The sequence below is a fragment of the Nocardia sp. JMUB6875 genome, assembly GCF_041154655.1.
In the GTDB taxonomy this organism is placed as follows: domain Bacteria; phylum Actinomycetota; class Actinomycetes; order Mycobacteriales; family Mycobacteriaceae; genus Nocardia.
The window spans coordinates 1-56,711 of sequence record NZ_BAAFGR010000010.1 but is presented as its reverse complement, the minus strand read 5'-3'; the positions used below and the strand labels follow the sequence as shown (position 1 = coordinate 56,711).

Annotated in this window: 55 protein-coding genes and 1 riboswitch (1 of these 56 running past the window's edge); of the genes, 13 read left to right on the top strand and 42 right to left on the bottom strand. The window is 68.6% G+C overall.

Annotated features, from left to right (window positions below):
• From ACAM49_RS04475 to ftsH, 19 genes are all read right to left on the bottom strand, one after another.
• A protein-coding gene (locus ACAM49_RS04475; RefSeq protein ID WP_369634162.1) for an ATP-dependent Clp protease ATP-binding subunit crosses the window boundary here: on the bottom strand, positions 1-2,476 show its 5' portion. Its footprint begins 80 nt before the window's first position; only the first 2,476 of its 2,556 coding nucleotides appear in the window; its start codon is at positions 2,474-2,476; the stop codon falls past the left edge of the window.
• 273 nt (positions 2,477-2,749) lie between these two features.
• The gene (locus ACAM49_RS04470) at positions 2,750-3,700 is read right to left on the bottom strand and encodes an esterase/lipase family protein (protein WP_369634161.1); all 951 of its coding nucleotides are present in this window, start codon (positions 3,698-3,700) and stop codon (positions 2,750-2,752) included.
• 191 nt (positions 3,701-3,891) lie between these two features.
• A complete protein-coding gene (locus tag ACAM49_RS04465) occupies positions 3,892-4,530 on the bottom strand; it encodes a DUF1772 domain-containing protein (RefSeq protein WP_369634160.1) in 639 nt (212 codons plus the stop codon).
• Between the two features lie 142 nt (positions 4,531-4,672).
• Positions 4,673-5,233 (bottom strand): FHA domain-containing protein, encoded by a 561-nt coding sequence (locus ACAM49_RS04460; protein ID WP_155238909.1) that lies wholly within the window; start codon positions 5,231-5,233, stop codon positions 4,673-4,675.
• A gap of 336 nt (positions 5,234-5,569) precedes the next feature.
• Positions 5,570-5,932 (bottom strand): Lsr2 family protein, encoded by a 363-nt coding sequence (locus ACAM49_RS04455; RefSeq protein ID WP_040802887.1) that lies wholly within the window; start codon positions 5,930-5,932, stop codon positions 5,570-5,572.
• Positions 5,933-6,048: 116 nt separating this feature from the next.
• Complete coding sequence (gene lysS / locus ACAM49_RS04450) at positions 6,049-7,515, bottom strand: lysine--tRNA ligase (protein ID WP_369634189.1); 1,467 nt, start codon at positions 7,513-7,515, stop codon at positions 6,049-6,051.
• Positions 7,516-7,697: 182 nt separating this feature from the next.
• Positions 7,698-8,129 carry a rhodanese-like domain-containing protein gene (locus ACAM49_RS04445; protein ID WP_369634159.1) on the bottom strand — a complete coding sequence of 144 codons (432 nt, stop codon included), beginning with the start codon at positions 8,127-8,129 and terminating at the stop codon, positions 7,698-7,700.
• Positions 8,126-8,749 carry a cysteine dioxygenase family protein gene (locus ACAM49_RS04440; protein WP_369634158.1) on the bottom strand — a complete coding sequence of 208 codons (624 nt, stop codon included), beginning with the start codon at positions 8,747-8,749 and terminating at the stop codon, positions 8,126-8,128. Before ACAM49_RS04440 ends, ACAM49_RS04445 begins: the two co-directional genes overlap by 4 nt.
• 192 nt (positions 8,750-8,941) lie before the next feature.
• A complete protein-coding gene (locus tag ACAM49_RS04435; RefSeq protein WP_369634157.1) occupies positions 8,942-9,736 on the bottom strand; it encodes a type III pantothenate kinase in 795 nt (264 codons plus the stop codon).
• A 13-nt stretch (positions 9,737-9,749) separates the two neighbouring features.
• Positions 9,750-10,169 (bottom strand): aspartate 1-decarboxylase, encoded by a 420-nt coding sequence (gene panD, locus ACAM49_RS04430; protein WP_036545720.1) that lies wholly within the window; start codon positions 10,167-10,169, stop codon positions 9,750-9,752.
• 13 nt (positions 10,170-10,182) lie between these two features.
• Positions 10,183-11,109 carry a pantoate--beta-alanine ligase gene (gene panC / locus ACAM49_RS04425; RefSeq protein ID WP_369634156.1) on the bottom strand — a complete coding sequence of 309 codons (927 nt, stop codon included), beginning with the start codon at positions 11,107-11,109 and terminating at the stop codon, positions 10,183-10,185.
• Positions 11,109-12,035, bottom strand: coding sequence for a Rossmann-like and DUF2520 domain-containing protein (locus ACAM49_RS04420; protein ID WP_369634155.1), 927 nt, complete (start codon positions 12,033-12,035; stop codon positions 11,109-11,111). Before ACAM49_RS04420 ends, panC begins: the two co-directional genes overlap by 1 nt.
• 122 nt (positions 12,036-12,157) lie before the next feature.
• Positions 12,158-13,180: a DUF6779 domain-containing protein gene (locus tag ACAM49_RS04415; RefSeq protein ID WP_369634154.1), complete on the bottom strand. Its 1,023-nt coding sequence runs from the start codon at positions 13,178-13,180 to the stop codon at positions 12,158-12,160.
• Positions 13,181-13,249: 69 nt separating this feature from the next.
• The gene (locus tag ACAM49_RS04410) at positions 13,250-13,720 is read right to left on the bottom strand and encodes a DUF3180 domain-containing protein (RefSeq protein ID WP_369634153.1); all 471 of its coding nucleotides are present in this window, start codon (positions 13,718-13,720) and stop codon (positions 13,250-13,252) included.
• Between the two features lie 16 nt (positions 13,721-13,736).
• Positions 13,737-14,270, bottom strand: a complete 534-nt coding sequence (folK, locus tag ACAM49_RS04405; RefSeq protein WP_369634152.1) for a 2-amino-4-hydroxy-6-hydroxymethyldihydropteridine diphosphokinase — start codon at positions 14,268-14,270, stop codon at positions 13,737-13,739.
• Positions 14,271-14,274: 4 nt separating this feature from the next.
• Positions 14,275-14,649, bottom strand: a complete 375-nt coding sequence (gene folB / locus ACAM49_RS04400) for a dihydroneopterin aldolase (RefSeq protein WP_369634188.1) — start codon at positions 14,647-14,649, stop codon at positions 14,275-14,277.
• 47 nt (positions 14,650-14,696) lie between these two features.
• Positions 14,697-15,620, bottom strand: coding sequence for a dihydropteroate synthase (folP, locus tag ACAM49_RS04395; RefSeq protein ID WP_369634187.1), 924 nt, complete (start codon positions 15,618-15,620; stop codon positions 14,697-14,699).
• An 11-nt stretch (positions 15,621-15,631) separates the two neighbouring features.
• Entirely contained in the window at positions 15,632-16,255 is a 624-nt protein-coding gene (gene folE, locus ACAM49_RS04390; protein ID WP_369634151.1) for a GTP cyclohydrolase I FolE, read from the bottom strand.
• Between the two features lie 152 nt (positions 16,256-16,407).
• Positions 16,408-18,765 (bottom strand): ATP-dependent zinc metalloprotease FtsH, encoded by a 2,358-nt coding sequence (gene ftsH / locus ACAM49_RS04385; RefSeq protein WP_369634150.1) that lies wholly within the window; start codon positions 18,763-18,765, stop codon positions 16,408-16,410.
• Between the two features lie 304 nt (positions 18,766-19,069).
• On the opposite strand from ftsH, the gene ACAM49_RS04380 reads away from it, so the two are divergent.
• A complete protein-coding gene (locus tag ACAM49_RS04380; RefSeq protein ID WP_369634149.1) occupies positions 19,070-19,999 on the top strand; it encodes a hypothetical protein in 930 nt (309 codons plus the stop codon).
• Positions 20,000-20,037: 38 nt separating this feature from the next.
• On the opposite strand, the gene ACAM49_RS04375 is transcribed toward ACAM49_RS04380, so the two are convergent.
• Complete coding sequence (locus ACAM49_RS04375) at positions 20,038-20,862, bottom strand: DUF1266 domain-containing protein (RefSeq protein WP_040802860.1); 825 nt, start codon at positions 20,860-20,862, stop codon at positions 20,038-20,040.
• A gap of 193 nt (positions 20,863-21,055) precedes the next feature.
• Here ACAM49_RS04375 and ACAM49_RS04370 point away from each other — a divergent pair, with 193 nt between their 5' ends.
• Positions 21,056-21,322 carry a DUF2277 family protein gene (locus ACAM49_RS04370; RefSeq protein ID WP_369634148.1) on the top strand — a complete coding sequence of 89 codons (267 nt, stop codon included), beginning with the start codon at positions 21,056-21,058 and terminating at the stop codon, positions 21,320-21,322.
• Positions 21,323-21,333: 11 nt separating this feature from the next.
• Here the strand turns inward: ACAM49_RS04370 and ACAM49_RS04365 are convergent, their stop codons facing one another.
• Positions 21,334-22,581: a PucR family transcriptional regulator gene (locus ACAM49_RS04365; RefSeq protein ID WP_369634147.1), complete on the bottom strand. Its 1,248-nt coding sequence runs from the start codon at positions 22,579-22,581 to the stop codon at positions 21,334-21,336.
• Between the two features lie 158 nt (positions 22,582-22,739).
• Between ACAM49_RS04365 and ACAM49_RS04360 the strand changes: the two genes are divergently transcribed.
• Genes ACAM49_RS04360 through ACAM49_RS04350 form a run of 3 tightly spaced genes read left to right on the top strand, consistent with a single transcriptional unit; the run spans position 22,740 to position 26,091 of the window.
• Positions 22,740-24,347: an aldehyde dehydrogenase family protein gene (locus tag ACAM49_RS04360; protein ID WP_369634146.1), complete on the top strand. Its 1,608-nt coding sequence runs from the start codon at positions 22,740-22,742 to the stop codon at positions 24,345-24,347.
• Positions 24,347-25,177 carry an SDR family oxidoreductase gene (locus ACAM49_RS04355; protein WP_369634145.1) on the top strand — a complete coding sequence of 277 codons (831 nt, stop codon included), beginning with the start codon at positions 24,347-24,349 and terminating at the stop codon, positions 25,175-25,177. Before ACAM49_RS04360 ends, ACAM49_RS04355 begins: the two co-directional genes overlap by 1 nt.
• A gap of 20 nt (positions 25,178-25,197) precedes the next feature.
• Entirely contained in the window at positions 25,198-26,091 is an 894-nt protein-coding gene (locus ACAM49_RS04350) for a PfkB family carbohydrate kinase (protein ID WP_369634144.1), read from the top strand.
• Here ACAM49_RS04350 and ACAM49_RS04345 read toward each other — a convergent pair.
• From ACAM49_RS04345 to ACAM49_RS04335, 3 genes are read right to left on the bottom strand one after another with little or no spacing between them, the layout of a single operon-like run.
• Positions 26,076-26,762, bottom strand: coding sequence for a nucleoside/nucleotide kinase family protein (locus ACAM49_RS04345; protein ID WP_369634143.1), 687 nt, complete (start codon positions 26,760-26,762; stop codon positions 26,076-26,078). The genes ACAM49_RS04350 and ACAM49_RS04345 overlap by 16 nt on opposite strands.
• Positions 26,763-26,781: 19 nt before the next feature.
• Positions 26,782-28,968: a protein kinase gene (locus tag ACAM49_RS04340; protein WP_369634142.1), complete on the bottom strand. Its 2,187-nt coding sequence runs from the start codon at positions 28,966-28,968 to the stop codon at positions 26,782-26,784.
• Entirely contained in the window at positions 28,965-31,475 is a 2,511-nt protein-coding gene (locus ACAM49_RS04335; protein WP_369634141.1) for a serine/threonine-protein kinase, read from the bottom strand. The genes ACAM49_RS04340 and ACAM49_RS04335 overlap by 4 nt, the downstream gene beginning before the upstream one ends.
• Positions 31,476-31,668: 193 nt before the next feature.
• Between ACAM49_RS04335 and ACAM49_RS04330 the strand changes: the two genes are divergently transcribed.
• Positions 31,669-33,123, top strand: a complete 1,455-nt coding sequence (locus tag ACAM49_RS04330; RefSeq protein WP_369634140.1) for an amidase — start codon at positions 31,669-31,671, stop codon at positions 33,121-33,123.
• Positions 33,124-33,213: 90 nt separating this feature from the next.
• On the opposite strand, the gene ACAM49_RS04325 is transcribed toward ACAM49_RS04330, so the two are convergent.
• The 5 genes from ACAM49_RS04325 to ACAM49_RS04305 all read right to left on the bottom strand — a co-directional run bounded on the left by ACAM49_RS04325 (position 33,214) and on the right by ACAM49_RS04305 (position 38,776).
• A complete protein-coding gene (locus ACAM49_RS04325) occupies positions 33,214-34,113 on the bottom strand; it encodes a LysR family transcriptional regulator (RefSeq protein WP_040802847.1) in 900 nt (299 codons plus the stop codon).
• A gap of 378 nt (positions 34,114-34,491) precedes the next feature.
• On the bottom strand, positions 34,492-35,049 hold the full coding sequence (gene hpt, locus ACAM49_RS04320) for a hypoxanthine phosphoribosyltransferase (RefSeq protein WP_369634139.1): 558 nt from the start codon (positions 35,047-35,049) through the stop codon (positions 34,492-34,494).
• 59 nt (positions 35,050-35,108) lie between these two features.
• The gene (gene tilS / locus ACAM49_RS04315; protein WP_369634186.1) at positions 35,109-36,038 is read right to left on the bottom strand and encodes a tRNA lysidine(34) synthetase TilS; all 930 of its coding nucleotides are present in this window, start codon (positions 36,036-36,038) and stop codon (positions 35,109-35,111) included.
• Positions 36,039-36,177: 139 nt separating this feature from the next.
• On the bottom strand, positions 36,178-37,281 hold the full coding sequence (locus tag ACAM49_RS04310; RefSeq protein WP_369634138.1) for a zinc-dependent metalloprotease: 1,104 nt from the start codon (positions 37,279-37,281) through the stop codon (positions 36,178-36,180).
• Positions 37,282-37,294: 13 nt separating this feature from the next.
• Positions 37,295-38,776 (bottom strand): D-alanyl-D-alanine carboxypeptidase/D-alanyl-D-alanine-endopeptidase, encoded by a 1,482-nt coding sequence (locus ACAM49_RS04305; RefSeq protein WP_369634137.1) that lies wholly within the window; start codon positions 38,774-38,776, stop codon positions 37,295-37,297.
• 168 nt (positions 38,777-38,944) lie between these two features.
• Here ACAM49_RS04305 and ppa point away from each other — a divergent pair, with 168 nt between their 5' ends.
• The gene (gene ppa, locus ACAM49_RS04300; protein ID WP_040802838.1) at positions 38,945-39,436 is read left to right on the top strand and encodes an inorganic diphosphatase; all 492 of its coding nucleotides are present in this window, start codon (positions 38,945-38,947) and stop codon (positions 39,434-39,436) included.
• Positions 39,437-39,485: 49 nt separating this feature from the next.
• Here ppa and ACAM49_RS04295 read toward each other — a convergent pair whose 3' ends face one another.
• Positions 39,486-41,138 (bottom strand): MDR family MFS transporter, encoded by a 1,653-nt coding sequence (locus ACAM49_RS04295; protein ID WP_369634136.1) that lies wholly within the window; start codon positions 41,136-41,138, stop codon positions 39,486-39,488.
• Positions 41,139-41,216: 78 nt separating this feature from the next.
• A complete protein-coding gene (locus ACAM49_RS04290) occupies positions 41,217-42,038 on the bottom strand; it encodes a crotonase/enoyl-CoA hydratase family protein (RefSeq protein WP_369634135.1) in 822 nt (273 codons plus the stop codon).
• 152 nt (positions 42,039-42,190) lie between these two features.
• Between ACAM49_RS04290 and ACAM49_RS04285 the strand changes: the two genes are divergently transcribed.
• From ACAM49_RS04285 to ACAM49_RS04275, 3 genes are all read left to right on the top strand, one after another.
• Positions 42,191-42,505 (top strand): 2-oxo-4-hydroxy-4-carboxy-5-ureidoimidazoline decarboxylase, encoded by a 315-nt coding sequence (locus ACAM49_RS04285; RefSeq protein WP_369634134.1) that lies wholly within the window; start codon positions 42,191-42,193, stop codon positions 42,503-42,505.
• A 40-nt stretch (positions 42,506-42,545) separates the two neighbouring features.
• Positions 42,546-43,019, top strand: coding sequence for a YbaK/EbsC family protein (locus ACAM49_RS04280; protein ID WP_369634133.1), 474 nt, complete (start codon positions 42,546-42,548; stop codon positions 43,017-43,019).
• Positions 43,020-43,086: 67 nt separating this feature from the next.
• Positions 43,087-43,635 (top strand): flavin reductase family protein, encoded by a 549-nt coding sequence (locus ACAM49_RS04275; RefSeq protein ID WP_369634132.1) that lies wholly within the window; start codon positions 43,087-43,089, stop codon positions 43,633-43,635.
• A 4-nt stretch (positions 43,636-43,639) separates the two neighbouring features.
• Here the strand turns inward: ACAM49_RS04275 and ACAM49_RS04270 are convergent, their stop codons facing one another.
• Positions 43,640-44,275: a LysE family translocator gene (locus tag ACAM49_RS04270; RefSeq protein ID WP_369634131.1), complete on the bottom strand. Its 636-nt coding sequence runs from the start codon at positions 44,273-44,275 to the stop codon at positions 43,640-43,642.
• Positions 44,276-44,427: 152 nt separating this feature from the next.
• Entirely contained in the window at positions 44,428-45,087 is a 660-nt protein-coding gene (locus tag ACAM49_RS04265; RefSeq protein ID WP_369634130.1) for a heme oxygenase (biliverdin-producing), read from the bottom strand.
• 212 nt (positions 45,088-45,299) lie between these two features.
• Positions 45,300-45,413: riboswitch (SAM riboswitch) on the top strand.
• A 54-nt stretch (positions 45,414-45,467) separates the two neighbouring features.
• Here ACAM49_RS04265 and ACAM49_RS04260 point away from each other — a divergent pair.
• Entirely contained in the window at positions 45,468-46,781 is a 1,314-nt protein-coding gene (locus ACAM49_RS04260; protein ID WP_369634129.1) for an aminotransferase class V-fold PLP-dependent enzyme, read from the top strand.
• A 1-nt stretch (position 46,782) separates the two neighbouring features.
• Here ACAM49_RS04260 and ACAM49_RS04255 read toward each other — a convergent pair whose 3' ends face one another.
• The 3 genes from ACAM49_RS04255 to ACAM49_RS04245 form a co-directional block, all read right to left on the bottom strand.
• The gene (locus tag ACAM49_RS04255) at positions 46,783-46,968 is read right to left on the bottom strand and encodes a hypothetical protein (RefSeq protein ID WP_369634128.1); all 186 of its coding nucleotides are present in this window, start codon (positions 46,966-46,968) and stop codon (positions 46,783-46,785) included.
• A gap of 18 nt (positions 46,969-46,986) precedes the next feature.
• Entirely contained in the window at positions 46,987-47,436 is a 450-nt protein-coding gene (locus ACAM49_RS04250; RefSeq protein ID WP_369634127.1) for a DUF2752 domain-containing protein, read from the bottom strand.
• Positions 47,437-47,511: 75 nt separating this feature from the next.
• Entirely contained in the window at positions 47,512-48,138 is a 627-nt protein-coding gene (locus ACAM49_RS04245) for a TetR family transcriptional regulator (protein WP_369634126.1), read from the bottom strand.
• Positions 48,139-48,248: 110 nt separating this feature from the next.
• Here ACAM49_RS04245 and ACAM49_RS04240 point away from each other — a divergent pair, with 110 nt between their 5' ends.
• Positions 48,249-49,037, top strand: coding sequence for an SDR family oxidoreductase (locus ACAM49_RS04240; RefSeq protein WP_040802816.1), 789 nt, complete (start codon positions 48,249-48,251; stop codon positions 49,035-49,037).
• A 25-nt stretch (positions 49,038-49,062) separates the two neighbouring features.
• Positions 49,063-50,127 carry a diacylglycerol kinase gene (locus ACAM49_RS04235; RefSeq protein WP_369634125.1) on the top strand — a complete coding sequence of 355 codons (1,065 nt, stop codon included), beginning with the start codon at positions 49,063-49,065 and terminating at the stop codon, positions 50,125-50,127.
• A 3-nt stretch (positions 50,128-50,130) separates the two neighbouring features.
• Here ACAM49_RS04235 and ACAM49_RS04230 read toward each other — a convergent pair whose 3' ends face one another.
• From ACAM49_RS04230 to ACAM49_RS04205, 6 genes are all read right to left on the bottom strand, one after another.
• Complete coding sequence (locus tag ACAM49_RS04230) at positions 50,131-51,843, bottom strand: copper resistance protein CopC (protein WP_369634124.1); 1,713 nt, start codon at positions 51,841-51,843, stop codon at positions 50,131-50,133.
• Positions 51,840-52,535 (bottom strand): YcnI family protein, encoded by a 696-nt coding sequence (locus ACAM49_RS04225; protein ID WP_369634123.1) that lies wholly within the window; start codon positions 52,533-52,535, stop codon positions 51,840-51,842. Before ACAM49_RS04225 ends, ACAM49_RS04230 begins: the two co-directional genes overlap by 4 nt.
• On the bottom strand, positions 52,532-53,947 hold the full coding sequence (locus tag ACAM49_RS04220; RefSeq protein WP_369634122.1) for a pyridoxal-phosphate dependent enzyme: 1,416 nt from the start codon (positions 53,945-53,947) through the stop codon (positions 52,532-52,534). Before ACAM49_RS04220 ends, ACAM49_RS04225 begins: the two co-directional genes overlap by 4 nt.
• Positions 53,944-54,780 (bottom strand): ABC transporter ATP-binding protein, encoded by an 837-nt coding sequence (locus ACAM49_RS04215; RefSeq protein ID WP_369634121.1) that lies wholly within the window; start codon positions 54,778-54,780, stop codon positions 53,944-53,946. Before ACAM49_RS04215 ends, ACAM49_RS04220 begins: the two co-directional genes overlap by 4 nt.
• The gene (locus ACAM49_RS04210) at positions 54,774-55,790 is read right to left on the bottom strand and encodes an ABC transporter permease (RefSeq protein ID WP_369634120.1); all 1,017 of its coding nucleotides are present in this window, start codon (positions 55,788-55,790) and stop codon (positions 54,774-54,776) included. The genes ACAM49_RS04215 and ACAM49_RS04210 overlap by 7 nt, the downstream gene beginning before the upstream one ends.
• On the bottom strand, positions 55,787-56,711 hold a 925-nt coding region (locus tag ACAM49_RS04205; protein WP_369634119.1), incomplete at its 5' end, for an ABC transporter substrate-binding protein. The genes ACAM49_RS04210 and ACAM49_RS04205, both read right to left, overlap by 4 nt.

The window sequence follows — 56,711 nt, the reverse complement described above, 5'->3', positions numbered from 1 at the left end:
TCAGCTTGGCCTTGGGCGTGAAGGTGAACTTGGCGTTCTCGCCCTGGCCTTCGCCATCCCAGCCCTCGACGTCCACCACCACGACCTGGCCGGGGCCCAGTTCGCCGAAGAGGATCTTCTCCGACAGCTGGTCCTCGATCTCGCGCTGAATGGTGCGACGCAGCGGGCGGGCGCCCAGGACCGGGTCGAAACCGCGCTTGGCCAGCAGGCTCTTGGCCTTCTCGCCGAGCTCGATCTCCATGTCCTTGTTCTTCAGCTGGTTGGCGACGCGGCCGATCATCAGGTCGACCATCTGGATGATCTGGTCCTGGGTCAGCTGGTGGAACACGATCACGTCGTCGATGCGGTTGAGGAACTCCGGGCGGAAGTGCTTCTTCAGCTCGTCGTTGACCTTCAGCTTCATCCGCTCGTAGTTCGAGCCCTCGGCGTTGGACTGGGCGAAGCCCAGACCCACGGCCTTCGAGATGTCCGAGGTGCCCAGGTTCGAGGTGAAGATCAGCACGGTGTTCTTGAAGTCGACCGTGCGACCCTGGCCGTCGGTGAGACGACCGTCCTCGAGGACCTGCAACAGGGTGTTGTAGATCTCCTGGTGCGCCTTCTCGATCTCGTCGAACAGCACCACCGAGAACGGCTTGCGGCGCACCTTCTCGGTGAGCTGGCCGCCCTCTTCGTAGCCGACGTAGCCCGGAGGGGCACCGAACAGCCGCGAAGCGGTGAAGCGGTCGTGGAACTCGCCCATGTCGATCTGGATGAGCGCGTCGTCCTCGCCGAACAGGAAGTTCGCCAGCGCCTTCGACAGCTCGGTCTTACCGACACCGGACGGACCGGCGAAGATGAACGAGCCCGACGGACGCTTCGGATCCTTCAGACCGGCGCGGGTGCGGCGGATGGCCTTGGACACGGCCTTGACCGCGTCCTCCTGGCCGATGATCCGCTTGTGCAGCTCGTCCTCCATGCGGAGCAGACGGGTGGTCTCCTCCTCGGTGAGCTTGAACACCGGGATACCGGTCCAGTTGGCCAGCACCTCCGCGATCTGCTCGTCGTCGACCTCGGCCACGACGTCCAGATCACCGGAGCGCCACTGCTTTTCGCGCTCGGCCCGCTTGGCGACGAGCTGCTTCTCCTTGTCGCGCAGGCGCGCGGCCTTCTCGAAGTCCTGCGCGTCGATCGCGGACTCCTTCTCCCGGCGCGCCTCGGCGATCTTGTCGTCGAATTCGCGCAGGTCCGGCGGTGCGGTCATCCGGCGGATGCGCATGCGCGCGCCCGCCTCGTCGATGAGGTCGATCGCCTTGTCCGGCAGGAAGCGGTCGTTGATGTAGCGGTCGGCGAGAGTCGCGGCCGCAACCAGAGCACCATCGGTGATGGAGACGCGGTGGTGCGCCTCGTACCGATCGCGCAGACCCTTCAAAATATTGATCGTGTGCTCGACCGTCGGCTCGCCCACCTGCACCGGCTGGAAACGACGCTCCAGCGCGGCATCCTTCTCGATGTACTTGCGGTACTCGTCGAGGGTGGTGGCGCCGATGGTCTGCAGCTCACCGCGAGCCAGCTTGGGCTTCAGGATCGAGGCCGCGTCGATGGCGCCCTCGGCCGCGCCCGCACCCACCAGGGTGTGCAGCTCGTCGATGAACAGGATGATGTCGCCGCGGGTGTTGATCTCCTTGAGCACCTTCTTCAGGCGCTCCTCGAAATCACCGCGGTAGCGGCTGCCCGCGACCAGGGAACCCAGGTCGAGGGTGTACAGCTGCTTGTCCTTGAGCGTCTCCGGCACCTCGCCGTTGACGATGGCCTGGGCGAGACCCTCCACGACGGCGGTCTTGCCGACGCCGGGCTCACCGATCAGGACCGGGTTGTTCTTGGTGCGGCGGCTCAGCACCTGCATGACGCGCTCGATTTCCTTCGAGCGGCCGATGACCGGGTCGAGCTTACCCTCGAGGGCGGCCTGGGTCAGGTTGCGGCCGAACTGGTCCAGCACCAGCGAGGTGGACGGGGTGCCCTGCTCGCCGCGCGAACCGGAACCCTCGACCGGCTCCTTGCCCTGGTAACCCGACAGCAGCTGGATGACCTGCTGACGCACGCGGTTGAGATCCGCGCCCAGCTTGACCAGCACCTGCGCCGCGACGCCCTCACCCTCGCGGATCAGGCCGAGCAGGATGTGCTCGGTGCCGATGTAGTTGTGGCCGAGCTGCAGCGCCTCACGCAGCGACAGCTCCAGCACCTTCTTGGCGCGCGGGGTGAAGGGAATGTGACCCGACGGGGCCTGCTGGCCCTGCCCGATGATCTCCTCGACCTGCGACCGCACACCCTCCAGCGAGATGCCCAGGGATTCCAGCGACTTCGCCGCGACACCCTCGCCCTCGTGGATCAGGCCCAGCAGGATGTGCTCGGTGCCGATGTAGTTGTGGTTGAGCATCCGGGCCTCTTCTTGGGCCAGGACAACGACCCGCCGCGCGCGGTCGGTGAACCTCTCGAACATCGCTCCCTCACTCTCCTGCTCCGCCATCAAAGGCATCCGGCGCTTCAGACCCTGTGCTGCCCTTCTGGTCGCCAGCCTGCCATGAAGCCCTGGGGTTGCATCCCCCGACTCCACTCTAGTTGCCGGGGGTCACGCACGTCGTCCGTCCACCCTATTGCGAACGGGCCTCAGTACGACTCATTCAGTCATAACGGGGCAGTTGCGCAGACCGTTTCCGATTGGGCTACGCCCACAGCGAACAAGCCGGTCAGTCCGTGAAACCGGGCGGATGGTCTAGCCGGTGAGGGGCGGAACCACCTCACAGGGCACTGGACGCGGATGTGCCGGATCCAAGGCGTTGAGGGCGACCATGGCCGCGCGGTGACTCCCGGCGATGGCCATGTGATCGGAGAAGTCGGTGGGGCAACCGTCCTGCATCAGGACATTGGTGGCATTGGGGGCGGGCACCAGCGCGATGGACGGGAAGACGCCCTCGTCGAAGTTGGTGGCCAGGTTGGTGTAGGTGACGGTCGGGTCGTAGACGCCGTCGGAGTTGAGCTCGTTGAGGAAGGTGGAGTTTCCGAGCATCTGATGGCAGGCGGCGCAGATCACGCCCATGGTCGCGTATTCGTCGACGGTGTCGGCCTGGACGCCCAGCTGCTTGCCGAAGGCGCGGATATTGTCCATGCTGTCGCCGAACAGGCCCAGCCACGGCGGTGCGATGGCGACGAACTTGTCCACCTTGCCGTGCCCGCCCAGGCGCTTGATGTAGTAGTCGCCGACCGTATTGCCCTGCGAATGGGCGACGAAGTCGACCTTGGCGGCACCGGTCGCGGCCAGCACCCGGTCCACGAAGGCGGCCAGCTGCCCGGCGCTCTCGGGAATCGGCTTCATGCCGCCCATGGCCGACAGCGGCCACGGCACGTCGAGGCTGCCGTAGGTGAGCGCGAAGACGCAGTAGCCCTCGTTGGCGAGCAGCGGCGCGTAGGCGCCCCAGTTGGTCTGCGCGCCGCCCGCGGTGCCGTGGATCAGCACCACCGGATCGGGGTGCGCGGCGGTCACTTTGCAGGCCCAGTCATTGGCTCCGGGCAGGGAGCCGCCGGGGTTGGTGAGCTCGTACGGTATGCCCGCGAAGAAGTTGAAAGTGACCGGGTATTCCGCGCGGGCGGTGCCGCTGGTAGCCATCCCGAGGATCGCCAGCACCGCCATGATCAGCAGTGATCCTGGCGTTCCAGGCCTGGGCATCCTTCTCATGTTCCCTCCCAAATTAGAACGCGTTCCGCGTCAAACTAATCGGGAAACAAGCACCCGCGATGGAATACCGGCGAGTAAGTTCTGAAACTCGTTCCAGTACAGGAAAACGGCGATGGCCGGGACCCGCAGGCGGATTGCGATGCCGCACAACGGGTCCCGGCCACCGCCGGAATCGAAGCGAATTACTGCTGGCCGGAACCGAATCCGGGCTGCGGGGCGAACTGCTGGGCCGGGGCGAAGGACTGGGCCTGCGGGAAGCCGGCCTGCACCGGGAAGGGCCACGCCGACGCCGCCGGGGCCGCCTGCGCCACCGCGCCCGCCCTGGCGTGCGCCATGCCCGCCACGAACAGCGCACCGGTCAGCACCAGGAAGGCCAGCGTGTGCAGCACCGCGCGGACGACATTCCAAGCCACCCAGGAGCTTTCGAACTGCGACCGCACCGCCGCCAGATCCGGGATCTGCGCCACGTCACCGGCATTGGCCAGCTGGTTGTTGAGCGGCACGTTCATACCCGAGGTGACGGCGAAGGCGATGATATTGAGCAGCAGCGCGGCCCCGATCCAGATCAGCGTGGTGCGCTGATCCTTGCCCAGGTGCAGCGCCGCGGCCAGCACCGTGAAGCCGACCGTGCCCATGAACCCGAGCATGAACCACGGGTTGATGATGACCACGTTGATCTTCTGCATGAGGTCGACGAAGGTCTTGTCATCGGCCCGGTGCAGGGCGCCCATCACCGAGGTGGCGTAGGCGTAGAACACCCCGGCGATCAGCCCGGTGGCCAAGGTCGCCGCCACCAGAGCGGCCGTACGGAATGCGAACATCGTGTTCTCCTGACTGGATCTGCCACCCGTGTGCTCCCGGGCGATCAACTGCATTCAGTCAATCGCGACCGGGCACGGAAACCCATGGCTCAGAAGCTCGCACGCATGCGCCGGGGTCCAACAGGCACTGGCCGTACCAGGATCAGAGATCGCGCTCGGAGATCACGCCGGACTGCATGGCCAGGTTGGCCAGGCGAACCCGCTTCTGGTTCTGGGGGAGATCCTCGACGCCGAACTTGGCGAACAAGGCGCGCAGGTGGGTCTTGATGGCGTCGACGCTGAGGAACAGCTCCGCCGCGATCTGCTGATTCGAGGCGGGGGAAGCGAATCCGTCGTTGCCGCGCAGGGGGCGGCACAGCGCGATCAGTACCGACCGCTGGGTTTCGGTGAGGGAGCGCAGGGTTGGCAGACCGCCGGTCGAGGTCTGCGTGACATCGCCTGCCGCACCGCTGAAGTCGTGGAAGGTGACCCGCGAGGTCCCCATCCGGATCACGTCGCCGGGCTGCAGCCGATGCCGCCCCACCAGGCGATCCCCATTGACGAAAGTGCCGTTGCGGGAAAGCCCGTCGTCCACGATGGTCCAGTGCGCGCCCAGGTACTCGGCGGTGGCGTGCAGGCGCGAGACCTCCACGTCCCAGAACAGCGACAGATCGGCCTGCGGCGAGCGCCCGATGGTGATGCGGGGCTGGTCAGGGGACAGCATCAGCTCGTGCTGGCGTCCCTCTTGATCCTTGACTCGAAGGAAGGAACCGTGGAATGCGGTCACTGCGCCGATACCTCTTCTCTACATCCAGCCAGTGACATCGTCCGCACGTTTCAATGGTGCCTGGCCGCCCCGGCACGAGCAAGATCGCATGCCGGTGTACGCACCCGCGGTCTTGACCTCGGGCTTTCCAGAGGCGGATTTTACGAAGTCCTACAGTACCCCGCCCCGAGGACTTGATCTTGGTGTTATACACGAAGCGTATGAAAAAACCACTGCCGCCCGGGTACGCACGAAACACCCGGACGGCAGTCGAATCGGCGACTAGTCGGACAACTAGTTCTTAGCAGCGGCCTTGTTGTAAGCCTCGGTGATGTCAGCGGAGATACGACCACGAGCGGACACCTTGTGCCCATTCCGGCGAGCCCATTCACGAATGGCCGCGCTTTGTTCGCGATCGATCGACACCCGGTTCTTCGGGCCCGCGGCCGGGGCGCCCGCCACCTTGGTCCGACGGCGTCCGCTCACCCGCCGAGCGGCGGCGACCCAACCGTCCAAACCCTCCCGCAGCTTGGCCGCATTCTCCGTCGACAAGTCGATCTCGTACGAGACGCCATCGATTGCGAACTCGATGGTCTCGTCCGCGATGGACTCACCGTCGACATCGTCGATCAAGCTAACGGTGACCTTCTTTGCCATGAGATGAACGTCCTCTCGAAATCGTGCGACCCGCATAGTCAGGCCGATTACCCGACGCCAGAATACCGCTAATTCCGATAGTCCCAGAACTAGCCCCGGAAATGCAATCCGGAGAACTATCTGGCAGCCGGACGCACAATTGGAAAGAGTATCGTTTCCCGGATTCCGTGGCCAGTCAGGGCCATCAGCAAACGATCGATACCCATACCCGTTCCGGTTGTGGGGGGCATACCGTGCTCCATGGCGGTGAGGAAGTCCTCGTCCAGACGCATGGCCTCGTCGTCGCCGGCCGCGGCCAAACGCGCTTGATCCACGAACCGTTCGCGCTGGATGACCGGATCCACGAGTTCCGAATAGCCCGTGGCGAGTTCGAAGCCCCGCACGTACAGGTCCCACTTCTCGGTAACCCCGGGCTTGCTCCGATGCTGGCGGGTCAGCGGCGATGTCTCGACCGGGAAGTCGCGCACGAAAGTCGGGGCGTAGAGCTTGTCGCCGTAGACGTGCTCCCACAGTTCCTCGACCAGTTTGCCGTGGCCATAGCCCTTGCCCTCGGGAATTTCCAGACCGACCCGATCGGCGAGTGCCAGCAATTCCTCGACGGTCGTTTCCGGGGTGACGTCCACACCGATCTGCTCCGAGAGCGACGGGTACATCTCGACGGTCGCCCACTCGCCCGAGAGGTCGTATTCGGTGCCGTCCGCGAGCGTCACCACCTGGGTTCCGAAGACCTCCTGTGCGACTTCCTGGATCAATTCCCGCATCATGGTCGCGGAATCGTCGTAGGTGCCGTACGCCTCGTAGGTTTCCAGCATTGCGAACTCGGGCGAATGGGTGGAGTCCGCGCCCTCGTTGCGGAAGTTCCGGTTGATCTCGAAGACCTTCTCGATGCCGCCCACCACGCAACGCTTCAGGAACAGCTCCGGCGCGATGCGCAGGAACAGCTCCATATCGAGCGCGTTGGAGTGGGTCGAGAACGGCCGGGCCGCCGCGCCGCCGTGGATGGTCTGCAGCATCGGGGTCTCGACCTCGAGGAATCCCCTGCGCTCCAACGCGTTTCGCAGCGCGCGCACCGCGGCGACGCGGGTGCGGGCCATCTCGCGGGCCTCCGGGCGCACGATCAGGTCGACATAGCGCTGCCGGACGCGCGACTCCTCGTTCATCTCCTTGTGCGCCACCGGCAGCGGGCGCAGCGACTTCGCCGCCATCTCCCACGCGTCGGCCATGACGCTCAATTCGCCCGTGCGCGAGGCGATCACCTCGCCGTGCACGTACACGAAATCGCCCAGGTCCACATCGGCCTTCCAGGCCGCCAGCGATTCCGCGCCGACGCCGTTGAGGCTGATCATGGCCTGGAGTTTGGTGCCGTCGCCCTCCTGGAGCGTGGCGAAACACAGCTTCCCGGTATTACGGACGAAAATGACGCGGCCCGCAATCCCGACGATCTCACCGGTCGCGGTATCCGCGGCCAGATCCGGGTGGGCGGCGCGAATTTCGGCGAGGGTATGCGTACGCGGCACCACCACGGGATAAGCCTCGCGGCCCTCCCCCAGCAACCGCTCACGCTTCTCCTGGCGAATCCGCATCTGCTCGGGAACGTCCTGCTCCACGACGGGCTTGGCGGCAGACGCCTGGCCAGCAGAAACAGCGGTCTTTGCGGAAGAAGGGGGGTTGGGGGTGCTCACGGGGCCTTAGCCTATCGTGCGGCGGAAATTGATTTTCCCGCCGCCCGGGCAATAAACCTTCGGGACCGACCGAGGTAAACCCGTCAGACCCAAGCGAGCGTCGCGACCTCGCGTTCGAAGTGCGGGGCGCTCGCCGCGACGGTGAGCAGACCGGCCGTTTTCAGGGCCTGATATCCGCCCTCGAGATCGGTCGCGCGGCGCAGGCCCAGCTGCTGCAACGAGGCCGCGGCCAGGCTCGAGGTGTAACCCTCCGAGCAGACGATGATCCATTCCACGTCATGGTGCTCGGCCAGCGCCAAACGCGCCGAACTGGTCGGATCCAAACGCCATTCCAGGACATTTCGCTCGATGACGAGCGCGCCCGGCAGCGTGCCCTCGCGCTTGCGCTGCGCCTGGGGGCGAATATCCACCAGAATCGCGCCGCGGGCGATGGCCGCCGGCAATTCGATCGGGAGCAGGCGACGCAGCTGCTGCCGGGCGTTGGCGAGCATGCCGTCGATCGTCAAGTGGGTCATTCGAGTTCACCTTCGGGCTGGTCGGTGAGAACGGAACGGGTGCGGCGCAGGGTGCCGTGGCCGGTGACCTCGTAATAGGACATGGCCGTCAGCGGCGGTGAATAGGCGTGCACGCTCAAGGTCGGGTTCAGCGGGCCGGTGATACCGGCTTCTTCCTCGGGGGCACGCACCACGTCGTGCACCCAGCCGAGCGGGAAGGAGGCCTGATCACCCGCGGTGAGGGTGCGGCGGCGCAGTTCCCGGCCGTTCCAGCGGTATTCGGAGAGCGCGCCGGCGAGCACGGTCAGCGCCCCCAGCGACCCGGCGTGGTCGTGCAGTTCGGTGTACTTGCCCTCGGTCCAGCTGATCAGCCAGATGTCCACCTCGTCGTCGGCGACAAGCCTTGCCGCCCAGCGGTTTTCGGTGGGCCAGAGGCCGTCGGCGGGCAGCAGGTGGTCGTAGCGGCCCTCCAGCACGTCCTGGGCGCCCTCATCGGTCAGGCGCAGCAGATCGGCCGGGCGCAGCCGGGTGGGCAGGGCGGAGGCGGTGGCCCGCTCGGTGACCTCGGGCAGCAGGCGCGAGGTAGCGGCGCGGCCGCGCTGGTCCTGGTCGACAGGTAGGGAAAGAACAGAAGATCGCATGAGCGAAACTCCAAGGAATGTGTAAGTGGCCGGGGGCTATACGAAGCCTCGACGACCGTCGAGGCGAATCAGCCTCGACAACACTCCTGGATGCTCACGCGGAAATACACGTCGGCGAGCCTAACAGAAGGACGCCGGGAAGCAATAGTGCCTCCCGGCGACGACTGCGTCACTTTCATTCCGACCAGTCCGTTAAGCGCGGTTCTTGCGCTGCAGGTTGCGCTCGTACACCAGGCGCAGGCCGTCCAGCGTCAGATGCGGCTCGTGGTGCTCGATGGTCTCCGACTCCGGCACGATCAGCGGCGCGGTCGCGCCGGTGGCCACCACGGCCACATCGTCGCCGGAGAACGCCTCGATATCGCGAATGCGGTCGATCAGGCCGTCCACCAGGCCCGCGAAACCGAAGATGGCGCCCGACTGCAGGCATTCCATGCTGTTCTTGCCGACCACCGAACGCGGCCGGGTCAACTCCGCCCGGCGCAGCGCACTTCGAGCGATCAGCGCCTCGGTCGAAATCTCCACACCCGGCGCGATACTGCCGCCGAGGAATTCCCCCTTGGCCGAAACCAGGTCCACACAGATGGCCGTGCCGAAATCCACCACGATGGCCGGTGATTGGAAACGGTGATATGCCGCAAGACAATTCACGATGCGGTCCGCGCCGACTTCCTTGGGATTGTCGACCAGCAGCGGAATACCCGTGCGCACACCGGGCTCCACGAGTACATGCGGGACATGACCCCAATAACGGGACAGCATCTCGCGTAGCTCGCGCAATACCGGCGGCACCGTGGACAGCGCGGAAACACCCACCACCTGATCGGCGTCGGCGCCGATCAGCCCGCGCACCTGCAGCGCGAACTCGTCCGCGGTGAGCAGCGGATTGGTGTGCATCCGCCAGTGCCGCACCAGCTTCGCGTGCTCCCCGCTGCCGGAGAACAGGCCCAGCTCGATGCTGGTGTTGCGGACATCGATACAGAGCAGCATGCCCGCCCGCCGCTCAGGCCAGCGTCAGCGTGCGGGGGGAGATCAGGTCCGATCCCTCGGGGGCGTGCGCCGGGTCGGTGCCCAGCTCGATCGGGCGGTTCCGCTCGTCGACGAAAACCACATGCGGCGCATAGTCTTTCAGCTCCGCGGCATCGAGCATGCCGTAGGCGATGAGGATGACCAGATCGCCCGGGTGCACGAGATGCGCTGCGGCGCCGTTGATTCCGATCACGCCGGAACCGCGCTCACCCGCGATCACGTAGGTCTCGAGCCGGGCCCCGTTGGTGATGTCCACGATCGAGACCTTCTCGCCCTCGAGCAGATCGGCGGCGTCCAGCAGATCCTGGTCCACGGTCACCGAGCCCACATAGTGCAGATCGGCGTGAGTCACCGTGGCGCGGTGGATCTTCGACGTCATCATGGTGCGCAACATCGTCGTCGCCTTCCTACTGGATCGCCTGGGCAGGCTGGTCGGGAACGGTGGGCAGGCCGTCGAGCGGCTTGCCGATGGAAACGGGCATGTTGTCGATCAGGCGGGTGCTGCCGATCCGGGCCGCGACCAGCAGGCGGGCGTTGCCGGTGGGCCACTCCTCGGAGAAGTCCGAGCCGCGCAGGGCCAGGTAGTCGACCTTGATGTCGGGCGCCAGATCCAGGATCGACTGAGCGGTCTCGAGCACGGCCTCCGGGCCGCGGCCCGCGGCGTGCCGGCCGGCCAGCAGCGCGGCCGACAGGGTGGTGGCCAGCTCGCGCTCGTCCTCGCTCAGGAAGCGGTTGCGGGAGGACTTGGCCAGACCGTCGGCCTCGCGCACGGTCGCGGCCGGGACGATCTTCACGTCCATGTTCAGGTCCACGACCATCTGCCGGATCAGAGCCAGCTGCTGGTAGTCCTTCTCGCCGAAGAACGCCTCGTGCGGCTGGCAGATATTGAACAGCTTCGAGACCACGGTCAGCACCCCGGAGAAATGGCCGGGCCGGGTCGCACCCTCGAGGATGTCGCCGTAGGGACCGGCCTGCACCGTGGTGCGCGGGCCGAACGGGTACATGTCCTTGGCGCTGGGCGCGAACACCAGCTCGACGCCCTCGCCGCGCAGCAGCTCCACATCGGCGTCGAGGGTGCGCGGGTACTTGTCGAGGTCCTCGTTCGCGCCGAACTGCAAGGGGTTCACGAAGATCGAGACGATGACGGTGGTGTTGGTCAGCTTGGCCAGCCGCACCAGCTCCAGATGGCCCTCGTGCAGCGCGCCCATGGTCGGCACCAGCGCGACCCGGCGGCCCACCGACTTCAGCGCCTTCACGACCTTGGTCAGCACGGCCGGGTCGTGATGCACGGTCAGCTCGCCGCGCTTGTAGGTGCCAATCAGCTTGGGGTCCATCAGCGTCCTTCCAGCAGGTCGAGCAGGGCGGGGTTGGTCTTGGCGCGCTCGGCCGAGCGCAGCGACTGGGCGCGATAGCCCGCGGCGAGACGGGGATTCAGGGTCTCGAGCGCGTCCAGGTGCGCGGCCACGGCGGCCACGTCACCGCGCGCCACCGGACCGGTCAGCGCGGCCGGGCCACGCCGCAGCGCGTTGTCGAGGGCGGCCGAGGCCAATGGTGCGAGCACGCGCTCGGCCAGGCCATTGGGCTGATCGTCGATCGACTGCTGACCCAGCAGACCCGGACCGGCCAGGGCGGCGCGCAGGGCCTCGACGGCATCCACGATCAAGGTCACCAGATGATTGCTGCCGTGCGCGAGCGCGGCGTGATAGAGGGTGCGGTTCTCCTCCGAGACCCGGACCGGCTCGCCACCCATCTCGATCACCAGCGACTGCGCGATGGCATAGCCGATGTCGTCGGCGGCCGTGATGCCGAAGCAGGCATTGGCCAGGCGGGCGACATCCTCGTCGTGCCCGGTGAAGGTCATGGCCGGGTGGATGGCCAGCGGCAGCGCGCCCAGCGCGGTCAGCGGCGCCAGGATCGCGACGCCGTTCGCGCCCGAGGTGTGCGCCACGATGGTGCCGGGCCGCACCGCGTTCGCGGCCGCCAATCCGGCCACCAGACCGGCCAATTCGCTGTCCGGCACGGCCAGGATCAGCAGTTCGCTGCGGGTGGCGACGTCTTCGGCGGGCAGGACCTGGGAATCCGGCAGCCGGGTGGCGGCACGACGCAGCGAGGTGTCCGAAATCGCGGATACCCCGAAGACGACATGACCGGCACGCTCGAGCGCCGCGCCCAGGGCGGATCCGACGCGTCCCGCCGAGACGATTCCCACCGTCAGGCGTGCGGGCGCAGGATCACTCCAGACATCCTTGTCCGAGGTCACTTGTTCCTCTCGAAAGTCGTTCCAGTCCCGCCTTGCGGGTACCGGACGTTACTCGGCGAGGATATCGCCCACGATTCGCCGGAGCCACCCTCTGTGGGATAGGCAACTCCGGCGGCCGCGAGCTAGTTCGTGTTCTCCGACTTCAGGTTCGCCATGATTTCCGCGACGGACAGGCGGTGGGTGCCTTCCGGGTCGACGGTGTCGTCGGAGCGGCGACGGCGGCGGGCGGTGGCGCGGCCGACCGGGCCGGACAGGTCCGGCTCGGGGGTCAGACGCGGGATGGGGGCGTGGCCGTTGCCATTGCCGTTCGCGCTGGCACCGTTGTTCTTGGCGCCGTTCCCGTTGAGGTTGGTCAGTCCCTCGGCGGCCTGGGACTCCTTGGCCGGGTCCGGCTTCGGGGCCTTGGCCGCCGAATCCGCTTCGGCGGCGGCGCGTTCGGCGTCGTACTCGTCACGCATGGCGTCGGTGATGATCGACGTCTCCGCCGTGACCGGATCGTCGAACGGGGTCGCGAAGGCGGCGGCCTCGGGATGTTCCGGGTCGATCCGCGGCGCCATGCGGGCGCGCGGGTCCTCGTCGTCCTCGGGCTGGTCGGGCGACGACCAGGGATCCCAGGGATCGGCTTCGGACCAGCTATCGTTCGCCGCCGGAGCGGCCGGGTCGGCCTCGCTGCGCGGAAGTTCCTGGACCCGAACCGCATCCGCGCGCAGTGCGGGCCGCTCGAAGGGCAGGTCGCCGTCGAAGAGACGCTGCAGGCTCTCGCGGAGGACGGTGAGTTCGGCGCGGAGCGCGGCCATCTCGGTGGCGTCGGCGCCGACCTCGTGGCGCACCCGGGTCTCGACGCCGAGCTCGTATTCGCGGCGGGCGGCAACCTCGCGCTCCAGCTGCAGTTGGTAGACCTTCTGCAGGTCACCCACTTTCGCCTTGTCGATGGCCGCCTCCCTGCGATAACGCGTGGCGGCGAGGGCTCCGATGGCGGCGGCCCAGAGGGCGGCGACCAGGCCGACACGGATCAGGTGGAGGTTGTCGCTGAAGACCAGGAACACACTGGCTACCAGTCCGAGGAGAAGCAGAAAGCCGGTGAACAACTTTCCCGCATCCTCCCGGCGGCGACGGGAAGCACTGCTACGGGAGGGTGAAACCATGTCCGCCAGCGTAGCTTGATCTTCCGGGTAGGGTCCCCACCTTGGCGATCCTCGAGATCCACATGTTAGCTACGAGGTAGCTGCTTCATCGGGCGGGTCGATGGGCGCCCGGCAGCAATATTCCAGCCACAGGGCCGCCGCCACCAGCGCCGCGCCGCCGATCAGACCGACCACCGCGCCCGGCGTATCCGACGACGCCGCACGCAGATCCGAATGCGTGAGCAGCCACACCAGGAAGCCCAGCCAGATACCGCCCACCAGCGAGCCCACCTGCGCCGACGCCTTGGCCAAGGCCACCGCCCGGGCCGCAGTGATCGGATGCAGCTGCCCGGAGCCGCCCGGCCCGATGCCGTGGTTCTCCTTGCGCTGCCGGATCACGAAGGCTAGCACCGCCTCCAGCAGCGCCACCGGCAGCAGCGAGGCGCCGGAGAACACCGAGATCGGCGGGAACGACGAATACGCCATATTGGTGGCGACCCAGGCCACGATCGCCGCCAGCAGGACATTCGCACACAGATCGAGAATGCGCGTCGGTTTCACCGCATCAACTCCGGCGTCACGGGGTCCAGCCCAGGGTCAGTTCGGTGCGGCGCACCCCGGCCACCTCGTCGGAATCCAAGGCGGACAGCCATTCCCGCAGCGACCGCGCCGCCCCGGTCACGGCCAGCTCCGCGTCCGGCTCCACCTCCAGCCAGGGCAGCAGCACGAAGGCGCGATTGTGGGCCTGCGGATGCGGCAGCGTCAGCACCGGATCGGCGCTGCGCACCTCGACCCGGACATCGCGGCGGCGCTGCTCGGCCCACACCAGGTCCACGTCGAGAGTGCGCGCGCCCCAGCGGACTTCGCGCACCCGCCCCGCGGCCTGCTCCAGCTCCTGGCCCAGCCGTAGCCAGTCCGAGGGCTCCAGGGCCGGATCCTCGGCCACCAGAACGGCATTCAGGTAGTCCTGCTGCGGCACCCCGCCCCAGGGCGGCGTCGAGTACACCGACGAGACCGCGACCAGGCGCGGGCCCAGCGCCGCCACCACGCTGCGCAGGTGCGCCAGCCGGTCGCCCAGGTTGGATCCGATGGACAGGACTACGCGGGTCACCGCTCTATTCCTCCGGTTCGCGACGGCGGGACGTGACTACTCGGACGTCTTCGAAGGTATGCGGAATCGGCGCGAATGGCTTGTGCAGAACCACTTCCAGCGCCCGGATGCGCGGATCGGTCATCACCTCGTCGGCGATGTTCGACACCACGGTCTCGATGAGATCGCGCGGCTCGCCCGCCACGATGCCGACCACCTGCTCGGCGAGCTCGCCGTAGTGGACGGTGTCGGCGATGTCGTCGGACTTGGCAGCGGCGGTGAAATCCGTCCACAGCGTCAGGTCCACCACGAATTCCTGGCCGTCGCGCTTCTCGAAGTCGAAGACGCCGTGATGGCCGAACACGCGCAGGCCGCGCAGTTCGATCCGGTCCCCGGTCAATTCGCTCACAGTGCCTCCCGCGCCGCTCACAGTGCCTCCCGCGCCGCTCACCATGTCCCCTCCGCCGCGCGCCGGTACCGCTCCCGCAGGCGGCGGGCGGCATTGGTCGCCGCGTCGACCACCGCGATGGCGTCCAGCGACGACCGCACATCGTGCACGCGCACACCCCAGGCCCCGTGCTCGGCGGCCAGGGCGGAGATGGTGGCGGTGGCGACCTCGCGCCCGTCCGGCGGGCGCGGGCCCTCGGCATCGGCCAGCAGCCCACCGAGGAAACGCTTGCGCGAGGCCCCGATCAGCACCGGCAGCCCGGCGTCCATCATCTCGGTCATGCGATAGAACATGCCGCCCAGCAACTCCCAGTTGTGGTCGGCGTTCTTGGCGAAGCCCAGACCGGGATCGAGCACCAGCTGCCCGAAGTCGACGCCGCCCGCGAGGGCGAATTCGACCTGCGCGTTCAGCTCCTCCCAGACCTTGCTCACCACATCGTCGTACTGCTCGGCCGGGCCGGTGTGCTCGTAGTTGGCGTCGGCGCGCCAGTGCATGAGGATCCACGGAATCTTGGTCGCCGCAACGACTTTCACCATGTTCGGATCGGCGCGGCCGCCGGAGACGTCGTTGACCATGGACACGCCCGCCGCGACGGCGGCCTCGGCGACGCTCGCCCGCATGGTGTCGACGCTGGTCGGCACCCCGGCCTCGGCCAGCGCCCGGATCACCGGAACCACCCGCGCCGCTTCGGTTTCCGGATCGATGCGCACCGCGCCGGGCCGGGTCGACTCACCGCCGACGTCGATGATGTCCGCGCCCAGCTCGTACAGCTCCAGGCCGTGCGCGACGGCCAGACCCGGATCCAGGTAGCGGCCGCCATCGGAGAACGAATCGCTGGTGACGTTCACGACGCCCATCACCACGCACGAGCGGCCGCCACGGGGAACCACCAGGTTGGCCCCCCGCGTACCGCTCTCGGCCATGGTCGGCGCGCTCACTTCCGCAGAATCAGGTCGAGGGCCTCCGCACGGGTGGAGGCATTGGACTGCAGGGTGCCGCGCACCGCCGAGGTGGTGGTGGAGGCGCCCGGCTTGCGGATGCCGCGCATGGCCATGCACAGGTGCTCGGCCTCGATCACGACGATCGCGCCGCGCGGATCCAGCTTGGCCATGACGGCGTCGGCGATCTGGCTGGTCAGCCGCTCCTGCACCTGCGGGCGCTTGGCGTATAGGTCCACCAGGCGGGCCAGCTTGGACAGCCCGGTCACCCGGCCGTGGGTGCCCGGAATGTAGCCGACGTGGGCGACGCCGTGGAAGGCCACCAGATGGTGTTCACAGGTCGAGTACATCGGGATGTCGCGGACCAGCACCAGTTCCTGGTGCCCCTCGTCGAAGGTGGTGTTGAGCACCTCGGACGGGTCGGTGAACAATCCGGCGAACATCTCGCGGTAGGCGCGGGCCACCCGGGACGGGGTATCGGCGAGCCCGGGACGATCCGGATCCTCGCCGACCGCGATCAGCAGTTCGCGCACGGCTGCTTCCGCCCGCTCCTGGTCGAAGGGCCGACCGGTCTCGAGGGCGATCAGCCCGGACACGACGCTGTTGTTGGTGGCCGACAATCGACACCTCCTGTGTTGACTTGCCGCACATGCTCATCGCGGCCTGGACGCGGTCGCCGACCACTCGGGGCGGGCCCGGCACAGGTATTCACCCTGTTACCGGGCCCGGCCCGAGCCGGGCCGCGAACCCATAGAGCGTATCGGGACCGCGGTCAGCGACGACCGTTCGGTCCGTCCCAACCGTTCTTCTCGTCCTCGTCATTCCCGGCGGCCGGCGGCGCGGCCGGATACTCCGGCTGACCGTAGCCCGGCTGCTGGTACTGCCCGCCCGGCTGATAGCGCTGATTGCCCGCGGGCGCCCAGCCGCCGTACGCGCCGCGCGGCTGCGGGGCCTGCGGCTCGTCGTCCTGCGGCGGCCAGCCCGGAGCCGACCAACCGGCCGGAGCGCCGTAGTCCGGACGCGAGCCGTGGGTCGGGTTGCCGCCCCGCGGATAGGCCGGGGCCTGCGGCAGCGGGTAGCCCTGCGGCGCGGGCGCCGGGTAGCCGCCGTACTGGCCCTGCGGCGCACCGCCGTAGGCCGGTTCGGGATGGCCGTTGGCGGGCTGCGCCACGGGGCGCTCCTCCTCCGGCCACGGCTCACCGCGCTCGGCGGCCAGCTCGCGCGGCGTCTTCACCGGCGGGCGGTCCGAGGGGGTGCGATCGCCGAAATCGTTGAAAGCCGTGATGCGCGGCCGCTTTTCGACGGTGGCGAGGATGGTCTCGAGCTCCTTGCGGTGCAGGGTCTCGCGTTCCAGCAGCGCCGTGGCCAGCGAATCCAGCTCGTCGCGGTAGTCGTTGAGCACCGACCAGGCCTCGGTGTGCGCGGCCTCGATGAGGTTGCGCACCTCCTCGTCGATCTCGCGGGCCACCTCGTGCGAGTAGTCCGAACCCATGCCCATGGACCGGCCCAGGAACGGATCGCCCTGCTCCTGGCCGTAGCGGACGGCGCCCAGGCGGGCGCTCATGCCGTACTCGGTGACCATGGCGCGGGCGGTCTTGGTGGCCTGGTCGATATCCGAGGAGGCGCCGGTGGTCGGCTCGTGGAACACCAGTTCCTCGGCCGCGCGGCCACCCATGGCGAACACCAGGCGGGCGATCATCTCCGAGCGGGTCATCAGTCCCTTGTCGTCCTCGGGCACGGTCATGGCGTGGCCGCCGGTGCGGCCGCGGGCCAGGATGGTGACCTTGTAGACGGGCTCGATATCGGGCATCGCCCACGCGGCCAGGGTGTGCCCGGCCTCGTGGTAGGCGGTGATCTTCTTCTCGTGCTCGGAGATCACCCGCGACTTGCGGCGGGGGCCGCCGATGACGCGGTCGACCGATTCCTCCAGTGCCGCACCGGTGATCACGTTGCCGTGCTCACGCGCGGTGAGCAGCGCGGCCTCGTTGATGACGTTCGCCAGGTCCGCGCCGGACATGCCGACGGTGCGCTTGGCCAGCCCCTCGAGGTCGGCGTCCGGCGAGATCGGCTTGCCCTTGGAGTGCACCTGCAGGATGGCGCGGCGGCCCGCCAGGTCCGGATTGCCGACCGGGATCTGCCGGTCGAAACGGCCGGGACGCAGCAGCGCCGGATCCAGGATGTCGGGGCGGTTGGTGGCGGCCATGATGATGACGCCGGTGCGCTCACCGAAGCCGTCCATCTCGACCAGCAGCTGGTTCAGCGTCTGCTCGCGCTCGTCGTGGCCACCGCCGAGGCCCGCGCCGCGCTGGCGGCCGACCGCGTCGATCTCGTCCACGAAGATGATGCAGGGGCTGTTCTGCTTGGCCTGATCGAACAGGTCGCGCACGCGCGAGGCGCCGACGCCGACGAACATCTCGACGAAGTCCGAGCCGGAGATGGTGAAGAACGGGACGCCCGCCTCACCGGCAACGGCCTTGGCCAGCAACGTCTTACCGGTGCCGGGCGGGCCGTAGAGCAGCACGCCCTTCGGGATCTTCGCGCCCAGCGCCTGGTAGCGCGCCGGGTTCTGCAGGAAGTCCTTGATCTCGTAGAGCTCTTCGATGGCCTCGTCGGCGCCCGCCACATCCTGGAACGTGGTCTTGGGCATGTCCTTGGACAGCAGCTTGGCCTTCGACTTGCCGAAGCCCATCATGCCGCCGCGGCCGCCGCCCTGCATGCGCGCCATCACGAAGATGAACAGGCCCAGCAGAATCACCATGGGCAGCATGAAGAGCAGGATCTGGCTCAGCCAGGAGTCCTGCTTGACGGTGGTGTTGACCTTCGCGCCGGAATCCTCGGCGAGCTTGAAGATCTGCGCGGACACCTCGCCGCCGCCCGGGTACTTGGCGATGAGCTTGGTCTCACCCTTGGTCGCATCATTGCCGTTCTTCAGCGTGATGCGGACCTGCTGTTCCTTGTCGTCGATCTGGACCGAGTCGACATTGGACTTGTCCTGAAGCTGGGACAGCGCCACCGAAGTATCGACGTTGTGCCAGCCGCGCGTGTCGTTGCTGAAATAGCTGACCAACCAGATCACGAGCAGGAAGCCCGCGACTATGGCCAGGTTGCGGAACACAGTCTTGCGGTTCATAGAGCGTCGGCCGGCGGCCAGTCCTTTCCGGGGGGTGTATCCGGTTTGCCTGCGATGCTTCGGGGCACGCCCGTTCCGGCGAACGGATGCGGACATGCCACGTTACCGCGTACGGTCTAGTCGATACATCGCGCAGTTCGGCTGCTGGTGCAGTTCAGCAGGTAAACGGCTGGAGAACGCGGGTGGTTCCCCGACCATCTGCGGCAACACATCGGGTCGATCACCCCCTGGTGTCGGCACGACTGGTCACAATCATGGCATGGTCGTCCTATCGTGAGTGACGACACAACAGAGCGCAGGGGGTATGGACATAGTCGAGCTACGGACACCCACGGCGATTGTGCGGCACGGCAACGGGCGTTTGACGGTGCTGCGCCCCGGAACCGACGGCGAGCGCGTGCTCGACGTGCCGGTCAGCGACCTGCTCAAGGTGCGTTTGAACCGGCGCGCCGATGACGCCGTCGTCATCGAGATATACCTGCGCTATCCCACCCCGGTGCTGACCGGAGTCCCCGCCGACCGGACCCCGCTGCCGGTGCTCATCGCCGAACACGATGTGCCCGCCGCCACCGTCATCGTCGAGCGGATCAACAACCAGATCCTGGCCACCCAGCGTCTCGATGTGGCCGCCCCCGATCTGACCCCGCCCGCGCCCTCCTGGGGGCGCACCGGTCCCGCCCGCGCCGATGTGGACCGCGCGGTGCGGCGCATGGCACCCAAGCGGGACGCCAAACCGGCCGTCGCGGCGCTGCAGCGCTATGTCACGCCCGACGAATACGTGCTGGAGACGGCGCTGGTCACCGCCCGGCCGCCCGCACCCAAGGCCACCGGGCTGCTGGCCGTCACCACCACGCGGCTGATCTTCGTCTCGCTCGGCTCGGGCAAGCGCTTCGCCCACGAACTGCCGATCGCGACCCTGCTGTGGGCGCGCGGCGCCGATGACGCCGACACACCGGGCGCGGCGCCCGGCGAATACGGCGTCGAGGTCAGCGACGGCAATGTGACCTGGCAGTTCGCCGGTTCGGATCGGGCCGACACCGATCGGGTCACGGGCGCTTTGAATTTCGCCATCCAGCGCGAGGTGGCCGACGGCGCGGCGGGTCCGGCGGACCCGGGCGTGTCGAAGCTGTACTCGGAATGGGAATTGCTGGTCGAGCGGCATTCGCTCGGCATGGTGGACGACGCGCAGTTCCAGCGTTACGGGCGCGGAATTCTGCGGTCGCTGCCCGATTAGGTGAAAGGGGTTGGGAGCCAAAGCCCAACCCCTGCTTTTCACTCCTCCGGTTGCAGCGTGATGCGCCGCCACGGACTGGTCGGCCGCATCCACAGGCGCAGCAATTCCATTCGCCGGTCCACGCCACCGGATTTCAGCTCCGCCAGGTCCTCGCACGCCTGCCAATAGGTCCACCCGGCCAGATACGCATCGCCGAATTGCCGCCAGTTGCGGTATTTCCGCTGGGCCGGGGGCAGGGCGCGCATGAGGTAGTCCCAGGCGACATCGGCGTCGAGATAACCCGCGGTGTAGGCCATCCGGGCCACGGCCACCACGCGGGCCAGATCCCAGGCCTGGATATCGGTGGGCAGCGGGCGGACCAGGTGATCGGTCAGGCCGAGTTTGATGGCCTGGGACCAGATGTCGTAATCGCGGACCAGCGCCTCGGGATTCTCCATGCCGCGGAAGGAGCCGACCTGCCGCAGGAACGCGCGGTGCCGGTCGGCGCGTTCGCCGAAGCGGTCGCGTTCAGGGGAGTTGATGGCCGCCATGACGAGCGGATGCACCAGCGCGTAGAGGGGACCGTGCATGCCGTCGAGGAGTTGTTCCATCGACGCCATGGCCTCGGTGCCGTCGGTGATGCCCCACGCGCCCGTCAGCGTGTCGATGGCAAGCTCCCGGCGATCGCCCAATGGATGGTCGCGTTCGGGCCCGAGCAGCAGGGCGTCGTGGAAGGCGTCCCAGCGGGCGGAATAGAAGCCACCGAGCGAGAGAGCACGCAGTTCGTCATCCGAGACCTGCGCACCCGACCAATGGTCTTCCTCGCGCTCGTCCAGCTCCGGGTACGGAAAGGTCGTCAGCGAGGGAACGTCGCGGGCAGGCATACCACGATTGTTCCCCATCGATCTTGGAGTGGCCCACTATTCGCCGATCGCGTGTGCCACACCGGCCGTGTCGGGTGCGAATAATCGGCAAACCATTCGGTTCGTAAATTCCGTGTCTCGCCGCGACCCACTCGCGCAATTGTCTGAATCTTGCCCTGTCACAGCGGGTAATCGGGCGCTAACCTCTGGGGGCATGAGTGGGAACATCACCCTGCTGCGCGGGCTGACGCCGGCTGCCACGGAGCAGGAAATCTACGCCGCCGCACAGGAATACGTGCGCAAGGTCGGCGGGGTATCGGGATTGACGTCGACGACCAAGCCGGCCGTCGACAAGGCGGTGGCGGCGATCGCGGCGGCCACCACGCAATTGCTGGCGGAATTACCGGACCGCCGGGCCTCGGAGGGCGAACCGCCGACCCGGCGACGCTCCCGGGAGACGGTCACCGAGGAAGCGAGCTGAGACTCGCGGGCTCACACGCCGTAGACGGCCACGCAGTCGAGCGCGATCTCCAACCGCGGCCCGCGTTGGTCGAGAGAGTGACCGAGTAGTTCTTCTATGCGCTGAATCCGGTATCGCACCGTGTTCTTGTGCACGCCGAGGAGTTTCGCCGCCGCATCGGGGCTGCGGCGAGCTCGCAGATAGGCGTGCAGGGTCTCCCGCAGCCGCGCCGACTGCGCGTCCGGCGCGGCGAGCGCGCCCAGTTCCCGTTCGACGAGCGAACGCATGGCGACCTCGTCGGCGCCCGCCAGATAGGCGACCTCCACCTCCGAGTAGTGCAGCACCCGCGCGATGCCCGGGCGGGCGCGCTCGGCGACGTGCCGGGCCGCGACCGCCTCGCGATGGCCGGCGCGGAATCCGGCGGTGTGCGCGGCGGGCAGGCCGACCGCGACCCGGACGGGCGCCTCGACCGACCACACCGGATCGCCCGGGTCGGGCACCTCGCCGTCCACCCCGACCCAGCCCCACAGCGCCGACGCGCCCGAGGGCATGGTGAGGAAGCTGCCGTTGCCGAGCGTGGCCGCATAGCGCGCCACGATCCGGTCGAGCTGCCCGACCGCCTCGCCGTCGCCGGCCGAGGGCAGCGGCGCGGTGTCCTCGTCGGTCCACAGCACCAGCGCCAGATGCCGCTGCGCCAGCCGGTATCCGAGTCGGGCCGAGGCGCTTTCGGCGTCCACCTCCGCCCCGTCCAGCAGGGCCCGCACGATCTCGGCGCGCTGGGTGAACGCCGCGCGCAGGCCGCGTTCGCGTTCGGCGGTGTAGGTGTCGGTGAGCTGTTCGACCGAGGTACTGACCCAGCGGGTGGTGCGGTCGAAAAGCCGTAGCAGCACCGATCTTTCGATGTCGCGCGGCAGCTGCCGCTGTTCGAGCACCTCGGTCATGTAGTCGATGACCGCCTCCTGGCCGAGGTGGTAGACGCGCAGCAGCAGCCGCACGTCGTAGCCGCGGCGGGCGACGGTGCGGGCGAAGGCGTGCGCCTCCTCGGGGACCGGATAGTCGAAGCGGTCCTGGGTGAGGCCGCTGAGCACGGCGACGGCGTGGGCCCGGCTGCTGGCGGCGAGGTCGCGGCGCATATCGCGGTCCCGCAGTTCCGGGATGCGGGCGATGATCGCGTTGTCGAGGCGGGTGACGACCTGTTCGAGGGTCTCGGCGGGCAGTGTTTCGGCGACGAAGTCGGCGATCCACTGCCGGATCTCCGGGCCATTGCTGGTGGTCGCCACCAATACACCTCTCGCGTTGTACTCAGAGCACAAAACCTGCCCGAACAATTGACCCGATTGGCCAAGCAGCGGCCCTCGAAATTGTGTCACGATCATAGTCCAGTGAGCTGTGGCACAGCTCGCCCGTCGCAACGCAGCGCACCTGGGGAAGGCACACCGTGACCAATACCGAACCCGCCGCGGGCACCGCTCGCAAGACCGGGACCCGTAAACCCGCCAAGGCGGTCCAGAAACCGGCCACCGAGCTCGAGGTCCGCAATCCCGCGACCGGCGCGCTGGCGGGCACGGTGCCCATCGATTCGGCCGAGACGGTCGCCGATCGCGTCCGCGCCCTGCGGGCCGCGCAGCCCGCCTGGGAGGCGCTGGGCCCCGACGGCCGCAAGGAGTGGCTGCTCAAGCTGCAGGACTGGTTGGTGGACAACACCGATCGCCTCGCCGACGTGCTGCAGTCCGAGACCGGCAAGGCCCGCGTGGACGCGCTCATCGATCCGGCGTTCTCGGTCGACCTCACCGGCTACTACGCCCGCCGCGCCGCGAAATTCCTTGCCGACGAACATCCTTCGCCGCACAGCCCGCTGGCCCGGGTCAAGCAGCTGACCACGGTGTTCCGGCCGTACCAGGTCGTGGGTGTGATCACGCCGTGGAACTTCCCGCTGGCCATGCCGGTCATCGACGTGATCCCGGCGCTGGCCGCGGGTGCGGCGGTGATCCTGAAACCGTCCGAGGTGACACCGCTTTCGGCCGTCGAACTCGCGCGCGGCTGGCGTGAGATCGGCGCGCCGCCGGTGTTCGAGGTCGTCACCGGCGCGGGCGAGACGGGCGCGGCCGTGGTCGGCAATGCCGACTACATTCAGTTCACCGGCTCCACCGCCACCGGCCGCAAGATCGCCGCGGCCTGCACCGAGCGCATGATCCCGTTCAGCCTGGAGCTGGGCGGCAAGGATCCGGCCATCGTGCTGGCCGACGCCGACCTGGATCGCGCCGCGCACGGCATCGCCTTCGGTGGCCTGTTCAATGCCGGGCAGGTGTGCATCTCGGTCGAACGCGTATACGTGGAAGCGCCTGTCTACGACGAGTTCCTGAAGAAGCTGACCGCCGCGGTCAAGGAGGTCCGCCAGGGCGTGGACGGCCGCAAGCCGCAGTACGACATGGGTGCGCTGGCCAACGAGAACCAGGCGCAGATCGTGCAGCGGCATGTCGAGGAGGCCGTCAAGGCCGGTGCGCGGATCACCACCGGCGGCAAGCGCACCGGCGTCGGAACGCTTTTCGAGCCGACCGTGCTCGCCGATGTGGACCACACCATGAGCTGCATGACCGAGGAGACCTTCGGTCCGACGCTGCCGGTCATGAAGGTGGCCAACGAGGCGGAAGCCGTTCGGCTGGCCAATGATTCGATCTACGGCCTGTCCGCCTCGGTGTGGTCGGGCGACAAGGATCGCGCCGAACGCGTTGCGCGCCAGCTGAACGCGGGCGCGGTGAACATCAATGACGTGTTCGCCAATATGTTCAGCTTCGCGCTGCCAATGGGCGGCTGGGGGCTGTCCGGCACCGGCGCGCGCTGGGGCGGGGCGAACGGCGTGCGCAAGTACTGCCGCCAGCAGGCCATCACCAAGCCGATCCTGCCGACGCAGACCAAAGAGCCGCTGTGGTTCCCGTATTCGCCGCCCAAGCTGACCTTCGCCATGGCCGCCATGCGGGCCGCGGGCACCCGCGGGCTGCGCCGCATCGACCTGCCCGCCATCATCAAGACCGTTCGGGGGCTGTGATGACCGACTTCGGAACGATCGCCGGGAAGGTCGTCGTCATCACCGGCGGCGCGCGCGGCATCGGCCTGGCCACCGCCACCGCGCTGCAGGCGCTGGGCGCGAAGATCGCCATCGGCGATATCGACGAGACCACGGTCAAGGAGTCCGGCGCCGCACGGGGTTTCGACCTGTACGGCAAGCTCGACGTCACCGATCAGCAGTCCTTCGGGGCCTTCCTCGACGACGTGGAACGCCGCCTGGGACCGATCGACGTGCTGATCAACAATGCCGGGATCATGCCGACCGGGCGGGTGGTGGACGAGCCGGATCAGATCACCCGCCGCATTCTCGACATCAATGTGTACGGCGTGATCCTGGGCTCCAAGCTGGCCATCGCGCGCATGCTGCCGCGCGGGCGCGGCCACGTCATCAATATCGCTTCACTGGCGGGCGAGACCCACATTCCGGGCCTGGCGACCTACAACGCCAGCAAGCACGCGGTGCTCGGCTTCACCGACACGCTGCGCGAGGAGTACCGGGGCACCGGGCTGCGATTCTCCTCGGTGCTGCCGACGCTCACCAAAACCGAACTGGGAACGGGCATTACCGCGCCCAGGGTGCTGCGCCCCGCCGAACCGGAGGAGATCGCCGACGCCATCGCCAAGCTGATCGTCGCGCCCCGCTCCAAGGTCCGGGTCACCACGGTGGCGGGCATCATCTCGCAGGTGGTGGGCTTCCTGCCGGAGGCGGTGGGCGATGCCATCGGGCGGGCGTTGGGCGCGCAGTCCGCGTTCCTGGACGATGTGGATTCCGACGCGCGCAAGGCCTATGAGCACCGGGTGCGCGAATAGCTCGTCGTAGGGTCGGCGGCATGGGTAGCAGGAGTGCGGTTTTCGCCGGATTGTCGACACTGGATCTCGCCTATGCCGTCGACCGGTATCCCGCCGAGGACTCCAAGACCCAGGCCGCCGACCTGTTCCTGGGCGCGGGCGGACCGGCCGCCAATGCCGCGGTCACCTACGCCTTCCTGTCCGGTCGCACGCCGCGGCTGGTCACCGCGCTCGGCAAACACGCGCTGGCGGAACTGATCCGGGGCGATCTGCGCCAGCACGGGGTCGCGGAGCACGACCTGACGCCGGACGGGGATCAGCAGCCGCCGGTCTCGTCGATCATCGTCGCCACCGCGGCGGCCACCCGGACCATCGTGTCGCTGGACGGGTCCAGGATTCACCCGGCACCGTCCGACGCGGCCGCCGAATTGCTCGGCGCCGCTTCGATTCTGCTGGTCGACGGGCACTATCCGGAGCCCGCGGTACGGTTGGCCGCGGCGGCGCGGGAGGCGGGCGTGCCGGTGGTCCTGGACGCGGGACGGTGGCGGCCGGTGCATGCCGAACTGCTGCCGCTGGTCGATATCGCCATCTGCTCGAGCGGATTCGTTCCGCCTGGCGCGCAGGCGGATTCGACCGACGATGTCTTCGCCCATCTGCATGCGGCCGGACCGGCCCGGGTCGCGATCTCGCACGGCGGCCGGGCCATCGAATACTCGATGCCGGGCGCGCGCGGCGAGGTTCCGGTGCCGTCCGTCGCGGCGATCGACACGCTCGGCGCGGGTGACATCCTGCACGGAGCGTTCTGCCATTTCTACGACCGGGACACCGATTTCCCACTCGCGCTGCGGCGGGCAGCCGAGGTCGCCGCCCTCTCCTGCCGGTTCGTCGGCACGCGGGAGTGGATGCGGCACTTCGATTTTCAGTCGATCCTGTAGCCGCGCCCGGCCTTGCGCAGCACCAGATCGGCGCGGGTGCGGGTGGCCTCGACCAGCGCGGCATTGCGCAGATCACTGTTGGCGACTTTGCTTTTCGCCGCGTCCGGCGTGCGCCCGCCGCGAATGTGGCGGCGCAGCAGGCGCTGCTCGATGATCGGGCGGGGCACGTCCAGGTACCAGGTCTCGTCGAGCAGCGGCCGCACGGCCGACCAGTCCGGATGGGCGCGGTCGTCGAGGAGCAGGTAGTTGCCCTCGGTCACCACGATGGTCTGGCGATCGAAAACGACTCCGCCCGGGACGGGTTCGTGGATTTCGCGATCGTAGGTGGGCCAGGGCACGGTGGTGCCGGGCGCGGTGTCGCGGACCGTGCGCAGCAGGTTCACATAGCCCGCGGCGTCGAAGGTGTCCGGTTCGCCCTTGCGGTCGAGGATCCCGGCGGCGCGCAGTTGTGCATTGGTGAGGTGGAAGCCGTCCATCGGCGCGATCTCGGCGATCGCGGTGCCCGCGGCCAGATTCAGTTCATCGCGGATGCCGCGCGCCAGGGTGGATTTGCCCGCGCCGGGCGGGCCCGCGATGCCGAGCAGAAACCGACCGGGATGCCCTTCCGCGCGGCGGCGGACGCGAGCCGCCAACTCCGCCAAGGAGGTTTCGACACTGCCGCGTATCGCCACCCCCCAACCCTACGGGGCCTCAGCGTCCGCCTTCGGGAATGGCGCGCACCAGCGCCATCAGATCGGCCTCCAGTAGTCGCGACAACCGGTAGGTGAGCACGAACGCCAGCACCCCGCCGACGCTCAGCCAGCGCAGCGGCACGATCACCAGCGACAGGTCCGCCGTGGACACCAGCGTCAATGTCGCGACACCGAGCAGCGGCACCGACGCCGCGGCGGCCAGATACACATTGCTGCGCCGGGCCAGCGCGAGCAGCTGCCGCCGATCGGCGGGCCCGACCGAACCGCGCGCCAGCAGTTGCGGATACAGCGACCGCATCGCGTACACCACGATCAGGAAGAACGGATAGGCCAGCGCGATCAGCGCGCACACGAGTTGCGCGGTGAGGAAATGCCAGTAGGCATTGTGCGGCAGGCTCGCTCCCATGCGCGCGAGCGTCAGATTCGCCGCTATTCCGGCGATCATCCACATGGCGAACGGAATCCACACCGCCCGCTCGCCCGTCAGCAGGGTGTCGGACCGGGCCCGGGCCAGCTGGTCCGGGGTGTACTCCTGTCCGCGCGCCAGCCGATAGGACACCGCGAGCGGGCGGCGCGCCAGCCACAACAGCAGCACCGCGGCCAGCGGGAAGGCGACGGCATTGCTCACCAGGGTCACCTGCGCGAACCGATGCTGGTCCACCGCGGACAGTTCATCCACGAGCAGGCTCTTGTTGATTCGCACGTTGTACCAACTCGCGAGCGCGTTCGGCAGGCCCACGCACAGCACCGCGATCGGCACCGGCCAGCCGCGCAGCCGCGCCCACAGACTGCCCGGCGGCGGATCCACCAGATCGCGCGCCCGCGCGTCGAGGCACAGGTCCAGCTGCCCCGCCAGCTCCCCGCCGGTCCGCCAGCGACGCGACGGCTCGGGCCGCAGGCATTCCAGCAGCACCCGGCGCAGCGCGGCCGGAGTGTCGGCGGGCAGCGCCGCGAGCGCGGTCTCCGAGACACCCGCGATGCGCCGGGCCAGCATGGCGGCGGCGGTATCGGTGTCGCCCTCCGATTCGAATGGCAATGTGCCGGTGAGCATCTCCCACAGCACCAAGCCCAGCGAGTAGATATCGCTGCGATTGTCCGGCGTGGGCGCGGTCGGATCCAGCAGGGCCGCCAGCGCCTCCGGCGACCGGTAGCGCAGCGCCTCGGCGTCATTCGCGTCCGCGAATCCCGTCCGGTGGAATCCGGCGTTCCAATACACCGGCCCCAGTGCGAAATCCGCGAGTTTCGGCACCCCCTCCGCCGTGAAGAGCACATTGGCGGGCCGGATGTCGTGATGCAGCACCCCCTGCCGCATCCCGTAGTCGAGCGCCTCCGCCAGCCGACGCCCCACCCACGCAATGGTTTCCGGCCAGCTCAGCCCGGCGATCTCGGCCCGCACCCGGGATCCCGAGGACCGGCTCTCGCCCTTGGCCTCCATCGCGGCGTCGACGGCCCGCAGCAGCAGTCCCCCGTCGGCCGCGCCCGATTCGGCGCGCAGCCGCGCCAGCACCCCTTCGGCCGTCCCGCCGGGCAGGTACTGCATGTACAACAGCCGCAACGGTTTTCCGGTGCTGCCGTCCGCGATCAGCCGTTGATCGAAGACCCGCACGATGTGCTGATGGTCGAGCTGGGCGACGGTGTCGGTGTCGCTGTCGGCCCCCGCCTCCACCCGCACCGCCACCAGCCGCTGCATGGACCGCTGCCGGGCCAGGAACATGCGCCGCCCCTCATCCCCGCCGAGATCGGTGAGCAGGTCGAAATCATCGAGGCGGCGGCCGATTTCGATGCCGTCCGGCAGCGCGGGCGGTGCGGACGGCGACGAGCCGCCGTTGAACCGCCGCCGGATCTCCCCCGCGACCTCCGGGTACTCGGCGGTGAAGTGGTCCACGTCCAGCGGCCGGAAGCGGCTGCGCGCCAGGTACTCCTCGCACACCAGATCGGCGAAGGCCGGACTGTCCGACACCTCCGGGAATTCCGCGCGGTATTCGGTGATCCGCTTCTCGAGTCCGGCCCGCCGCCACCGCTGCCGCATGTCCACTCGCACCAGATCGGTGAGCACCGCGACCCGCACGGCCTCCGCGTCGGGCAGGTAACCGGCCAGGCACGGTGGTTCGCCGCGCTCGCCCCGCAGGGTGGATTCCCAATCGGCGGCGAAGCGGGCGATGGCTTGCGCCGGAAGCTCGCTCACGGTTCGGTACCGACCGCGTTCCCGGCCGGCCGGGCCGAGGACACCACCCGCTCGAGCGCCGCCAGGTCGGCCTCCAGCGCCCGGAACATGACGTAGACGGCCACGAACGCGGCGATCCCGCCCACGCTCAGGACCCGGACGGCGACGATCACCTGTGGAATGTCGTCCGGCGGCAGGAAGGTCACGCCCGCCACCGCCAGCAGCGGAATCGACGCTGCCACCGCCAGATACGTGGTGCAGCGGTGGCCCAGCCGATGCAGCCAGGCCGAGTCCTCGGCGCTGATGTCCCCGTGCCGCAGGAACATCGGGTAAATGCAGCGCACCAGATAGAAGGTGACCAGGAAGAACGGATACGCCACCGCGATGGCCCCGCACACCACCAGCGACACCAGGAAGTGCACGACTCCGCGCGCGGGCAGATCGCTGGCGGTGAGCCGCAGGATCAGCGGGAAGGTGACGCCGGCGATCACCCACAGCGAGAACACCACCGACGAAATGCGTTCGCCCGCGAGCAGTACGTCCGCGCGGGCCTTCCGTAGCGTGTCCGGGTCGTAGTCGCGCCCCTTGCTCAGTCCGCGCGGCACCAGGATCACGTACCGGCACAGGTAGGCGATGACGAGCGTGCCGAGCGGGAAGAACACCAGGTTCACCGTCGCCGTGGTCCAGGCGAAGGTGCGCATGGCCGATTCGGGCAGATGGCTGACGATGAACGCCTGATTGTGCGCGATGTTGTACAGCGAGGCCAGCGCGTTGGGTATCGCCACGGCCAGGGTGACCAGCGGAATCATCCACGGCCGCAGCCGCATTCGCCAGCTGCGCGGCGGCGGGTCGACCAGGTCGCGGGCGCGCTCGTCCAGGCACAGGTCGAGCTGGGTGGCCAGTTCTGCACCGCTGTCCCAGCGTTGCTCGCGGTCGGGCGCCAGGCAGGTGAGCAGGACGCGGCGCAGTGCGGCGGGGCAGTTGGCGGGCACCCGGTCGAGGGCGGCGGTGTCGACGCCGCCGCGCCGCCGGGCCAGCATGGCCTCGAGCGTGGTGCGGTCGCCGTGGTCGCCGGGCCCGGCGGTGGAGTCGTCGAAGGGTTTCGCGCCGGTGAGCAGCTCCCACAGCACCACGCCGAGGGAGAAGATATCGGCGCGGGTGTCGAGTTCGGCGGCGGTGGTGGCGGTCCCGGGATGGCAGGCCTCGAGCTGTTCCGGGGACATGTAGGACAGCGAACCGCCGAAGTACGAGACCGGGCTGGAGCCGTCGACGTTCCGGCTGAAACTGATATTGAAATCAGCAAGTTTCGGTACCGCCTCGGCGGTGAGCAGCACGTTCGCGGGCTTCACATCCCGGTGCAGCACCCCGTGCCCGTCCGCGTAGTCCAACGCCTCGGCCAGCCGACGCCCCAGCCACGCAACGGTTTCCGGCCAGCTCAGCCCCGCGATCTCCGCGCGCACACTGGAATCGGTGGGCCGGATCTCGCCCTTCTCCTCCATGGCCGCGTCCACCGCGTCCAGCAGCAGTTGCCCGCTGCGCTCGGCGGGCGGCGTGGCCCGCACCCAGCGCAGCACGCCCAGCAGGGTGCCACCGGGCAGGAACTGCATGTACAGCAGCCGCAGCCGCCGCCCGGATTCGGTGCGGATGTCCGACATCAGCCGCTGGTCGAAGACCCGCACGATGTAGTCGTGGTCGAGCTGGGCCAGGGTCTGCGGTTCGGTGCCGTGGTCGGCGGAGATCTTCACCGCTACCAGCCGCTGCAGCGACCGCTGCCGGGCCAGGAAGACCCGCGCGAAGGCCCCTGAGCCGAGGCTGGTGAGCAGATCGAAATCATCGATGCGCTGGCCGATCTCGATGCGGTCGAGCAGTTCGCCGGTATCGGGCGCGCTGATGCCGTCGGTGACGCGGGTGCGATCGGGCGGCGCACCGGCCAGCCGCGAGGGCTCGTCGAACAGCGTCGCCTCCCCCGGCTCCGGCACCCGGGTGGAGTCGCCGTCGAACGGGTTCGGGGCCTGGAAGGTCTCCTCGCCCGGCTTCGGCGCCGGGGCGATGGTGAAGTCACCGCGGGTCGACTCCTCGAGCAGCGCGCGGCGGGTGCTCTGGTCCTCGTCGTCGGCATTGAGCAGTTCCCGCAGCTGATCCGCCTGCTGCGGATACTCGCGCAGGCACTCGCGCGGATCCACCCGCTCGCCGCTGTGCCGCCGGATCACGAACTCCTCGTACACCAGCCCGGCGGGCAGATCCCGCGTGGTGAGTTCGGGGAATTCGGAACAGTATTCGCGCAGCCGCTTGGGCGCGGGCGGCTTGGTGCCGGGCGGGAGTCCGGGCCGCTGCAGCCAGCGGTGCCGCATATCCACCCGGATGAGCTCGACCAGCGCCCCGCGGCGCAGGGCGCTGGCGTCGGGCAGGAAGTCGGCGATGCGCGGCGGCGCGGCAGCGGTGTCCCAGGCCGCGGCGAAGGCGGCGACCGCGCTGAATTCCGTTCCGGCCGTGTATCCCCCGGAACGGTGATCGGAACCAGAAGTCATGTCCGCACCCACCTGGCTCGGCACGGATGTCGTCGATCCGCACTGTCGATCCTGGGATGTCGTGGATTCTGAGATTCGGACAAAGAACCCGCCACACCCGACACCATCATCCCCGACCAGTAGCGGGAATGATAACTTGCGGCTCACGAGCGGATCACCCGATTTCGACACGAGGCGACGGGGGAAGACGAGCATGTACGACGAGGGCACGGCGCTGACGGCCGATCGCGTCCAAGCCGAGACCACCGAGGAGGCAGCGGTGGCGAGCACCACGACCGATTCCGACAGTTCACCCGAATCCCGTCCGCCCACGGATCTGACCACGGCCGTCGGCATCGCCGCCGCCGTCCAGAACGGTTCCATCTCCCCCGAACAGGCCGTCGACGCAGCACTGGAGCGGATCTGCGGCCGGGACCGGAAACTGAACGCCTTCAGCCTGGTTCGCGAGGAGGCCGCCCGCGCCGAGGCCCGCGCGGTGGCCGAACGCCAGGACCTGGACATGCTGCCGCTGGCCGGGGTGCCGATCGCGGTGAAGAACAATATCGATGTGGCGGGTGAGGTGACCCGCGGCGGCTCGCTGTCCGGTTCGGACCGGCCCGCCGATACCGACCATCCCGTGGTGCGGCGACTACGGTCGGCCGGCGCGGTCGTCGTCGGCCTCACCACCGTTCCCGAATTCGGGCTCTGGGGCGCCACGGACGGCCCGGGCAGCATCACCCGCAGCCCCTGGAACACCCGCTACTCCGCGGGCGGCTCGTCGGGCGGTTCCGGCGCGGCCGTCGGCTCCGGCATGGTCACGCTCGCGCACGGCAATGACGGTCTCGGCTCGGTCCGGATCCCCGCCGCCTGCTGCGGTGTGGTCGGCCTCAAGCCCGGGCGCGGCCTGGTGCCCGCCGAGGTGGGCGTGGACTCCTGGGGCGGGATGACCGAAAACGGGGTCCTCGCAACGACTGTCGCGGACGCCGCGCTCATGCTCTCGGTGCTCGCGGACCGTCCCGATCTGGCCGATCTGGAGACCCCGCAAACTCTGCGCATCGGCCTGGCGACCGGTGCGCCCATGCCGCTGACCCATATCGACCTGGCCTGGACCGCCGCCGCCGACAAGGCCGCCGCGGCCGCCTCGCGGGCCGGTCACATCATCGGCGTGGCCGAACTCCCTTATCAGGGCGCGACTTTCGCGCTGACGCTGCGCTGGCTGGCCAATGCCGCGCGCGAGGCCGCCACGGTCCCGCATCCGGATCGCCTGCAGCGCCGCACCCGCACGCACGTCGCGCTGGGCCGGGCGGTGCTGAAGTCCGGGCTGCTGCGGCCGTCGCAGGTGGATCGGGTGGAGTCGCGGCTGCAGGACTACTTCGAGCGCTACGACGTGGTCATCACCCCGACGCTGGCCACCCCCGCGCTGCGCGCCCGGCGCTGGCACTCGCGGCCGTGGCTGGCTAATGTCCTTGCGAACGTGAAGTTCTCGCCGTTCACCCCACTGTGGAATCTGGTCGGCTGGCCGGCCCTGTCGATTCCGATGGGCGTGCACCCGCGCACCGGCACCCCGGTGGCCGCGCAGATCGCGGGCCCGCCCGGCAGCGAATCGACCATCCTGCGCCTGGCCGCGCAGATCGAGGCCGCGCATCCCTGGCAGCGCTTGGCGCCCTAGCCGCGGATACGCGAAAGCCCGAGCGGTGGCGGCAACCTCCGACCCTCTGCCGCCGCCCACCCGGGCGTCTGAATCGCTTACAGCGCTTGCTTACACGGCCGACGGCGCGGCCGCGACCGGTTCCTTCTCCGCGAAACCGCCCTCGAGCACGCGGGCCGCGAACTCCAGGATGGTCGGCCGGTCGTCGTCGGCGCGCCAGGCCACCGCGAGCTCGCACGGCGCGAGTCCGGTCACCGGGCGGGCGGTCAGACCCGGCCAGCGGTACATGGGGACATTGTTCTCGGCCAGCAGGCACACGCCCAGGCCGAGGCTGACGGCCTCGAGCCGCTCCTCCGCCGTGGCCGCCTCGGCGCCGATCCGCGCCTGACGTCCGCCGCGGGCGTCCGCGCCCAGCCAGAAGTCGCGTGCCGCACCGGCTTCGGCGGGCATGGCGATGAACGGCTCGTCGATCAGGTCGGCGAACTCGATGCTCTCCTGACCCGCCAGCGCGTGGTTCTCCGGCAGCAGCACCCAGCGCGGCTCGGTGCGCAGCACCTGCCAGCGGTAGCGGCTGGTGTCGGGCACCGGCAGCCACATCAGGGCCAGGTCCGCCTGGCGCCCGGCGAGCCCGCTGGACGGGTCGGTCCAGGACGCGGAGTGCAGGGCGAGCCGGTGGCCGCTGGCGCTCTCCAGGTCGGTGATCAGGCCGCGCCCGATGGAGGACTGGATGCCGACGCGCAGCACCTCACCGGCCTCCTGCAGGGCGACATTGGTGACTTCCCACAGTTCCAGGATCTTCCGCGCGCCTTCGAGGAGTTCCTTGCCGGCGACGGTCAGGGCCACGCTGCGCTGATTGCGGTCGAACAGCACGACGTCGAGCTGGCGCTCCAGCTGACGGATCTGTCGTGACAGGGTGGGTTGTGCGATGTGCAGCCGCTGGGCGGCGTTCGTGAAATGCAGTTCCTCAGCGACGGCGACGAAATACCGCAGGTCGCGCAAATGCGGGTCCATAGCCCCTTGCTATCAGAATCGGTCTTGATTTTCCAGCCGAATCCGACCCCAAAGTTTGCAGCGGGATCAGAAAACAGCCGTCAGGTTTGTTATGGACAGCATAGGACGCCCGCGAAACATTCTGTTAACCGGACTCGCGAATTCCTGGCCATTCACCGGAACTCACCCGCGCATCCCCAAGCGAACACTTGACCAGCAGTTACCCGAACCACATCCCCGCCCGAGGATCCGCCCGTCACGCGATCGCGGATCCCCAGCAACAACGCCCGCGCCGGGCGTATCTCTCAAACAAATCCGCCGAGTGACATTCCTCACATCAAGGCCGAAAGCCGCCCCGAATCTCGGTGGCGGCCTTCGAAGTTGCGTCGATCGTAGCGGCTACGCGCCGCCGTACACCTTCGGGTCCAGGGTGCCGATGTAGGGCAGGTCCCGGTAGCGCTCGGCGTAGTCGAGGCCGTAGCCGACCACGAACTCGTTCGGGATGTCGAAGCCGACGGCCATCACGTCGACCTGGGTGCGCAGCGCGTCGGGCTTGCGCAGCAGCGTCACCACCTCGAGCGAGGCCGGGTTGCGGCTGGACAGGTTGCGCAGCAGCCACGACAGCGTCAGACCGGAGTCGATGATGTCCTCGACAATCAGCACATTGCGGCCCGCGATGTCCTTGTCCAGGTCCTTCATGATGCGCACGACACCCGAGGACGAGGTGGAGGATCCGTAGGACGAGACGGCCATGAACTCCATCTGCGTCGGCACGGTGAGCTTCTTGGCCAGATCGGTCATGAAGAAGATGGCGCCCTTGAGCACGCCCACCAGCAGCAGGTCGCCCTCGGGGGCCCCGGCCGGGTAGCGCTTGGCGACCAGTTCCGCGAGTTCCTCGACCTTGGCGGCGATCTCGTCCTCGCTGATCAGCACCGACGCGATGTCGTCCCCGTACACGTCCGCTGGTATCCCTTCAGTGATGTGTCGACCCGGCTGCGCATCGGCCGCGCGCGGGTTCACTCCGACCTGAGTATGAGCCTGCCATGTTCACGCGCGGCAACCAACCTGGTCCCGCCCGATGAACCGCCGACCGCGACACCGCCCTGTCCACGCCATTGTGTGACCAGCGCCTCGACCGCCCGTAAATTGCTGTCCGTCAATGATTTTGCGCCGTGCTCGAGCAGCCACCCCCGAATGACCCGTCGCCGCAGCGCGGGCGCGACAGTGGCGAGCGTCTCGATTCGGAGCGCGTCACCCGCCCGCGCGTCCGCCAGCAACTCTCCGGCGAGCCCGTCCAGCACCTCCCCGTCCTCCCGCAGCTGCGCCGCCGTCCGGGCCAGCGCCGCGGCCACCCCGCCCCCGAGCACCTCCTCCAGCAGCGGCAACACCTCCGCCCGCAGCCTGACCCGGGTGAACTCCGGCGCAGTGTTGTGCGGGTCCTCCCACGGATCCATCCCCAGATCTCCACAGAGCTCCCGGGTCACATTCCGCCGCAGCCCGAGCAGCGGCCGCCCCCACGGCGCATCGAACTCCGCCATGCCCTGAATCGACCGCGCCCCCGACCCGCGCGCCAGGCCGAGCAGTACCGTCTCGGCCTGATCATCGAGGGTGTGCCCGAGCAGCACCGGCAGCCCCTGCCGCGCCTCGTCGAGGGCCGCGTAGCGAGCCTGCCGCGCCGCCGCCTCGGGGCCACCCGGAGATTCGACAGTCACCGGCAGCACCTGCGCCGACCGACAGCCCAGCTTCAGCGCCTGCGTGGCCGCCCGGGCCGCCACCTCCGCCGAGCCCGCCTGCAAGCCGTGATCCACGATCAGCGCATCGACCGCGTCCGCCTCGGCGCATGCGGCGGCCGTCAGCGCCAGTGAGTCCGCGCCGCCGGAAAGAGCCACCGCGACGACGCCCTCGGGGGCGTAGCGCCCCAGCCACTCCCGCACGGCGCGCCGCATATCCAGCGCGGCACGCGTCTCGGGCAGCCGGGGCCGATCAGTCACGCCCAGATCGTCGCACGTGCCGGTCCGGCTGCCGATCGCGCCGGGCCACGATGGCGCGTTCGGATCCCGCACAGGCGCAATCGGTATCGCGCGATCAGCCCAGGACGCGGCTCACCCAGCGTTGCGGCTCGCCGATTTCGTCTGTGCGGGGCAGGGTTTCGGGTTCGGTCCAGATGGTGTTGAAACGCTGCATGCCGACGGTGTCGACGACCTCGTCCACGAACGCCTTGCCGCGCACGTACTGGGCGACCTTGGCGTCCATGCCGAGCAGGGCGCGCAGCAGGCGCTGAATCGGGTTGGTGGGGCGCTTGCGGCGCTGGTCGAAGGCGGAGCGGATGCGGGCGACCGAGGGCACCACGGCGGGGCCGACGGCGTCCATGACGTGGTCGGCGTGGCCCTCGAGGAGGGTGCCCAGCATGAGCAGCCGGTCGAGGGCGTCGCGCTGGGGCTCGGCCTGGGTGGCGCGCAGCAGCCCGATCACGCCGCCGGCCGCCGGGTCCTGCTCGCCGCGGCGGCGGGCCTGCACCGCCTCGGCCAGACGGGCCAGCATATCGGCGAGGGGTTCGTCACCCGCCTCGCCGAGCACCTCGACATTGCCGCGCATGTACTCGGCGATCCAAGGCGCGGAAGAGAATTGGACCCGGTGGGTGACTTCATGCAGGCACACCCAGAGCCGGAAGTCGCTGGGCGGCACGCCGAGTGCCCGCTCCACCGCCATGATGTTGGGCGCGACCAGCAGCAGGGTGCCGTCGGGCCCGGTGAACGGGTCGTACTGGCCGAGGATGGCCGTGGATAGGAAGGCCAGCATGGCCCCGGCCTGTAATCCGGCCGGTTTGCCGACGAATTTGCCGGTGGCCCCGGCCTCGACGCCGCTGCCGGTGAGCTGCGACATGGAGTCCGCGGCGGCCCGGATCCAGCCGGGCCGGTCCACGATCAGCGCGTCGGGCACCACCGAGCCGTCGTCCAGCCCGCTGACCTCGCGCACCGGTCCCTCGGCGCGCACCGAGGCGGAGGCGAGTTCGGCGACCGCCTGTTCGGCGGAGTAGCGCGAGGTCCGCGGCCCGGACGGCACCAGCGCGGCCCCGGTGCGCGCGGCCACGTTCCAGTCCACGACGCCGGTCAGCGGGGTGCGGCTCTTCCTGGTCGGTTCACGATCTTCCGAATCGGCGGGAGCCGAGGGGTTTTCGGGTCCGGTCATGTTCATCCACCCGTCAGGAGCAGCCACAGTTGCGCAGTGCGTTGGCGACGGCGTCCAGCGCGGGTCGGCTCACCTCCGGCGGCCGATCGTTGGACATGAGGGCGAACGTCAGTACCCGTCCGTCGCGGTCCAGCACATAACCCACCAACGCACTCGATACGGACAGAGTTCCTGTTTTCGCCCGAATCCAACCCGCCCCATCGCGATCGCGATCTACATAACGGTTCGCCAGCGAGCCGGTGCCGCCCGCGACGGGCAGGTAATCCAGCAGCGGCGCCAGCGGTGAGCCCCCGGCCTTGTCCGAGGCCGGATCGGCGGTCGAGTTGCCTTGCCCACCAGCCGAATTGCCTTGCGCATCAGCGTTGGCGGGCAGTGCGGCCACGGTCAGCACCCGGTTGAGCAGGCGCGGCGGAATGTGGTCCTCGGTCGAAAGTCCGCTGTTGTCCGAAATTTTCAGCCCGGCCAGATCGAAGCCCGCGGCCTGCAGCACGGTCGACATGGCGGTCACCGCGCCCGTGAAGGAGGCTTCCTGCCCGCTGGCCACCGCGACCTCGCGCCCGATGGCCTCGGCCAGCACATTGTCCGAGTGCACCATGGCCTGCAGCATGCGTTCGCGCAGCGGCGCGGACTGCACGGCGGCCAACTGGGCCGCACCCGCCGGGGCCGTGCCCAATGTCACCTTGGCCTGATCGACCCCGAGCTCGGCGGCCAGCTTCTTACCGGCGTCCAGCGCGGGAGTGGGTGTACGCGGCGAATACTCGACCAGCGGATCGAGCCGCCCGCCGTCGATCATCACCGCGTCCATGGGCGCGATGGATCCGCCCGCGATATCGGAGGTCTCCCACCCGGGCGCGAAGTTGGGCCCGGAGTAGGCGGAGTTGTCCACCACGATCGAGTCCACCCGCTGCCCCGACGCCTTGACCTGCGCGACCAGGTCCTGCAGTTTCGGCGCGTCCGGGTAGTAACCCTTGCCGTCCGGCTGCGCGGTGATGGTCGGGTCGCCGCCGCCGACCAGCACGATCTGGCCGGGCGTGGCGCCGGCCACGATCTTGGTGGTCAGCCGGTGGTCGTCGGGCAGGGCGAGCAGTCCGGCCGCGGTGGTCAGGATCTTGGCCGTGGAGGACGGGATCATGGCCTTGTCGGCGTCCATGGTCCACAGCACCTTGCCGGTGTCCCCGTCCGACACCGAGCCCGCGAAGATGCCCAGATCCGGATTCCCGACCACCGGCGCGAGCGCGGCGGTGAGACCGTTGGTGGTGGCGGCGGGTGCGGTCACCGGAGCGGGCGCGACCTGCGGGACCGGCTTCACGGGCCAGGGCGGGTCGGCGATCGTCAAGCCCCCGTGCCGGAATTCCTCGGTCCACGGCTTCAGGATCGCGACCACCGACGCGGCCGCCACCAGCACCAGGACCAGCACCGATGACACGATGATCCAGATTCTGCGGCGCCGCTTGGCCTCGAGACCACCGATGTTCTGCTTGTTCCGACCAAACACCTGCCGCTGTCTCCCTGATACCTGTGGTGGGGCTATGGCTACTGCTCGGGGCCCCGGGACGTCCCTGCCGAACCCACACACTCGCGGTCCACACTATCCTCGGTGCGCAGTCGTTCCCCCGAACGAGCTGGCGAGTCGGCAGCCCTACCGCCCACAGAAGGAGATGACGTGGAGTTCGACGTCACCATCGAGATCCCCCGGGGTCAGCGCAACAAGTACGAGGTCGATCACGAGACCGGACGCGTGCGGCTGGACCGCTACCTCTACACCCCGATGATGTACCCGGCCGACTACGGCTACATCGAGAACACCCTCGGCGGCGACGGCGACCCGCTGGACTGCATGGTGCTGCTGCCCGAGCCCGTGTTCCCGGGTGTGCTGGTCGAGGCCCGTCCGGTCGGCGTGCTCATCATGAGCGATGAGGCCGGCACCGACGAGAAGCTGGTCGCGGTCCCCAACAAGGACAAGCGCTGGGATCACATCCAGGACGTCGAGGACATCCCGGAGTTCCAGCGCAAGGAGATCGCGCACTTCTTCGAGCGCTACAAGGACCTGGAACCCGGCAAGTGGGTCAAGGTCGAGGGCTGGGAAGGCCGCGAGAAGGCCGAGAAGCTGGTCGACGAGGCGTACGCCCGTCTGAAGGAGCAGGGCGGCCACTGAGCCGTCGATGCCCGAAGGGGCGGTGCGGATTCCGCACCGCCCCTTCGCTTTATTCGGCGGTGGTCAATCCCGCCGTGGTGCGCAGCGGCACTTCGCGCCAGAACAGCACCAGCACGAATGCCACCAGAGTCACCGCAGACGTGGTAAGGAAGACCGTCGACAGCGAATCCGCGAAGCCGACCTTGAACGGTTGCGCCAGTACCGGATTGAGCTTCTGAATCACCGAACTGTCGTTCAGCACGCCCTGCACCGCCGAGGTGTCGTGGTTCAAAAACCCTTGCGACAAGGCCATATCCGCCGGATTCCCGTCGTGCGCGCCCTTCAGGACGGCCTGCTGGAACGCCGGATCCTTCCCGGCTTCGAGCAATTGCGAGCGGATGTTCGGCCCCAGCCGATCGAACAGGATCGACAGGAATACCGCCGCGCCCAGCGTGCCGCCGATCTGCCGGAAGAAGGTGGCCGAGGCCGTCGAAACCCCCATGTCCCTGGGCGGCAACGCATTCTGCAGGGCCACGATCAGCGGCTGCATGAGATTGCCGAGCCCGAAACCCACGCACAGCATGAACAGCACCACGATCCAGAACGCCGTATCGGCCTTCAGGTAGTGCAGCAGGAACAGCCCGACCGTGATCATGGCCGAGCCGAGCAGCGTGTAGATCCGGTAATGCCCGGTGCGCGAGATCAATTGCCCCGACACCACCGAGCCGATCATCATGCCGAGCACCATGGGGATCATCTGCAGGCCGCCCAGCATCGGGCTCGCACCCCGGTCGGCCTGCAAATACTGTGGCAGCAGCAGGATTCCGCCGAACATGCCCGCGCCCACCACGAACGAGATGACCACGCCGAGCGCGAAGGTCCGGTTCTTGAATATGCGCAGCGGAATCAGCGCGGCATCGCCCAGCGCGGCCTCCACGACCACGAAACCGACCACGCCGACCGCCGCGATGATGAAGCAGACCACCGATCGCACACTGCCCCAGCCCCATTGGCGGCCCTGTTCGGCCACGATCAGCAGCGGCGTGATGCCGAGCGCCAGGATGACGGCACCCCAATAGTCCACGCGGTCACGGGATTTCTCGACCGGCGGCAGGTGCAGCACCCGCGTCACCACGGCCAGCGTGAACAGCCCGATGGGCACGTTCACCAGGAACACCCAGCGCCAGCCGGCGATGCCAAGAATGCTGTGCTGTCCGGCGAACAGCCCGCCCAGCACCGGCCCGATCACGCTGGAGGTGCCGAACACGGCCAGGAAATAGCCCTGGTACCTGGACCTTTCGCGCGGGCTCACGATATCGCCGACGATGGTCAGCGCCAGCGACATCAACCCGCCCGCGCCGAGTCCCTGAATCGCCCGGAAGGCGGCGAGTTCGTACATGGACTGCGAGAACGTGCACAGCAGCGATCCGGTCAGGAAGATCGAGATGGCGGCCAGATAGAAGGGCTTGCGCCCGTACATATCCGACAGCTTCCCGTACAGCGGCGTCGCCAGCGTGGCCGTGATCAGATACGCCGTCGTGGCCCAGGCCTGCAGCGAATACCCGTTCAGGTCATCGGCGATGGTGCGAATGGCCGTGGACACGATGGTCTGGTCGAGCGCCGCGAGCAGGATGCCCAGCAGCAGCCCGCTGAGAATCACCAGTATCTCTCGATGGGTGAAGCCGTCCTCGCCGGTCGACTCGCTCACTTCGGATGTAGCCATGGAAAAACCTCCAGCCCCGCCCAACGATAGGCCGGGAACCGGAGGTATGTAATCCTTTTTCGGCTGAAGCCGAAGGGGCTACTTGCCTTTGAACTCGGGGGGTCGCTTCTCGAAGACGGCGGTGATCGCCTCGGTGAGGTCCTCCGAGGGCAGGAACGCGGAGTTCCACGCCGACACATAGCGCAGCCCGTCCGCTATCTTCCCGCGTTTGGGCTGGTCGAGGACATCCTTGATGCCCTGCACCACCAGCGGCGGGTTGGCCGCGATCTCACGAGCCATGGCGTGCGCGGCGTCGAGCACGGCCGCCTGATCCTCGTACACGTCGTTGACGAGTCCGATCTTCTCGGCCCGCGCCGCGTCGATGTCCTTGCCGGTGTAGGCGAGTTCGCGCACATGCCCCTCGCCGATGATCCCGGGCAGCCGGTGCAGCGAGCCGATGTCCGCGACGATCGCCACCTTGGCCTCGCGCAGACTGAACTGCGCGTCCGCGCTGGCCAGCCGGACATCCGCGGCGGCGATCAGGTCCAGCCCGCCGCCGATGCACCAGCCGGAGATGGCCGCGATGACCGGCTTGGCGCAGTCGGCGACCGCGGTGACCGAGTCCTGCATGCTGCGGACGTGCTTGAGGAAGTCGGTGCGCGGCCCGGCCAGCGCCTTGTCGGCCAGCAGCGGACCGAACAGCGGGCTCATGGCGGGCAGGTCCAAGCCGTAGGAGAAGTGCTTGCCGGAACCGGTGAGCACGATGGCGCGCACCTCCGGGTCGGCGTCGAGTTCGCCGAAGACGAGCGGCAGCTCACGCCAGAAGTCGGGGCCCATGGCATTGCCCTTGCCGGGACCGGTGAGCGTCACCTGGGCGATGTGGTCCTTGCTTTCGACCTCGAAAGCCTTCCATTCGGTCATCGGTCCAGCGTATCGGGGGTGCGGGCGGCCCGGCAGGGCGGTGTTAATGCTGTGCTAAATCTGCTGTGTCCCAGTCCCTTCCGGGCCCTTTCGGACGGACCATCAGAACCTGAGCACATTCTGTTCCTCTCGTTTGTGAGGTCACGATGTTGATGCATCACGGAATCGGCCTCGACCGCTTCAATTCCCTCTCCCGCCTGCGCGCCATCCACGCCCTGTACGCCTGCTGCTGCAATGTCACCTGGGCCCAGAAGATCGCCGACGGCCGCCCGTATCCCGGCCACGAGGCACTGCTCACGGCCGCCGTCGCGGAGCTGCACGCGCTCTCCCGGGTGGATCTGGAACGGGTCTTCGATTCCTGTGCGCACCAGGCCGTTTCGCGACACGGCGTCCCCGAGTTGGCCCCGATCGTGCGCGCCCGCCTGGCCGAGCTGCTCGGCCCGGAGGAGGGCTACCCCGACTACTGATCCCCCGCACATTCACCGCAATCGCTCTACCCTGGTTGCCATGCGCAGGTCGCTGCCACCGGTCGCGTCGAAGGTCTCCGATACTTTGATAGCGCGCGGCCATCACGGTGTGATCATCACTCAGCCCACTCCCACCCATACGGCGCAGGAAGCGGCCGAGGCCCTCGGCGTGACCGTCGGGGCCATCACCAAATCGCTGGTCTTCCTGCTCGACGACGATCCGGTCCTGCTGCTGGTCTCCGGCGCGCACCAGGTGAACCTGGGCCGCACCGGGCAGCGACTCGAGGGCACCCTGTCCCGCGCACCCGCGGCTATGGTCCGCGAGGTGACCGGGCAGCCCATCGGCGGCGTCGCCCCGCTCGGGCATCCCACCAATCTGCCCACCTTCATCGACAACGCGCTGGCGCAGCATCGGGAGCTGTGGGCGGCGGCGGGGCATCCGAACACGCTGTTCCGCACCACCTTCGGCGAGCTGGTGCGGATCACGGCGGGGCTGGCCATCGACGTGGACTGAGCTGGGACACCTGAGCGATTTCTAACAGCGCGGAATAACCGGGCGCTCGACCACGTAGGTTCGTGACGTGAGTGATTCACCGACGCCCGGCACCGAGCTACACGTGCCCGACGACCTGAGCGGCATAACCGCGCAGCAGTATCGCGCCGCCATGCGGCACTATCCGGCCGGCGTCACCATCGTCACCCTGAACTCCGACAGCGGTCCGGTCGGCTTCACCGCCACCTCGTTCGCCTCGCTCTCGGCCCAGCCGCCGCTCATCTCGTTCAATATCGCCGAGACCTCCTCCAGCCTGGAGGGGATGCTGCGGGCCGAATCGATGGTCGTGCACTTCCTGGGCGAGCATCAGAAGCATCTGGCGCAGCGCTTCAGCCGGTCCGCCGAGGAGCGCTTCAGCGACCGGTCGCTGTGGACCGAACTGAGCACCGGCGAGCCCGTGCTGCACGGCACCCCCATCTGGGTCCGGGCCACGGTCCACCAGCTGATCCCGATCGGCGATCACACCCTCGTCATCGGCCTGGTCACCCAGGTGCACGACAACACCGAGAACTCCCCGGCGGTCGGCCCGCTGGTCTATTACAACGGCGCGTACCACCGCGCGGAGATCGCCGACTGAATTACTAGGCGACCGCCGAGCCTGCGGTGCCGATGCCCAGCGCCGCCAGAATCGCCGCGCTCGCCTGTTCCAGCCCGGACCGGATCTTCGGCCGCTTCAGCAGGGCCACCGCCCGCGCGGCCGCCACCGCCAGCAGGATCATTTCGATTGCGGCGATGGTGGATTCGATCGCCCCGAGGGTGAGCGTGTTCGCGAACGTGACGTGGTTCAGGAACTGCGGCAGCACCGCGAGATAGAACAGTCCGACCTTCGGATTGAAGACGCAGGACAGCAATCCCGCGGCGAACGCCGAGCGAACCGTGGCGGGCTTGCCCTGCCCCGGCTCGACTTCCGCCTCGGCATCCTCCATCCGTGCCCGCCGATGATCGATCAGCGCCCGAATCCCCAAGTACAACAGGTAGATTCCGCCGATCACCTTCAGCGTGCGATAAGCGGTCGCCGACTGCTCCAGCAGCGCCGCCACTCCCGCCGCCACCACGGTCGCCCACACGATCCCGCCGAACGCCGAACCGATCGCCGCCGCGATCCCGGGTCGCGATCCGCCCATCGAAAACCGCAGTACCAGAAAGGTATCCGGGCCGGGCGTGAGCGCCAGTAGCACACACAACCCGATGAAACTCATCAGCAGCGGAAAACTCATGCCATCCATGGCAGCTCACGAATCCTGCCGGCGCAAGAGGTGCCGCCGTCGGCCCTGCCCCCGACGAACAGGGCCGACGCACTTCACCCGAATGGCGAAAGCCGCCGACCCGCCTGATGAACGGGACCGACGGCCGCCTGGGCTAGGGGTTTTCAGTTCCGCGCGCTGAACTCCGCGCCCAGTTCACGGAACAGATCGGTGTTCATCGTGAACGCCAGTCGCGCCTCGTCGAGCACGCGATCGACCTCCGAACCGTCAAGGGGAAGCTGGTCCAGGGCCTCGCGGTACTCGCGCTTGAACGCGGCCGGATTGGAGATGTCGTCGAAGACGTAGAACCGCACGCCGTCGCCCTTCTTGGGCAGGTTCCACAGCTTCTCGGCGGTGCCGCGAATGACCTGGCCGCCCGAGAGATCGCCCAGGTAGCGGGTGTAGTGGTGCACGACGTAACCGGCGGGCCACTCGCTCGCGCACTCCTCGATGCGCGCGGCGTAGGCGGCGGTGGCGGGCAGCGGGATCAGCTCGTCGCGCCAGTCCGCACCGCCGAGATAGGTCAGATCGGCCTCCAGCGCGGCCAGCCGCGCCAGTTCGGGTTTGACGAACGGACCCGCGACCGGATCGGAAGCCAGTGCGGCGGAATGCTTTTCGAGCGCCTCGTAGACGAACCAGAGCTGGCCGGTGTAGCGATTGAAGGCGTCGACGCCGAGCTGCCCGGTGAGCATGTCGCGCATGAAGGTGGAGTGCTCCGCCTCGTTGTGCTGCTGCTCGGTCGCGGTGCGAATGAGCGTCGAGAACGGGGTGCTGGTGTCCAACATGGTCGCGCTCCTCGTGATCAACTCCGGGGCACCCCACTTTGGCTACCCTAACTTTCCCTCCAACCGTACGCCTCAGCAACGATCTCGCGATTCGAACTTTGCGGCCCACCCGATCCAACTTTCGGATGATTTTTCCGGGACACCCGTGCCGTTCATCACAGCCCGGGCCGGGGTTGACAACACCCGAGCCGATCTGCCAACCTCTCAAATCAGGTCATGAGTACCAGCGTCAAGCCCCGGCTAGCTGGTCGGCAACCCTCCTCCGCGGTGGGGTGCTCCGGGTGACGACCGGGCCGTCGCCCGACCGGGTGCGGCAAGCGCGGACTCTCGATCGACCTCTCTCACCGATCGCGTGTCCATGAACCCGATGGGATTTCGTGATGACCGCATTCGCCGAACAGACCTGTGCCCCCCTCGCCACCGTTTCCGGCTGTGACCTGCGGGTGCCGCTGGTTCAGGGCGGGACGATCGGCTACGCCAACTTCGACTACGCCGCCAGCGCACCCGCGTTGAAGCAGGTCACCGACCGGGTCGCCGAGCTGCTGCCGTTCTACGCCAGCGTGCACCGCGGCGCGGGCTACGCCTCCCGGGTCTCCACCGACTGCTACGAGTCCGCCCGCGGTTCGGTCTCCCGGTTCCTGAACGCGGCCGACGACCAGGTCGTGGTGTTCACTCGCAACACCACCGACTCGCTGAACCTGCTGGCCTCGTGTGTTCCCGGTGACACCGTGGTGCTGGATGTCGAGCACCACGCCAACTTCCTGCCCTGGACCCGTAACGGCCGCCGGGTCGTGCCGGTCGCCGACACCATCGAGGAGACCATCCAGCGCCTGGTCGCCGAGCTGTGCTCGAAACCCGCTGCGCTGCTCGCGGTTACGGGCGCCTCCAATGTGACCGGTGAACTGTTGCCGCTGGAGCGGCTGGCCTGGATCGCGCACCAGTGCGGCACCCGCATCCTGGTGGACGCCGCCCAGCTGGCCCCGCACCGCCGCATCGATCTCCAGACCACCGGCATCGACTACCTGGCCTTCTCCGGCCACAAGGCCTACGCCCCGTTCGGCGCGGGCGTCCTGGTCGGCCGCCGCGACTGGCTGGACGCGGCCGAGCCGTACCTGGCCGGCGGCGGCGCGGTCCGCTCGGTCACCACCGACGGCGTCGACTGGGCCCCGGCCCCGCAGCGGCACGAGGCCGGTTCGCCGAACGTGCTCGGCGTCGCGGCCCTGGCCGCCGCCTGCGACGCCCTCGCCGAGCTGGACGAGACCACCGTCATCGAGCACGAGCAGTACCTGACCCACCGGCTGCGCTACGGCCTGAAAACCGTTCCGGGCGTGAACTTCCTGCGCGTCTTCCGCGACAGCACCGACGCCGTCGGCATTGTCGCCTTCACCATCGACGGGTTCGAGCCCGGTCAGGTCGCCGCCTACCTCTCCGCCGAGCACGGCATCGGCGTGCGCGACGGCCGTTTCTGCGCGCACCCGCTGCTTGCCCGCCTCGGTGTCGACGCCGCCCTGCGCGCCAGCATCGGCCTGGGCACCACGGCCGCCGACGTGGACCGGCTGATCGACGCCGTCTCCACCCTGGTCGAGAACGGCCCGAGCTGGAATTACGCCCGCACCGAGGGACATTGGAACCCGGTGCCGGAGACCCGCCCGTTCGGCAGTTCGGCCGAGGGCGCGGCGCCCTGCGGATTCTGAGCTACGCCACCAGGTATCGGGCCGCGAGTTCTTCGATCAGCGGATCGTCATCGGCCACGGCGTCCAGCAGGTCCAGGTCGTCCTGGACCGAGACCTGCCGGGTGTCGTCCTGATCCGGATCCGGCGGCCCGTCCTCGGCGAGCTGACGGACCAGCTTCTCGCGCACGCGTTCCTTCAGTGAGCTCATACGCAGAGCATGCCCCGCCTAAACCGGCGCTATCCAACTTCCCCACGGCGTGTTCCGCACAACGGTGAAGACAATGAGGAAGGCGAGCGCGATCCACATCGCCGACTTGGGCAGGACCTGCGGTAGTCGCGGCGGCGTCGGATTGCCGCGCCAGCCGCGCCGCAGCCAGGTTCCCCACCAGGCGATGAAGCCCAGTATCAGCGGCAGCAGCAGCACATTGCTGTGAATGGCGTCGAGGATGTGGCCTTCGGTGAGGTTGTGCAGTCCGCGCAGCCCGCCGCAGCCCGGGCACCACCATCCGGTCAATTCATAGAACGGGCAGTACCCGTACGCACCCGATTGATGGGGATCCCGGAAGTGCAGCAGCGCCAACCCACCCGCCACCGCGCCGCCCGCCAGCAGCGGTAGCCCGACGCCGAGCCACCGCGGGCGAGTGGGCGATTCGAGGGCCGCTGCCGTGGTATCCACGACCATCAACGGTAGCGGCACCACCGCCCACCTGCCAGGTCGCACCGAACTTCGCACTCCCGCAGCGGCGGTGGTTCACCGCACCGAGCGTTCGACCACGGGCGCCGTCAGCACCCCGGCGAGCATGTCGACGATCTCCCCCCAAGCCGCCACGTCGCCCGCGGTGACGCGCCCCGCCTCCACCGCGCGCTCATGGTCGGCCAGCAGCGCGAACAGCACCGTGGGCAGTGCCCGTAATCGCCGCAGCCGCAATCGTTTCGGCAGCTCGGTGAGTTCCCGCTCCAGCTGCCGCATGATCACCCGCACCGACGTGCGCCGCGCGGAGTCCAGATTGGCGGCGTCATTGACCGCCGGATGGGTGTGGATCTGTTCGAGAAACCGTGCGTAGTAGTGGATTCCGTGCCGGTCGCTCAGTTCCAGCATCGGAATCACCAGCGCCTCGAGCAGATCGTGCACACCGGTCGCGCCCGCGCCCGCCTGTTCGGCGAGCAGTTCCAGCCGCCGCACTTCCAGGGTGGCGAGCCGGTATTCGACCACGGCCAGGATCAGCCCGTCGCGATTCCCGAAGTGGTACTGGATGGCCGAATTGTTTCGCTGCTCGGCGGCCGCGGCGATATCGCGCAGCGGCACCGTCTGCCCGCGCTCGGCGATCAGCCGCTCGGCCGCGAGAATGATGCGCTCCCGCGCGTCGGTAACTCCCACAGCCTGCACGATAGCCGTTCACCAGCGCATAAAGAACTCCTCCTTGACGGTTAAGAATTATTGCTTAAAGCTCCTTGTGACTGTCGTCACCCAGAAGGACTGAATTCGCGATGATCCTGGACACCTTCCGACTGGACGGCCGCGTGGCCGTCGTGACCGGCGCGGGCCGCGGCATCGGCGCCGCCACCGCCCTCGCCCTCGCCGAAGCCGGTGCGGACGTGGCCATCTCGGCCCGCACCGAATCCCAGCTCGACGAGGTGGCGGGCAAGATCCGCGCCCTCGGTCGCCGCGCGGTCACCGTCCCCGCCGACCTGTCGGACCTCTCCGCCGTCACCGCCTTGGCCGAGACCGCGGCCGCCGAACTCGGCCGCCTCGACATCGTGGTCAACAATGTCGGCGGCACCATGCCCAACACCTTCCTCACCACCAGCACCGAATTCCTCGAAGAGGCATTCCGTTTCAATGTCTCCACCGCGCACGCCCTGACCCAGGCCGCGGTGCCGCACATGCTGAAGAACGACGGCGGCTCGGTCGTGAACATCTCCTCCCGCATGGGCATCTCGGCCGGGCGCGGCTTCCTCGCCTACGGCACCGCCAAGGCCGCCCTCGCGCATTGGACCCGGCTGGCCGCCACCGATCTGTCCCCGCGCATTCGGGTCAATGCCATCGCGGTCGGTTCGGTGCTCACCTCCGCGCTGGAAGTCGTTGCCCAGCAACCCGAGATCAAGAAGCAGATGGAGGACGCCACCCCGCTGCACCGCCTCGGCGAGCCGTGGGAGATCGCCGCCGCCATCGTCTACCTGAGTTCGCGCGCGGGCGGCTATGTCACCGGCAAGGTGCTCGAGGTGGACGGCGGCATCGATTCGCCGAACCTGGATCTCCCCATTCCGGATCTGTAATCCACTGAACTCCAGGAGCTTTCCCATGACCTATCGCGTAGTCCAGTGGAGCACGGGCAATGTCGGCCGCCGCACGCTGCGCTCCATCATCGCCCGCCCGGAACTCGAACTGGTCGGCATCTGGGTCTCCAGCGCCGAGAAAGCGGGTAAAGACGCCGGCGAGCTGGCCGGTCTCGACCGCGAAATCGGCGTCACCGCGACCCGGGACGCCGCCGCGCTGCTCGCCCTGAAACCCGACTGCATCATCCACACCGCCATGGCCGACGACCGGCTCATGGAAGCGGTGGAGGATCTGAAGACCTTCCTGCGCGCCGGCATCAATGTCATCTCCAGCAGCCCGGTCTTCCTGCAATTCCCCTACGGCACCCTGCCCGACGAGGCCATCGCCCCGATCATCGAGGCCGCCACCGAGGGCGGCGCCTCGCTGTGGGTCAACGGCATCGATCCCGGTTGGGCCAACGACTGGTTGCCCTTGCTGCTGACCAGCGGCTCCGAGCGGATCGACAAGATCATCTGCTCGGAGGTGATGGACTACTCCACCTACGACAATCCCAAGGTCCTGTTCGACATCATGGGCTTCGGCAGCGCCCTGGCCGAGCTCCCGCTGCTCCTGCAGCCGGGCGTCCTCACCCTCGCGTGGGGCAGCGTCATCCGCCAGCTCGCCGCCGCCCTGGATATCGAACTGGATTCCGTCACACAGCATTTCGAGCGGCTCCCCGCCACCGAGGAGCTGAAGGTGGGCAGCCACACCATCGCCGAGGGCACCGCCGCCGCCCTCCGCTTCCAGGTGCACGGCGTCAGCAAGGGCCGCGAGATCCTCACCCTCGAACACACCACCCGCCTGCATCCCGACCTGGCCCCGGACTGGCCGCAACCGGCCGGAAAGGGTTGCTACCGAGTGGAAGTCCAGGGCGAGCCCGACTACCTCCTCGACCTCCAGCTCTACAGCAACGGCGACCACGCCGAGGCGGGCATCGTCGGTACGGCGGCCCGCCTGGTCAGCGCCGTCCCGGCGGTGGTCGAGGCCCGGCCCGGGCTGCTGACCGCCATGGACCTCCCCCTCACCACCGGCCGCGGCCTGGTCTCCTGACCCTCACCACACCCGATACGGCACCGTGGCGGCGTAGGCATTCGTGCGATCCGCCACCACGGTCAGCCGCAGCCGCCACTCCCCCGCCAGCGGCACCCGCACCGGCCTGGACACGAAGTGATCCGGGCCGAGCTCGACGGGCTCCACTCGCCGGAACACCACCTCGACCGGACCGGCTGCGTCGCCCACCCGCTCCAACCGCCCGGTCACCTCGAGTGCGTCGACGGCCGTTCCGGCCGAATCCCGCAGCCGCACAGTGAATTCCTGCCGCCCGGCATGGGCTCCGTCCACGTCCACCTCGGCCCGCAGCGGCCCGACCACCGCGTCCAGCCGCACTGCCGGATCGTAGGTGTCCCGCGCGGGCGCGACCCCGGTCAGCAACGCGGTCACCACCAACACCGCGACCTGCGCTCCCAACTCGAAACGCACCGCCCGCGGCCCGCTACCCGCTCGAGCCGACCCCCACCAGCGAAACCGCCTCGCCGAGCCCGTATCCGGGCCGGAGACCGCAATCCACCGCACCACCAACGCCGTTCCCACCGCGATCGCGACCAGCGCGATTTTCACCAGCAACAGCAGCCCCCACGAGGTATGCCACAGCGCCTCGACCGGACTCACCGCACGCCAGCTCTGGAACACCCCGCTGACCACCAGCACCGCCACCGCCCCGGCCGCGACCGACCCAAACCTCGCCACCACCTCGGCTCGCCGCGATGTGCGCCAGGCCAATCCGACCAGCGCTACACCGCCGACCCACAGCGCCATGGCGATCACGTGCAATACGCCCGACGTCACTGCTGCCCAACGGTATTCACCCGCGACCGCATGGCCGGAGGCTGCCGTGGACAGCACCACAATCCCGCCGCCGGCTAACGCCGCCGCCGCTGAAACGCGTGCCGGAGCGACATGGCTGCTCTGCGGCACCTGCCGGTAGCTTCGCTCGGCCCACCCCGCGAGCACTCCCGGTGCGGTCGCGAAGTATGCGAGGGCTGACGCGCCCACCGCCCTGGCCAGTAGCGCCGCGCCGACCAGTGAGGTCGCCGACTGTATCCAGACCCCTCGTTCGCCCCAGCCCGCCGCACCCCCGAGTCGCCCGGGGAGGACGGCGAAGGTCGCCAGCGCGGTGACGACGGTGGTGGTCGCGCCGAGGCGAACAAGCTGAGCGATCGCCCTTTCCCGCGCCGCATTCGGCCACACCAACCGTGCCGCGAGTGGAATGCCGACGGCCAATGCGATTCCCGCGTAGCCGAGCGCCGTCAGCAGTCGCACCACCGCCTCCAGCGCGGCGATCAGCGGATCGGGTGGAGCGTCCGTGACCGTCAGGTCGGGCGGGACGCCGATCCCGAAGACGATCGAACCCGCCACCACATGACCGTCGGCCGAGAGTAGCGACCAGCCGAGCAGGTAGGTCCCGTCGGCGAGGCCGGATCGCAGTGGCACCACGATCGTCCGGCCGCCGTCGGAGCTCTCGGTCGCACCGCCATCGGCGCGCGCCCCATCGCGGTCGGTGACCGTGACCGCGTTCTGCGCCGCCGTCACCGGTTCGTCGAAGGTGATCGATACTCGCGCGGGCGAGTGCTCCACCATCGCCCCGTACCCGGGGTCGCTGCCCACCAGCACCGCATGCGCGAATGCCGGTGCGGCACCGGAGAACAGGCCGGTTATCCCCAGCCCCAAGGCGAGCAGTAGCGCGACGACCGCCCGTCTCGCGATCATTCCCGAGTGCGGAAGCGCCGGAATTTCGGTGCGGCGGACAAGGCCAGCGCACCGATGGCGACGACCAGGGCCACCTCGGCCAGTCGGCGCTGCGTGCGTGAATCCCGGTGGGCCGATGCCGTTTCCGGCGCGGCGGCGGGCTGGCCGTGCGCACCGTCGTGCGCGGCCGACAGTTTCAGAACCGGGGCGGGTTTGTCGGGAGCCGTGCCGTCGGAGGACCGCTCGATCCAGGACACCACGCTGCCGTCGCTGTAGGTCTGAATGGCCGGGAACACGAGTTCGGCCGTGTGCGGCAGCGGCCCCACCTGCAGTTTGAACTCCCCGAACTCGCCGGGGCGGATCGCGACGCCCTCCTTCGCGGTGAAGGTGACGCTGGAAACGTAGTCGGTGACCTTGCCGCCGTGCCCGTTGTCCACGGGTGTGGCCAGGGTGGCGCGCTTCTGCGTCACATCCCATCCGGCGACGGCCTCATTGCGCACGACTGCGAGCGGATGATCCTGCGGCAGTGTGATTTCCAGCTTCACGGTGCCCGCGGTCGCCGACTCGGTCGGCACCCGCACCGTCACCACCGCGAACCCGCCCGGTTCGGCCTCGGGCGCGCTGACCCCGACATGCGCCGCGGCCGTCCCGGCTCCCAGGAGTCCGAGTCCCGCGACGAGGCTCGCGGTGGCGGTCAAACGTGCGAATGTCACTGTGTTTCTTTCTGTTCTGTGTTCTCGATGAGTCGTGCGCGGTCGACGACCGCGATGGCCCGGCCCTCGTGTGCGATGACGATCGGGCCCGGATGGTCGGCGATACGGGCGAGGGCCCGCGCGAGCGGTTCGGTCGTGCCGACGAACGGCAGTGCCGCGCCGAGATGCTCGGCGACCGGGTCGGTCTCGGGTGCGGCGGCCAGGCTCTCGGCGGTGATCGACCCGAGCACCTCGGCCACCACGGTCGGCCCGGATGCACTGCGCTGCAGGACAACCGGCAACGCGGCTCGATCACCGAGCAACGCTCGTGCCTCGGCCAAGGTCGCGCCGGAGGGCACGGCCGCCAGATCGGTGTCGAGATCGAGTTCGCTCACCACCGCGCCGACGGTCGGCCCGTCGACTTCGCCGGTGAGCGGAAAGCCCAGGCTCCCAAGCCATTCGTCGTTGTAGTACTTCGACAGGTAGGCCTGCCCCGAGTCCGGCGCGACGACCACCACCACATCCTCGGGCCCCAGTGTCCGCGCGATCCGCAGCGCCGCCGCGATGGACGTCCCCGACGAACCACCCAGCAGCAGGCCCTCTTCCCGCGCGACCCGGTGCAGCACCCGCAGCGCCTCGGCATCCGGAATCCGCTCGATCCCGTCCACCACATCCGTGTGATACGACTCCGGCCATTCGTCGACCGCGGTCTCCGGATGCAGGAAGTGCCCGACCGCCTCGACGTACCAGATGCGCCCGTCGCCACCGCCGTACACCGAGGTCACCGGGTCGGCCCCGATCACCCGCACGGCGCCGCCGGAGGCTTCCTTCAAGTACTCGCCGGTCCCGGTAATGGTCCCGCCCGTGCCCACGCCCGCCACGAAATGCGTGACGCGCCCGTCGGTCTGGTCCCAGATCTCGGGTCCGGTGGTGGCGCGGTGCGCGGCCGGATTGGCGGGATTGTCGTACTGCCCGGCGAACCACGCCCCCGGAATCTCCGCGGTCAGCCGCAAGGCCACCGACCGCAGATGCTCGGGATGATCCACCGGCCGCAGTCCCGGCGTCTCGTGCACCTCGGCCCCGTGCGCCCGCAGCAGCGCCTTCTTCTCCTCGCTCACCCGGTCCGGCACCACGACCACCGTCCGGTAGCCGCGCGCCGCCGCCAATGCGGCCAGGCCGAGTCCGGTATTGCCGGAGCTCGCCTCGACCACGGTTCCGCCGGGTCGCAGTTCCCCGTCCCGTTCCGCCGCCAGCAGCATCCCGAGCGCGGCCCGATCCTTGACGCTCCCACCGGGATTCAGGTATTCCAGCTTGACGTAGACGGTGGCCCGGATATCGTCGGTCACCCGGTTCAGCCGCACCAGCGGCGTATGCCCGATCGCGTCCGCGACGGAGTCGAACACGCCCGCGGCTCGCGTGGTAGCACTGGTCATGCGGCAGCCCTGCCTGTCTCGCCGAGCGCGGTGAACAGCTCTCGGCGCAGTCGTAGATACTCGGGATCATCGTGATCACGCGGGCGCGGCAGCTCGATCGGCAAGTCGCGCACCACTTTTCCGGGCCGCGGCGTGAACACCACCACCCGGTCGGCCAGCCGCAGCGCCTCGTCGACATCATGGGTGACCAGCACGGCGGTGAAACGATCACGCTCCCACAACCGCGCGATCTCACCCTGGAGCGTGGCGCGGGTCAGCGCGTCGAGCTTGCCCAGCGGTTCGTCCAGCAGGAACAGCCGCGGCGAATTCACCAGCGCCCGCGCCAGCGCCACCCGCTGCGCCATACCGCCGGACAGCTGCGCCGGATAGGAATCCCGGAAGCCGTGCAGTCCGACGAGTTCGAGTGCCTCGGCGATCCGCTCGGTGTCCAGCGCGCCGCGCGCCTGTGGTCCGAGCGCCACGTTCTGCTCGACCGTCCGCCACGGGTACAGGGTCGGATCCTGAAACATCAAGGCGCGGTGCGGATCCGGCCCGGTGATGGCCTGCCCGTCCGCGAGCAGCGTGCCCCGCGACGGCCGTTCCAGTCCGGCCAGCAATCGCAGCAGCGTCGATTTTCCGCACCCTGACGGCCCGAGCAACGCCACGAACTGCCCCGGCTCGATGCGCAGCGAGATATCGGTCAGTACCCGCAGCCGCCCCAATTCCTGCGCCTGGGTCGGCACCGGCGCGGGCCTACCCAGCACCCGATCCAGCACGGTGCGCTTGCGCGGCCCGGCCACCGAGAACTGGTGTGACACACCGTCGATGTCGATCGCGATCCCGTCGCTCACCATCGCACCAGATCCTTCTGCCAGGCCAGTGCGCGATTGCGCAGCCGGAGCAATCCGACGATCGCGGTGCAGCACACCACGATCATGATCACGATCGCCGCGTACATGCGCGGATAGGCGGCCCAGCCCTTGGTCCACTGGATGTACCAGCCCAGCCCGTTCTTCACGCCGAGCAGTTCGGCCACCGCCAGCGCGGTCAGCGAGGCGCACAATCCCATGAACAGGCCGGTGAAAATGCTCGGCAGCGCGCCCGGCACCGCCACCCGCCAGATCAGGAAGCGATTCGACGCGCCCAGTGTCTGCGCCACATCGAAATACCCGCGCGCCACGCCCGAGACGCCCACCCGGGTGAGGAACGAGACCGGGAACCACACGCCCAGCGCCACCATGAAGACACTGCCGAGATAGGTGCTCGGGAACAGGATGAACACCAGCGGCAGAATGGTCGCCGGCGGCACCGGCCCGAGGGTCAGCAGTATCGGATGCGTCCAGTACGCAACGTTTTTCGACCATCCGGTGGCGATCCCGGTGAGCAGCCCGCCCACCGCGCCGATCGAGAATCCCGTCACCAGCAGCAACAGCGAATGCCAGGTGCACGACAGCAACAGGCCGCCGTCCTCCCAGAACACCAGCAGCATCTGCTGCGGTGACGCGAAATGGGGCGGCTCGAGCCAGCCGGTCTTCGCGGTGCTGTACTCCCACACCAGGATCCACGCGGCGACCACGCCGATCCAGGGCGTCCAGTGCCGCAACCGCACCGTGGCGGCGCGACTGTTGAAGGCGATCACCGCCCAGGCGGTCAACCCGAAAGCGGCTGTCGCGAAGATGATTCCGGCCGCCGTCGGCGCGGCGGCCGTGAGCCGATCCGGCACCAGAAGTGTCACGGTCGCCGTGAGTACCCACAGCGACCAGGCCGTCACGAACCCGACGGTCGGCGGGTACCGGACCGCGCCAGCGACCGGTGCCGCCGTCTTCTCCTGGCCCGCAACGGTTTCCGCCGGAGCGGTCGTCACCACGTCAGCCCCAGATCGGCGTACACCTTGTCGGCGAGCCGCCGCGCATCGGTCTTGCGATCGAGATACCCGGTCTTGGCGAACTTCTCGATGCCCGGCGTGATCTCCGGCTTGAACTTCACCGCGGACGGGTTGTAGCCGTAGGTCTTCAGCGTCGATTCCACGACCGTGAGATCCGCCGCCACATACTTGTTGTCCACCTCGAGCGCCGCGGTCCGGCTCAGGTTGGCGCCCACCCAGCGGCTGCCCTCCGCCCAGGCCGTGACCAGCGCCCGCGCGGTCTCCGGATCCTCGCGCAGCAGCTTCCCGTTGACGGCGGTCGCGCAGCAGAACAGCTCGCGATTCGCGCCCTGCTGATTATTGGTGAGCTCGCGCGCCTTGCCCTTCAGCGTCGGCAGCAGCGCGTTCGGGTCACTGCCCGCGACCGCCTGGATCTCGCCGCGTGCGAGCGCGTCGCCCAGCTGGTCGCCGGGGAACACCCGCCACTCCACGTCCTGACTCGGGTTGATCCCCGCGTCGAGCAGGTCCAGGGAGAAGAACGACATGGACGAATCGCCGATCGCCGCGACCCCGATGGTCTTGTTCCGCAGCTCCGCGATCGACCTGATCGGGCTGTCGGTCGGCACGATGATCCGCAGGCACCCCTCGTGCAGTCCGGCCGCCAGCTTGGCGTCGATCCCCTGCTCGATCGGCTTCAACCAGGAGAAGAAGATTCCGGGCGCGGCATCCAGCTTCCCGGCCCCGACCGCATCCTTGATCTCATCGGACCCGGTCTTGATCACCTCGACCTTCAGTCCGTGCTTCTCGAAGATCCCCTGGTGCACCGCCGCGAACAGCGGCGCCTCACGGATCCCGCCCCCGAACCCGATCTTCAGCGCCCGATGCACCGGCCCCGACCCCGGCGTCCGCCGCGTCGTCAGC

Excerpts from the sequence above, each read along its gene's own strand:
- ACAM49_RS04285 (WP_369634134.1), top strand. The coding sequence starts at position 42,191 with ATGCATCACGGAATCGGCCTCGACCGCTTCAATTCCCTCTCCCGCCTG.
- lysS (WP_369634189.1), bottom strand. The coding sequence starts at position 7,515 with ATGCGGATTCGCCAGGAGAAGCGTGAGCGGTTGCTGGGGGAGGGCCGC.
- ACAM49_RS04440 (WP_369634158.1), bottom strand. The coding sequence starts at position 8,749 with ATGCGATCTTCTGTTCTTTCCCTACCTGTCGACCAGGACCAGCGCGGC.
- folP (WP_369634187.1), bottom strand. The coding sequence starts at position 15,620 with ATGGCCGAGAGCGGTACGCGGGGGGCCAACCTGGTGGTTCCCCGTGGC.
- ACAM49_RS04380 (WP_369634149.1), top strand. The coding sequence starts at position 19,070 with ATGGACATAGTCGAGCTACGGACACCCACGGCGATTGTGCGGCACGGC.
- ACAM49_RS04280 (WP_369634133.1), top strand. The coding sequence starts at position 42,546 with ATGCGCAGGTCGCTGCCACCGGTCGCGTCGAAGGTCTCCGATACTTTG.
- ACAM49_RS04255 (WP_369634128.1), bottom strand. The coding sequence starts at position 46,968 with ATGAGCTCACTGAAGGAACGCGTGCGCGAGAAGCTGGTCCGTCAGCTC.
- ACAM49_RS04290 (WP_369634135.1), bottom strand. The coding sequence starts at position 42,038 with ATGACCGAATGGAAGGCTTTCGAGGTCGAAAGCAAGGACCACATCGCC.
- ACAM49_RS04260 (WP_369634129.1), top strand. The coding sequence starts at position 45,468 with ATGACCGCATTCGCCGAACAGACCTGTGCCCCCCTCGCCACCGTTTCC.
- ACAM49_RS04470 (WP_369634161.1), bottom strand. The coding sequence starts at position 3,700 with ATGCCCAGGCCTGGAACGCCAGGATCACTGCTGATCATGGCGGTGCTG.
- ACAM49_RS04370 (WP_369634148.1), top strand. The coding sequence starts at position 21,056 with ATGAGTGGGAACATCACCCTGCTGCGCGGGCTGACGCCGGCTGCCACG.
- ACAM49_RS04330 (WP_369634140.1), top strand. The coding sequence starts at position 31,669 with ATGTACGACGAGGGCACGGCGCTGACGGCCGATCGCGTCCAAGCCGAG.
- ACAM49_RS04465 (WP_369634160.1), bottom strand. The coding sequence starts at position 4,530 with ATGTTCGCATTCCGTACGGCCGCTCTGGTGGCGGCGACCTTGGCCACC.
- ACAM49_RS04235 (WP_369634125.1), top strand. The coding sequence starts at position 49,063 with ATGACCTATCGCGTAGTCCAGTGGAGCACGGGCAATGTCGGCCGCCGC.
- panD (WP_036545720.1), bottom strand. The coding sequence starts at position 10,169 with ATGTTGCGCACCATGATGACGTCGAAGATCCACCGCGCCACGGTGACT.
- ACAM49_RS04375 (WP_040802860.1), bottom strand. The coding sequence starts at position 20,862 with ATGCCTGCCCGCGACGTTCCCTCGCTGACGACCTTTCCGTACCCGGAG.
- ftsH (WP_369634150.1), bottom strand. The coding sequence starts at position 18,765 with ATGAACCGCAAGACTGTGTTCCGCAACCTGGCCATAGTCGCGGGCTTC.
- ACAM49_RS04455 (WP_040802887.1), bottom strand. The coding sequence starts at position 5,932 with ATGGCAAAGAAGGTCACCGTTAGCTTGATCGACGATGTCGACGGTGAG.
- ACAM49_RS04220 (WP_369634122.1), bottom strand. The coding sequence starts at position 53,947 with ATGACCAGTGCTACCACGCGAGCCGCGGGCGTGTTCGACTCCGTCGCG.
- tilS (WP_369634186.1), bottom strand. The coding sequence starts at position 36,038 with ATGCGGCGCGCCGTGCGGGAGTGGCTGGGGCGCTACGCCCCCGAGGGC.
- ACAM49_RS04435 (WP_369634157.1), bottom strand. The coding sequence starts at position 9,736 with ATGCTGCTCTGTATCGATGTCCGCAACACCAGCATCGAGCTGGGCCTG.
- ACAM49_RS04335 (WP_369634141.1), bottom strand. The coding sequence starts at position 31,475 with ATGACTTCTGGTTCCGATCACCGTTCCGGGGGATACACGGCCGGAACG.
- ACAM49_RS04415 (WP_369634154.1), bottom strand. The coding sequence starts at position 13,180 with ATGGTTTCACCCTCCCGTAGCAGTGCTTCCCGTCGCCGCCGGGAGGAT.
- ACAM49_RS04325 (WP_040802847.1), bottom strand. The coding sequence starts at position 34,113 with ATGGACCCGCATTTGCGCGACCTGCGGTATTTCGTCGCCGTCGCTGAG.
- ACAM49_RS04350 (WP_369634144.1), top strand. The coding sequence starts at position 25,198 with ATGGGTAGCAGGAGTGCGGTTTTCGCCGGATTGTCGACACTGGATCTC.
- ACAM49_RS04295 (WP_369634136.1), bottom strand. The coding sequence starts at position 41,138 with ATGGCTACATCCGAAGTGAGCGAGTCGACCGGCGAGGACGGCTTCACC.
- panC (WP_369634156.1), bottom strand. The coding sequence starts at position 11,109 with ATGGACCCCAAGCTGATTGGCACCTACAAGCGCGGCGAGCTGACCGTG.
- ACAM49_RS04230 (WP_369634124.1), bottom strand. The coding sequence starts at position 51,843 with ATGATCGCGAGACGGGCGGTCGTCGCGCTACTGCTCGCCTTGGGGCTG.
- ACAM49_RS04215 (WP_369634121.1), bottom strand. The coding sequence starts at position 54,780 with ATGGTGAGCGACGGGATCGCGATCGACATCGACGGTGTGTCACACCAG.
- ACAM49_RS04270 (WP_369634131.1), bottom strand. The coding sequence starts at position 44,275 with ATGAGTTTTCCGCTGCTGATGAGTTTCATCGGGTTGTGTGTGCTACTG.
- ACAM49_RS04240 (WP_040802816.1), top strand. The coding sequence starts at position 48,249 with ATGATCCTGGACACCTTCCGACTGGACGGCCGCGTGGCCGTCGTGACC.
- ACAM49_RS04310 (WP_369634138.1), bottom strand. The coding sequence starts at position 37,281 with ATGACCGGACCCGAAAACCCCTCGGCTCCCGCCGATTCGGAAGATCGT.
- ACAM49_RS04265 (WP_369634130.1), bottom strand. The coding sequence starts at position 45,087 with ATGTTGGACACCAGCACCCCGTTCTCGACGCTCATTCGCACCGCGACC.
- ACAM49_RS04355 (WP_369634145.1), top strand. The coding sequence starts at position 24,347 with ATGACCGACTTCGGAACGATCGCCGGGAAGGTCGTCGTCATCACCGGC.
- ACAM49_RS04445 (WP_369634159.1), bottom strand. The coding sequence starts at position 8,129 with ATGACCCACTTGACGATCGACGGCATGCTCGCCAACGCCCGGCAGCAG.
- ACAM49_RS04460 (WP_155238909.1), bottom strand. The coding sequence starts at position 5,233 with ATGCTGTCCCCTGACCAGCCCCGCATCACCATCGGGCGCTCGCCGCAG.